Annotated in this window: 49 protein-coding genes, 1 tRNA gene and 3 pseudogenes (1 of these 53 running past the window's edge); 30 read left to right on the top strand and 23 right to left on the bottom strand. The window is 70.3% G+C overall.

Annotation, left to right across the window (positions count from 1 at the left end; translation table 11 throughout):
* The 5 genes from ABZ826_RS30695 to ABZ826_RS30675 all read right to left on the bottom strand — a co-directional run.
* A protein-coding gene (locus tag ABZ826_RS30695; RefSeq protein ID WP_361455439.1) for a DUF5753 domain-containing protein crosses the window boundary here: on the bottom strand, nt 1–5 show its 5' portion. The gene continues 388 nt to the left of window position 1, outside the view; the window shows 5 of its 393 coding nt (coding positions 1–5); its start codon is at nt 3–5; the stop codon falls past the left edge of the window.
* Nucleotides 6–503: 498 nt separating this feature from the next.
* A tRNA-Ser gene (locus ABZ826_RS30690) sits at nt 504–591 on the bottom strand.
* A gap of 45 nt (nt 592–636) precedes the next feature.
* Nucleotides 637–1,065, bottom strand: coding sequence for a tRNA adenosine(34) deaminase TadA (gene tadA, locus ABZ826_RS30685; protein ID WP_361455427.1), 429 nt, complete (start codon nt 1,063–1,065; stop codon nt 637–639).
* A gap of 72 nt (nt 1,066–1,137) precedes the next feature.
* A complete protein-coding gene (locus ABZ826_RS30680; RefSeq protein WP_361455424.1) occupies nt 1,138–1,695 on the bottom strand; it encodes a hypothetical protein in 558 nt (185 codons plus the stop codon).
* Between the two features lie 187 nt (nt 1,696–1,882).
* Complete coding sequence (locus ABZ826_RS30675; RefSeq protein WP_361455421.1) at nt 1,883–2,134, bottom strand: hypothetical protein; 252 nt, start codon at nt 2,132–2,134, stop codon at nt 1,883–1,885.
* Between the two features lie 103 nt (nt 2,135–2,237).
* Here ABZ826_RS30675 and upp point away from each other — a divergent pair, with 103 nt between their 5' ends.
* Nucleotides 2,238–2,873: a uracil phosphoribosyltransferase gene (upp, locus tag ABZ826_RS30670; RefSeq protein ID WP_361455418.1), complete on the top strand. Its 636-nt coding sequence runs from the start codon at nt 2,238–2,240 to the stop codon at nt 2,871–2,873.
* A 120-nt stretch (nt 2,874–2,993) separates the two neighbouring features.
* Here upp and ABZ826_RS30665 read toward each other — a convergent pair whose 3' ends face one another.
* Together ABZ826_RS30665 and ABZ826_RS30660 are read right to left on the bottom strand one after the other, a co-directional pair.
* Entirely contained in the window at nt 2,994–3,584 is a 591-nt protein-coding gene (locus ABZ826_RS30665) for a LytR C-terminal domain-containing protein (protein ID WP_361455436.1), read from the bottom strand.
* A gap of 167 nt (nt 3,585–3,751) precedes the next feature.
* Nucleotides 3,752–4,048, bottom strand: a complete 297-nt coding sequence (locus ABZ826_RS30660; protein ID WP_072488263.1) for a type II toxin-antitoxin system VapB family antitoxin — start codon at nt 4,046–4,048, stop codon at nt 3,752–3,754.
* Nucleotides 4,049–4,294: 246 nt separating this feature from the next.
* Between ABZ826_RS30660 and ABZ826_RS30655 the strand changes: the two are divergent.
* A pseudogene (locus ABZ826_RS30655) lies at nt 4,295–4,524 on the top strand (helicase HerA-like domain-containing protein); the annotation flags it as partial.
* 201 nt (nt 4,525–4,725) lie between these two features.
* On the opposite strand, the gene ABZ826_RS30650 reads toward ABZ826_RS30655, so the two are convergent.
* Nucleotides 4,726–5,343 carry an HhH-GPD-type base excision DNA repair protein gene (locus tag ABZ826_RS30650; protein ID WP_361455415.1) on the bottom strand — a complete coding sequence of 206 codons (618 nt, stop codon included), beginning with the start codon at nt 5,341–5,343 and terminating at the stop codon, nt 4,726–4,728.
* Nucleotides 5,344–5,560: 217 nt separating this feature from the next.
* Here ABZ826_RS30650 and ABZ826_RS30645 point away from each other — a divergent pair, with 217 nt between their 5' ends.
* Together ABZ826_RS30645 and ABZ826_RS30640 are read left to right on the top strand one after the other, a co-directional pair.
* A complete protein-coding gene (locus ABZ826_RS30645; RefSeq protein WP_361455411.1) occupies nt 5,561–7,465 on the top strand; it encodes an SMI1/KNR4 family protein in 1,905 nt (634 codons plus the stop codon).
* A gap of 399 nt (nt 7,466–7,864) precedes the next feature.
* Nucleotides 7,865–8,707, top strand: coding sequence for a DUF4157 domain-containing protein (locus ABZ826_RS30640; protein WP_361455408.1), 843 nt, complete (start codon nt 7,865–7,867; stop codon nt 8,705–8,707).
* Between the two features lie 121 nt (nt 8,708–8,828).
* On the opposite strand, the gene ABZ826_RS30635 is transcribed toward ABZ826_RS30640, so the two are convergent.
* Nucleotides 8,829–10,184, bottom strand: a complete 1,356-nt coding sequence (locus ABZ826_RS30635; protein ID WP_361455405.1) for a hypothetical protein — start codon at nt 10,182–10,184, stop codon at nt 8,829–8,831.
* Nucleotides 10,185–10,393: 209 nt separating this feature from the next.
* On the opposite strand from ABZ826_RS30635, the gene ABZ826_RS30630 reads away from it, so the two are divergent.
* From ABZ826_RS30630 to ABZ826_RS30605, 6 genes are all read left to right on the top strand, one after another.
* Nucleotides 10,394–11,020 (top strand): response regulator transcription factor, encoded by a 627-nt coding sequence (locus tag ABZ826_RS30630; protein ID WP_361455402.1) that lies wholly within the window; start codon nt 10,394–10,396, stop codon nt 11,018–11,020.
* 345 nt (nt 11,021–11,365) lie between these two features.
* On the top strand, nt 11,366–13,327 hold the full coding sequence (locus ABZ826_RS30625) for a VWA domain-containing protein (RefSeq protein ID WP_361455399.1): 1,962 nt from the start codon (nt 11,366–11,368) through the stop codon (nt 13,325–13,327).
* Nucleotides 13,328–13,355: 28 nt separating this feature from the next.
* On the top strand, nt 13,356–14,156 hold the full coding sequence (locus tag ABZ826_RS30620; protein ID WP_361455396.1) for a DUF4255 domain-containing protein: 801 nt from the start codon (nt 13,356–13,358) through the stop codon (nt 14,154–14,156).
* The gene (locus tag ABZ826_RS30615) at nt 14,153–16,198 is read left to right on the top strand and encodes an ATP-binding protein (RefSeq protein WP_361455393.1); all 2,046 of its coding nucleotides are present in this window, start codon (nt 14,153–14,155) and stop codon (nt 16,196–16,198) included. The genes ABZ826_RS30620 and ABZ826_RS30615 overlap by 4 nt, the downstream gene beginning before the upstream one ends.
* A gap of 122 nt (nt 16,199–16,320) precedes the next feature.
* Nucleotides 16,321–17,118, top strand: coding sequence for an alpha/beta hydrolase (locus ABZ826_RS30610; protein WP_361455390.1), 798 nt, complete (start codon nt 16,321–16,323; stop codon nt 17,116–17,118).
* Nucleotides 17,115–18,395, top strand: coding sequence for a cytochrome P450 (locus ABZ826_RS30605; RefSeq protein WP_361455387.1), 1,281 nt, complete (start codon nt 17,115–17,117; stop codon nt 18,393–18,395). Before ABZ826_RS30610 ends, ABZ826_RS30605 begins: the two co-directional genes overlap by 4 nt.
* 89 nt (nt 18,396–18,484) lie before the next feature.
* On the opposite strand, the gene ABZ826_RS30600 is transcribed toward ABZ826_RS30605, so the two are convergent.
* Complete coding sequence (locus ABZ826_RS30600) at nt 18,485–19,045, bottom strand: hypothetical protein (RefSeq protein ID WP_361455384.1); 561 nt, start codon at nt 19,043–19,045, stop codon at nt 18,485–18,487.
* Nucleotides 19,042–22,995 (bottom strand): hypothetical protein, encoded by a 3,954-nt coding sequence (locus ABZ826_RS30595; RefSeq protein WP_361455381.1) that lies wholly within the window; start codon nt 22,993–22,995, stop codon nt 19,042–19,044. Before ABZ826_RS30595 ends, ABZ826_RS30600 begins: the two co-directional genes overlap by 4 nt.
* Before the next feature lie 263 nt (nt 22,996–23,258).
* Between ABZ826_RS30595 and ABZ826_RS30590 the strand changes: the two genes are divergently transcribed.
* The 13 genes from ABZ826_RS30590 to ABZ826_RS30530 all read left to right on the top strand — a co-directional run bounded on the left by ABZ826_RS30590 (nt 23,259) and on the right by ABZ826_RS30530 (nt 35,691).
* Complete coding sequence (locus ABZ826_RS30590) at nt 23,259–24,809, top strand: phage tail sheath subtilisin-like domain-containing protein (protein ID WP_361455378.1); 1,551 nt, start codon at nt 23,259–23,261, stop codon at nt 24,807–24,809.
* A gap of 107 nt (nt 24,810–24,916) precedes the next feature.
* Complete coding sequence (locus ABZ826_RS30585; RefSeq protein WP_072488539.1) at nt 24,917–25,360, top strand: phage tail protein; 444 nt, start codon at nt 24,917–24,919, stop codon at nt 25,358–25,360.
* Nucleotides 25,360–25,818 (top strand): hypothetical protein, encoded by a 459-nt coding sequence (locus ABZ826_RS30580; protein WP_361455374.1) that lies wholly within the window; start codon nt 25,360–25,362, stop codon nt 25,816–25,818. The genes ABZ826_RS30585 and ABZ826_RS30580 overlap by 1 nt, the downstream gene beginning before the upstream one ends.
* Entirely contained in the window at nt 25,815–25,958 is a 144-nt protein-coding gene (locus ABZ826_RS30575; protein WP_093896703.1) for a DUF6760 family protein, read from the top strand. Before ABZ826_RS30580 ends, ABZ826_RS30575 begins: the two co-directional genes overlap by 4 nt.
* A gap of 29 nt (nt 25,959–25,987) precedes the next feature.
* Entirely contained in the window at nt 25,988–27,778 is a 1,791-nt protein-coding gene (locus ABZ826_RS30570; RefSeq protein ID WP_361455370.1) for a hypothetical protein, read from the top strand.
* Nucleotides 27,779–27,819: 41 nt separating this feature from the next.
* Nucleotides 27,820–28,257: a phage tail protein gene (locus ABZ826_RS30565; protein WP_361455367.1), complete on the top strand. Its 438-nt coding sequence runs from the start codon at nt 27,820–27,822 to the stop codon at nt 28,255–28,257.
* A gap of 5 nt (nt 28,258–28,262) precedes the next feature.
* On the top strand, nt 28,263–29,069 hold the full coding sequence (locus tag ABZ826_RS30560; protein WP_361455364.1) for a peptidase M23: 807 nt from the start codon (nt 28,263–28,265) through the stop codon (nt 29,067–29,069).
* A complete protein-coding gene (locus ABZ826_RS30555; RefSeq protein ID WP_361455361.1) occupies nt 29,069–31,084 on the top strand; it encodes a VgrG-related protein in 2,016 nt (671 codons plus the stop codon). Before ABZ826_RS30560 ends, ABZ826_RS30555 begins: the two co-directional genes overlap by 1 nt.
* 221 nt (nt 31,085–31,305) lie before the next feature.
* Nucleotides 31,306–31,599, top strand: coding sequence for a PAAR domain-containing protein (locus tag ABZ826_RS30550; protein ID WP_351081652.1), 294 nt, complete (start codon nt 31,306–31,308; stop codon nt 31,597–31,599).
* Nucleotides 31,600–31,605: 6 nt separating this feature from the next.
* Nucleotides 31,606–32,019 carry a GPW/gp25 family protein gene (locus ABZ826_RS30545; protein WP_361455357.1) on the top strand — a complete coding sequence of 138 codons (414 nt, stop codon included), beginning with the start codon at nt 31,606–31,608 and terminating at the stop codon, nt 32,017–32,019.
* Entirely contained in the window at nt 32,016–33,974 is a 1,959-nt protein-coding gene (locus ABZ826_RS30540; RefSeq protein ID WP_361455354.1) for a putative baseplate assembly protein, read from the top strand. Before ABZ826_RS30545 ends, ABZ826_RS30540 begins: the two co-directional genes overlap by 4 nt.
* A 5-nt stretch (nt 33,975–33,979) precedes the next feature.
* Complete coding sequence (locus ABZ826_RS30535) at nt 33,980–34,513, top strand: phage tail protein (protein ID WP_361455351.1); 534 nt, start codon at nt 33,980–33,982, stop codon at nt 34,511–34,513.
* A gap of 647 nt (nt 34,514–35,160) precedes the next feature.
* The gene (locus ABZ826_RS30530) at nt 35,161–35,691 is read left to right on the top strand and encodes a discoidin domain-containing protein (RefSeq protein ID WP_361455348.1); all 531 of its coding nucleotides are present in this window, start codon (nt 35,161–35,163) and stop codon (nt 35,689–35,691) included.
* Nucleotides 35,692–35,857: 166 nt separating this feature from the next.
* Here ABZ826_RS30530 and ABZ826_RS30525 read toward each other — a convergent pair whose 3' ends face one another.
* Complete coding sequence (locus ABZ826_RS30525) at nt 35,858–36,157, bottom strand: helix-turn-helix transcriptional regulator (RefSeq protein WP_361455345.1); 300 nt, start codon at nt 36,155–36,157, stop codon at nt 35,858–35,860.
* A 66-nt stretch (nt 36,158–36,223) separates the two neighbouring features.
* Here ABZ826_RS30525 and map point away from each other — a divergent pair, with 66 nt between their 5' ends.
* On the top strand, nt 36,224–37,006 hold the full coding sequence (gene map, locus ABZ826_RS30520; protein ID WP_361455342.1) for a type I methionyl aminopeptidase: 783 nt from the start codon (nt 36,224–36,226) through the stop codon (nt 37,004–37,006).
* 105 nt (nt 37,007–37,111) lie between these two features.
* On the opposite strand, the pseudogene ABZ826_RS30515 reads toward map, so the two are convergent.
* The 9 genes and pseudogenes from ABZ826_RS30515 to ABZ826_RS30475 all read right to left on the bottom strand — a co-directional run.
* Nucleotides 37,112–37,252: pseudogene (locus tag ABZ826_RS30515) on the bottom strand (site-specific integrase); the annotation flags it as partial.
* A gap of 42 nt (nt 37,253–37,294) precedes the next feature.
* Nucleotides 37,295–38,641: a diaminopimelate decarboxylase gene (locus ABZ826_RS30510; protein WP_361455339.1), complete on the bottom strand. Its 1,347-nt coding sequence runs from the start codon at nt 38,639–38,641 to the stop codon at nt 37,295–37,297.
* A gap of 292 nt (nt 38,642–38,933) precedes the next feature.
* Nucleotides 38,934–40,658, bottom strand: a complete 1,725-nt coding sequence (locus ABZ826_RS30505) for a helix-turn-helix domain-containing protein (RefSeq protein WP_361455336.1) — start codon at nt 40,656–40,658, stop codon at nt 38,934–38,936.
* A 99-nt stretch (nt 40,659–40,757) separates the two neighbouring features.
* On the bottom strand, nt 40,758–41,993 hold the full coding sequence (locus ABZ826_RS30500; protein ID WP_361455333.1) for a cytochrome P450: 1,236 nt from the start codon (nt 41,991–41,993) through the stop codon (nt 40,758–40,760).
* A 47-nt stretch (nt 41,994–42,040) separates the two neighbouring features.
* A complete protein-coding gene (locus ABZ826_RS30495) occupies nt 42,041–43,435 on the bottom strand; it encodes an FAD-dependent oxidoreductase (protein WP_361455330.1) in 1,395 nt (464 codons plus the stop codon).
* Nucleotides 43,425–43,694 carry a ferredoxin gene (locus ABZ826_RS30490; protein ID WP_361455327.1) on the bottom strand — a complete coding sequence of 90 codons (270 nt, stop codon included), beginning with the start codon at nt 43,692–43,694 and terminating at the stop codon, nt 43,425–43,427. The genes ABZ826_RS30495 and ABZ826_RS30490 overlap by 11 nt, the downstream gene beginning before the upstream one ends.
* Nucleotides 43,695–43,820: 126 nt before the next feature.
* The gene (locus ABZ826_RS30485; protein WP_361455324.1) at nt 43,821–44,807 is read right to left on the bottom strand and encodes a CPBP family intramembrane glutamic endopeptidase; all 987 of its coding nucleotides are present in this window, start codon (nt 44,805–44,807) and stop codon (nt 43,821–43,823) included.
* Nucleotides 44,808–45,331: 524 nt separating this feature from the next.
* Nucleotides 45,332–47,278 (bottom strand): Ig-like domain repeat protein, encoded by a 1,947-nt coding sequence (locus ABZ826_RS30480; RefSeq protein WP_361455321.1) that lies wholly within the window; start codon nt 47,276–47,278, stop codon nt 45,332–45,334.
* 175 nt (nt 47,279–47,453) lie between these two features.
* Nucleotides 47,454–48,593, bottom strand: a complete 1,140-nt coding sequence (locus ABZ826_RS30475) for a hypothetical protein (protein WP_361455318.1) — start codon at nt 48,591–48,593, stop codon at nt 47,454–47,456.
* A gap of 476 nt (nt 48,594–49,069) precedes the next feature.
* Between ABZ826_RS30475 and uppS the strand changes: the two are divergent.
* Together uppS and ABZ826_RS30465 are read left to right on the top strand one after the other, a co-directional pair.
* Nucleotides 49,070–49,783 (top strand): annotated as a pseudogene (gene uppS / locus ABZ826_RS30470) (polyprenyl diphosphate synthase); the annotation flags it as partial.
* A 98-nt stretch (nt 49,784–49,881) separates the two neighbouring features.
* Nucleotides 49,882–51,291: an oxygenase MpaB family protein gene (locus tag ABZ826_RS30465; RefSeq protein WP_361455433.1), complete on the top strand. Its 1,410-nt coding sequence runs from the start codon at nt 49,882–49,884 to the stop codon at nt 51,289–51,291.
* Between the two features lie 23 nt (nt 51,292–51,314).
* Here ABZ826_RS30465 and ABZ826_RS30460 read toward each other — a convergent pair whose 3' ends face one another.
* A complete protein-coding gene (locus ABZ826_RS30460; RefSeq protein ID WP_361455315.1) occupies nt 51,315–51,593 on the bottom strand; it encodes a hypothetical protein in 279 nt (92 codons plus the stop codon).
* Nucleotides 51,594–52,107: 514 nt separating this feature from the next.
* Here ABZ826_RS30460 and ABZ826_RS30455 point away from each other — a divergent pair.
* Nucleotides 52,108–52,728 (top strand): DUF6232 family protein, encoded by a 621-nt coding sequence (locus ABZ826_RS30455; protein WP_361455312.1) that lies wholly within the window; start codon nt 52,108–52,110, stop codon nt 52,726–52,728.
* Nucleotides 52,725–53,084 (top strand): hypothetical protein, encoded by a 360-nt coding sequence (locus ABZ826_RS30450; protein WP_361455309.1) that lies wholly within the window; start codon nt 52,725–52,727, stop codon nt 53,082–53,084. Before ABZ826_RS30455 ends, ABZ826_RS30450 begins: the two co-directional genes overlap by 4 nt.
* 361 nt (nt 53,085–53,445) lie before the next feature.
* Here the strand turns inward: ABZ826_RS30450 and ABZ826_RS30445 are convergent, their stop codons facing one another.
* Entirely contained in the window at nt 53,446–54,339 is an 894-nt protein-coding gene (locus ABZ826_RS30445; RefSeq protein WP_361455306.1) for a phosphorothioated DNA-binding restriction endonuclease, read from the bottom strand.
* 720 nt (nt 54,340–55,059) lie between these two features.
* Between ABZ826_RS30445 and ABZ826_RS30440 the strand changes: the two genes are divergently transcribed.
* Nucleotides 55,060–56,550, top strand: coding sequence for an MFS transporter (locus ABZ826_RS30440; RefSeq protein WP_361455303.1), 1,491 nt, complete (start codon nt 55,060–55,062; stop codon nt 56,548–56,550).
* A 60-nt stretch (nt 56,551–56,610) separates the two neighbouring features.
* Nucleotides 56,611–57,261 carry a helix-turn-helix domain-containing protein gene (locus tag ABZ826_RS30435; protein ID WP_361455300.1) on the top strand — a complete coding sequence of 217 codons (651 nt, stop codon included), beginning with the start codon at nt 56,611–56,613 and terminating at the stop codon, nt 57,259–57,261.
* The last annotated feature ends 410 nt before the right edge of the window (nt 57,262–57,671 follow it).

The raw sequence follows: 57,671 nt of genomic DNA, 5'->3' as shown, positions 1-57,671 counted from the left end.
GGAATGACAGTCGGCTGCCACGCGCTCAGGTGGTCGGCTTCGCTCTCCAGGCTGATCAGGTCTTCGTGGGCGGACGACAGGACCGATCGGTACGACTGCCACCACCCGCGCCGTGCGCCCTCGCGGCGTCACTTTCGGCGCCGGACTTTACCGTGATCGCAATCTGTCGAGCGGCTGATCAACCGGCTGAAGAACTGGCGCGGCATCGCCACACGCTCCGGCGAGTCACCCGAGAGCTACCTCGCGGCTTCGAACTGCGCGCTGCAGTGCTCATGACAATGCACTCAACATTATTCCCCCCAGTTCCGCACGCGAGATATGACCTTGACTCTGTCGGCTGTGCTCAAGCCCCGCACGCGCGGGGATCACGTGCATCACTGTTCGCCCCAGGGGGCACCCCCGCACGAGTGGGGATCAAGGGTCGACGTCGCTCCGGCGCGGCAGTCCTGGTGATGCGCGAACGCCCTCCCGGTCTGCGTTTCCGCAGTCCGGGAGGGCGTCGATGGCGGTAGCGGAGGGATTTGAACCCTCGGTGAGTTTCCCCACACTCGCTTTCGAGGCGAGCTCCTTCGGCCGCTCGGACACGCTACCGAGAGAGAGCTTAGACCATCCCTGGGCGTGGACAGAAATCCAATGTCAGAGCTCGCGGAAGAACGCCGTCAGCCGGGCGGCGCAGACGTCCTCCAGCACTCCGTGGATCACCTCGGGGCGGTGGTTGAGCCGACGGTCGCGTACGACGTCCCAGAGCGAGCCCGCCGCGCCCGCCTTCTCGTCGAGCGCCCCGTAGACCACCCGGTCCACGCGGGACTGCACCAGTGCGCCCGCGCACATCGTGCAGGGCTCCAGGGTGACCACCAGGGTGCAGCCGGACAGCCGCCACCGGCCGAGCGCCGCTGCGGCCCGGCGGAGGGCGAGGATCTCGGCGTGTGCGGTCGGGTCGCCGGTCGCCTCTCGTTCGTTGTGCCCCGTGGCGAGCAGGGCGCCGTCCGGGCCGAGGACGACGGCGCCGACCGGCACATCGCCGGCCCGCGCCGCCACATCGGCCTCGGCCAGGGCGCGGCGCATGTGCGCCCGCCAGGGGTCTCTTACGGGATCGGACGGTTCCGGCGGGTGCGGTGGTTCGCTCACCCGCGGACCTTAACGGACGGTCTCCAGGACCTCGGCCGCGCCCAGCGCGTCCGCGATCTCCACCAGTGCGTCCGTGCGCAGCATCAGCAGCTCGGCCTCGGGGAGCCCGAGGTCGGCCAGGACCCCGGTGTCGCCGATCGGGCCCGCCGGCACGGCGTCGGCGTCGAGTCCGTCGTCATCGTCGTTGTCGTTGTCGTTGTCGGGGGTCATGTCCGGCTCGCCGTCCTCCGTACCGTCGAGGCCAACGAGCTCTTCGAGGGCGGCAATGGTGTCGTCGGCCCCGGGTTCGCGGCCGAGCAGTTCGTCGGTGAGCAGGATCTCCCCGTACGAGGAGCGGGCGGCGGCGGTGGCGTCCGAGACGAAAATTCGGGGGTCCTCCTCACCGTCCACCCGGACGACGCCGAACCAGGCGTCCTCCTGCTCGATGAAGACGAGCACAGTGTCCTCGTCCACCGAGGCCTCGCGGGCCAGATCCGTCAGGTCGGACAGGGTCTCCACATCGTCGAGTTCCGTGTCGCTCGCTTCCCACCCGTCTTCGGTGCGCGCGAGCAGTGCGGCGAAGTACACCGTGACTCTCCCACTGGTCTTAGGGGTGTCGGTCCGGCGGGAGGGCAGTCGGTGGTCCGGCTGCCCTGCGTCCCGCCCATCGGAATCGTGGCAGAAACAAGGGCTTTGCGAGAGGAGTTCGGCCGTTGCGTCGGCCATCAGTTCTCCCGGACGCCGCCACCAGGGGGACACGGGACCGCCGTCCGACCTACCAGCGGAAGGTCCTCATCCGCATGGCCTGGCGCATCCGGGCCGCCCGTGCCCGGCGTGGCTGGACCCGGTCGCGGAGCGCCTTCGCCTCATGCAGCTCGCGCAGGAACCGGGCGCGCCGCCTGCGGCGCGCCGCTTCGGTCTCCTGCGGGTCCTGCGGGTCCTGCGGGTCCTGCGGGCCCGGCGCGTCCTGGTCCTGCGGGACCGGCGTGTCCGGCTGGTCCCGCTTCCGCTCTTGCCCGTCCGGCATCGGCTCATCACCCCAAGGCTGGGTCCATATGCCATCACCTTCCCTCCGAACGTGTGGTTGATGCCAGCGCAGAGGTGCGAGCGGCCCGGTTACTGTTGAACCCATGCGGATCCACGTCGTCGACCACCCACTGGTCGCGCACAAACTCACCACCCTGCGCGACAGGCGCACCGACTCCCCGACCTTCCGGCGGCTCGCCGACGAACTGGTCACCCTGCTCGCCTACGAGGCCACCCGGGATGTGCGCACCGAACAGGTCGACATCGAGACCCCGGTCACACCGACGGCCGGGGTGAAGCTGTCGCACCCGCGGCCCCTGGTCGTGCCGATCCTGCGGGCCGGTCTCGGCATGCTCGACGGCATGGTGCGGCTGCTGCCGACCGCCGAGGTGGGCTTCCTGGGCATGATCCGCGACGAGGAGACGCTGCAGGCGTCCACGTACGCGACGCGGATGCCGGAGGACCTCTCGGGCCGCCAGGTGTACGTCCTGGACCCGATGCTGGCCACCGGCGGCACGCTGGTGGCGGCCATTCAGGAACTGATCAAGCGCGGTGCGGACGACGTCACCGCGGTCGTGCTGCTCGCGGCGCCCGAAGGCGTCGAGGTGATGGAGCGCGAGCTGGCGGGTACGCCGGTGACCGTCGTGACCGCCTCGGTCGACGAGCGGCTCAACGAGAACGGCTACATCGTCCCGGGCCTCGGTGACGCGGGCGACCGGATGTACGGCACGGTCGACTAGGGGCTTTCGTCCGGATCGGGCCGGCGTGGTCCGAACGAGGGACCACGGGTCCTGACCGCCGTGCAGGCTCCAGGGGCCGCGCGGGAGGTGCTGACGGCCGCCGGTCCGTTCCGGCAGCCGTCAGCAGGGCCCGGGGGCCGGCTTCGCCAGGGCGGCGAGGGCCGCGGCGGCGGACCGCGGCGTGTTGAACGCCTTGAACTTCGTACCCAGAATCAGATCGATGTCCGCGGTCCTGCGGGCGTCGGTCTTCGAAACGGTCCCCTGCAGCTGCGTACCGAGGACCGGGAACGAGCCGTTCACGGCCGACGGAGCGCCCAGCAGCACCCCCGGACCGGCGACCTTCTTGTCGTACGCGGCCGGGGCGTTCCCCACTTCGCCGATGGTGAAGCCGCGCTTCTTCAGTTCGTCCGCGGCCTTCTTTGCGAGGCCGCTGCGCGGGGTCGCGTTGTAGACGTTGACGGTGATCTTCGCGGGCTTCGGCAGCGCCTTCGCGGGCGCTGACGGCTTGGCCGACGGGCAGTCCGTCTCGTGGTCGGCGGCGCTGGCCTGCCGGTCGCCGCCGGTGAAGACGTCGATGAGCTGCAGCGTGCCCCACCCGGCCAGCGCGAGGGCAACCACGGAAGCGGTGGCAGCGAGGATCAGTTTGCCGCGACGCCGGGGGCGGCGCATACGCGGGTACTTGTCGCCCGTGATGCGGTACTTTCCGCCCATGCCGGGGGGAGTGAGCATGCTCATAGGCGCAGCGTAGTGCGGCCCGGTGATGATGCCTACTAAATGATCAATGGATCGCACCCGTCCGTGTGCGAAAGCACCCGAACGAACCCGAAGAGGGCCCGCAGGGCTTGCCGCTCGTGCGACGAGCCTGCCGCGACGACCCGTCAGCCGAGTTCGAGCACCCGGGCGTGCAGTACCTGTCGCTGCTGAAGCGCGGCGCGGACCGCGCGGTGCAGTCCGTCCTCCAGATAGAGGTCGCCCTGCCACTTCACGACGTGCGCGAACAGGTCCCCGTAGAACGTCGAATCCTCGGCGAGGAGGGTTTCGAGGTCCAGGTTGCCCTTGGTGGTCACCAGCTGATCGAGGCGGACCGGGCGCGGCGCGACATCCGCCCACTGCCGGGTGCTTTCCCGGCCGTGGTCGGGATAAGGCCGCCCATTTCCGATGCGCTTGAAGATCACACGGAAAGCCTACCGGGCAAGAGCCTCCGGGCGCAGCCATGGGGCGGGACTGTGATGCTGCAAGAACGTCATAAAACTGGGAATTTCGGAACGGTGGCCTTGATGAGTGACAGCGACGGCACGGGCGGAGGCGCGGGTTCGGACACCGGCGAGGGTGCGGGCACGGGCGCGGGCGTGGCGTCCCGTGGAGGTGTGACATCAGGCGCGGGCGTGGCCTCCGATGAAGGTGTGGCGTCGGGTGCGGGTGTGGTGTCGGGTAACGGTGAGGCTTCCGGCGGCGGGGCCGGGGTCCTGCCGCCGCAGGCACGGGAGATCGCCGACGGGTACGCCGTCCCCGGAGCCGCTCTCGATCCGGGCGCACTGCTCTGGGACGGTGCGTGTCTGACGGATGCGCAGGTCCGGATCCCGTCGGCGATGCTCAACCGGCACGGACTCGTCGCGGGGCCACCGGTACCGGCAGGGCCAGGACGCTCCAGCGGCGTGACGGGTTCGTTCCCCCTGCACTGGATGCATTGGGGTGCGTTGGAGCGCGCAGGGCGTGCAGAGGGGCGCGTGATGAGTGCGCGTGAGGAGTGCGCGTGAGGGGAGGGAGCGGGAGGACAGGAGGTGGAGGAATGGGGGGTGGAGGAAAGCGGGCTGCGGGCGCGCGGCGAGGGCGTGTGGTGCGGGCGCCGCCGCTACGTGTCGGCTGCGCGTTTGGCCGCCCTGGCCGCCTGTTTGGCCTGCTGCTTGTACGCGCGGACCTCGGCGAGTGATTCCGGATCGGTGATATCGGCGACCGACCGGTGCGAGCCCGCCTCGCCGTACGGCCCGGCCGCCTCCCGCCAGCCCGTCGGCCGGACCCCGAACTGCTTGCCCAGCAGCGCCAGGAAGATCTGCGCCTTCTGCGTGCCGAACCCGGGCAGGGCGTTCAGCCGCCTGCGCAGCTCGGCCCCGGTGGAGACATCGCTCCACACCGCGCTCGCGTCGCCGTCGTACTCCGCCACGAGGTACTGGCACAACTGCTGGACCCGCTTGGCCATGGAGCCCGGATAGCGGTGCAGCGCGGGTTTGGCGGTGAAGAGTTCGGTGAAGGCCTCCGGGGCGTAGGCCGCGATCTCATGGGCGTCCAGATCGTCTCCGCCCATCCGTCCGGCCAGGGTGTACGGGCCGGAGAAGGCCCATTCCATCGGCACCTGCTGGTCCAGCAGCATGCCGACCAGAGCGGCGAGCGGGCTGCGCGCGAGGAGCTCGTCTGCCGCGGGCTCCTGGGCGATCCGCAGGGTGATGTCCTGGTCCTTGTTGCTCTTGGTCATGTCGTCGATCATCCCGACGGCGGCGGGGCCCGGCCACTCCACTGCTCGGCGATGCAGCCGTTTGCCGCCGATTTCGTTCGCGGAGACGACGTGCGGAGACGACGTGCGGAGACGACGTGCGGAGACGACGCGGGGAGACGGCGCGAGGGTCGGCGGCGCGAAGGTCGGCGGCGGCTGCCGGGGGTGACTGTCAGTGGCGGCTGGCAGTCTCGGGGATGTGGACATCGACAACTGGAATTTCTTTCTGGGGAGTTGGAGCAGGCACTGGATCGCCGCCCGGGACCTGCTGGATCCCGAGGAGGCGGAGGAGGAGGCCGACGACGACGCTGTGGTCGCCGGATCGCTGGGGTTTCCGGCAGCGACCGAGGAGCAGATAGTCGCGCTGGAGCAGCGGTTGGGGCTGGTGCTGGCGCCCTCGTACCGGACGTTCCTTCAGGTCTCCAACGGATGGCGTCACGCAAGCAGTTCGGTCTATCTGATGGGTGTTGCGGAGCGCGTCGCGGTGCACGGCGACCCGATGGACCTGCAGCGGCTGTACGAGGAGAATCTGGATGAGAATTCCGGGCAGGCCGAGCGGTTGATGGCCGGCATGTGGGCCAGGTCGTTGCAGCTGTCGCACGACTCGGACCTGACCGATGTCCTGCTCGACCCGGGAGATGTGGGCGAGGACGGTGAATGGGCCGTGTACGTCTACCGTGGCTGGTCCGGTGAATTCCCGGACCGTTTCTCGTCGTTCGCGGACTTCATGCGGGCCATGTACCGGGACTTCCACCGTCGGCACGGCGACAACCCCGTGTTCGAGAACGAGGTGACGCGCGAGCTCGACGCTTCGGTGGAGCGGGCCCGGCTGGCCTGTCTGGCCGGGGGCGACATCGACGAGCAGTTGGCGGTGCTGGACGAGGCCGAGGGGTACGGGAGGGGGCGGGCCCGGCGGCTGCGGGACCAGATCCACGCCATGTTCAGGCCGGTCAGCCATGTCGCGGCGGTCATGGACATGGATGAACCGCTGTACGTACGCGAGATCCTGCCGCTCGCCGCGCGGGAGCACCGCAGGATGGACCGGGATGACGACTGGTTCCTCAGACCGCACGGCGAGGAGGGCCGGGCCGGGGCGGAGGCCGCGTTGCGGGAGGCCGGCGAGCGGTCGTTCCGGTACGAGCCACCTGGCCCGTTCGGCCGTGCCGTCGCCGAGGCCCGCGAGCTGGCGCGCTGGGGAGACACGGAGGGTGCCTGGCGGGTGCTGGCCGCCGCCGTGCCCGAATGGGAGCCCTACGGCACCGAGCATGTCGCGCCCGTCGGCCTGATTGCCGATCCCCTGCTGGGGCCGGTCGTCACACCGGAGCGCGGGCGGCAGATCCTGACCACGCCGCGTGCGGGCCAGGGCTCGGCCCGGCGGCCGGCGGCGGCCACCGGCAGCGGCACGGGTGCCGCTTCGGGCGTCCTGGACGCCGCCGGGCCGGACGGGCTGGGTCGGCTTGCCGGTACCGGCTCCGGTACGCGGCTGAACAGCTTCCGTTTCGTCCTGGTCCACGGCATACCACCGCAGGAACTCGCGCGGCGGATCGGCGACGGGGCGCTGCTGGCCCCGAGCTCCGAGAGCGAGCTGGGTGCGTGGGGTCGACGGAAGAGGCCGTTGAGGGATGGCGCGCACGCACGGATCGGCTCGTGCGGCGGAGGCTGGAGCTTCGCGTTCGAGACCGATCCCGAACCCTTCGTGGAGGACCGGCTGACCGGCCTGGATGCGCAGGCGTCGCTGGGCACCAGGGCGATATCGGTCTGGTGCCCGGGGACGCGTGTACCCGTCGGTACCGGTACCGACGCCCCCGCGCAGACCTTCCGCTTCTCGTATGCCGAGGATGGTCAGGAGGTGTACGGATACACGACCGGTGGTGAGGTGCGCGCGACGAGGGGAATGCTGCCCGCACCGCTCGGTGCGCTTCCGTCCGGTGGGCCCGCGCTCGACGCCATCGCTGTGGTGTACGGGGTCTCGCCGCCCCGATTCGCCCTGCGCAGCGGTCGGTTGCACGCAGTGGCGGCGAAGTCATGGATCGCCTCGCTGACGGCGGGGGAGGGGCACACCACCATCAAAGGCCGTCGCGGTCCTGCGTACACGGGGCGTTGATGTCTCCCGGGCGGAAGAGAGACGTCGTCGACTTCGCTGATCCGTTCACGGACCTGCGTCGGATCGGGGACCCCATCACGGCGAACGGGGTGGCACCGCTGAAGAGGACAGTCGCCGGATCCCCCGGATCTCCGTCGGATCCCCGCCGAACACGGCGTCGAGGAAGCGTGCGTTGACGCATTGACGCATTGACGCATTGACGCGGTCGGGGGCCGGGCGGAGGTCGGGGCGGCGGGCTTCGCGAGACCGGGTGAAACGGTGTGGCTGCCCGAAGGGGCAGCGGCGGCTGCCCCTGGCCGGCGGGGTCCGGGCTGGACGAGGCAGTGGGACGTCGTGAAGGTGGAGTGGTGGGGCCATCACGACGCGCCGCGCCTTCGACCCGGGGCGCGGTCAGGGGAGATGACGATGCACGCACAGGAATGGGACCAGGAACACGACCACGAGCGGGATCGCGGGCGCGGGCAGGAGCACGACGAAGCTGCGCACGCCTCGAGGGCGGCCGAGGGCCGGGAGGCGGCGGACACCCCGCACCTCTACCGTGCGGCGGCGGCCGGACGGGCCGATGTGGTCGGCGCCGGCGGCATGAGCGCCCTCCAGCGGGCGGTCGGCAACAGCGCCGTGGGTTCGATGCTCCAGAGGCAGGAGGAGGCAGAACGCTCCCCCGTGCATGATGTGGTCTCGTCCGGCGGTGGGCAGCCCCTGGACACCGAGACCCGCACCGACCTGGAGGGCCGGATGGGCGCGGACTTCTCCGACGTCCGCATCCACACCGGCTCCGCCGCGCACGAGTCGGCGAAGGGCGTGGGCGCCCACGCGTACACGGTCGGCAACAACGTGGTCTTCCAGCGGGACGCGTACGATCCGGCCACGCCGCAGGGCCGCACCACACTGGCCCACGAGCTCACCCATGTGATCCAGCAGCGCAACGGGCCGGTGGAGGGTACGGAGGCGCCGGGGGGCATCCGGGTGAGCGATCCGTCCGACCGGTTCGAGCGGGAGGCCGTCGCGAACGCCGACCGGGTGCTGTCGGAACCGGCGCCCGCCTCGGCTACGGACTCGGCTCCGGGGATCGGGACCGGGGCGGCCGGGGCGGCCGGTCATGGCTCGGCCTCGGCCTCGGTGCCCGCTGTGCAAAGGGCGGCGACGGAGGACGAGGACGAGCAACCTGCCGATGTGCAGGGTTTTTTCGTACTGAGGGCGGAGGAAGGAACAGAGGAGGAGGAAGAGGCTCCGCCCGCCTGAGCACGGCGGGTTCTCCGGCAGGCGGCGCTGTCAGTTCGTGCGGTCGGTCCATGCGGTCGGTCCGTGCCGTCAGTTCGTTCCGTCAGTTCGTTCCGGCAGGCCGCGCCGTCTGGCCGCAATGTCAGTCCGCGGCGTCCGTCCGCATCGTGCCGCCCAGGAACAGCGACTCCGCACACCGGGAGGGCGTCGGCGCATTCACCGGCTTGCCCACCTTCCGGCAGTCGACGGTCATCGTGACCTTGCCGCCTTCGGGCACCAGGATCGGTGTGACGAAGTGGTAGTCGGAGTCCCTGAAGTTCTCCAGCGCCAGCCGGAGCACCGGCGTGTCCCGACCGGTGGAGACGATGAGCGTTCCCGCGTCGCCCTGCGGGTTCTGGACCACGATGTCCGTCAGCTGGAAGGTGTGCCCGCTGGGTACCTGCAGGGCCGTCGAGGTATTCGACCCACCGCCCACCGAGTCCCTGACCTGCACCTGCGCACTGGTCGGCGCGGCCGCGGACGCGCTGTCGGGCCCGCCGCCGGGGCCGCCGTCGGACGTGCCGGAACTCGGTGAGGGACCGGAGCTGGGTGAACCACCGTTCGCCCCGGAGGAGTCGCCCCCGCCTGCTCCCGTTCCGGCCGTTGAACCCTGGTCCGGGGCCTTGCTCTTGTCGGCCGCGGCCGCCGACCGTACCGCCTCCGGCGTGATCGCCTCCCGCGCCGCCGACTTCACGGCCGGCCGCAACAGCGCGTACCAGAGACCGATCAGCGCGATCACCAGCACGGCAGCGGTGATGAGCGCCCGCGGAAGCCAGCGCGGCAGGATCGGTTCCTGCTGGTACGAGCCGTCCAGGGCCACCGGCCCGACCGGTTCGGCCGGTGCCCGACCCTCCACCACATCCGTTGTTACGACGACTTGGAAGGCGTGCGTGACCGGCGTTCCGCGCCACACGCGCTTCGCCGGCCGGATCCGCAGCTTCCCGAACTCCGCCCGCCCGGGGGCGATCTCCAGCGCGTCCGCCGCGAATGTGACCCGCGCCCGCTCCGTACCGGACCTGGCCCCCAGCCGTACGGTGGCCGGAGTGTTCCCCCGGTTGTCGACGGCGAGCTGATGCCTCCCGCGCCAGGCGCTGTGCGAACTGCGCGGTACCAGCTCGGCGGTCGTCTCGGTGAAGGGAAGTACGGTCACCCGCCCTTCGGGCACCACCGTGTCGCCCTGCTCGCCGGTGGGCACCACCCGTATCCCGAAGGGTGTCTCCCCCGCGAGAACGGTCGAGTCGCGCGGCGGACGCAGCACGAGGGAGACCGTCCGGGAGTCGCCCGGGTAGAGGGACAGGGTCGCCGGCTCCACCGTCGACCAGGCGGCACACGCACCGATCACCTCGAACCGGTATTCCTCGACGGTGCTGCCGGAGTTGAGGATCCGCAGAGGGAGAGCCGTCTCCTCGCCCGGTGCGGCGGTGACGGACGAATCGTCGAGGCTTGCCGTGAGACTCATAGGGCGCACCGTAGGGTCGGCGTCCCGCGCCGACATGGGCCGTGAAGGAACACTTCCGGGCAGAATCCGTGCCCGGATCGGCTTTTTTGTTTCCCTCCAGGTAAACGAGGGAATCTTTTGACCGCCTCAGACGAATGAGGCATACGAAACAGCCGTGATGGTTGTGTTCGCTGCGAGGCCATCGGCTGTTGCTCAGGGGGAGCGTTGCCATGGAGCGCACGACTGTCGCATTACGGGCCCAGGATCCGATCTCTCAAGCGGGTGTGGCCAGTCAGTTACGGGCCCGGCCCGAGGTGAGCGTCATGGAGTGGGTGGAAGGCGATGCCTCACCCCAGATCGTGGTCGTCGTCGTGGACGCGGTCGACGAGGAGGTGCTGACGATGCTGCGCCACATTCAGCGCACCAGCACCTCGCGCACCGTTCTCGTCACCACGGACATCGACGAGCAGAAGCTGGTGAGCGCGGCGGAGTGCGGTGTCGCCGGCGTGATCAGGCGTTCCGAGTCGACGCCGGAACATCTGGTGCAGGTCATCAGGACGGTTGCGCGGGGCGAAGGCCATCTGCCCTCCGACCTGTTGGGCAGGCTGCTGGAAGAGGTGGGTCGCCTCCAGGGGCAGGTACTCGGTCCGCGCGGGCTGCACTTCACCGGTCTCGCGGCGCGCGAAGTGGACGTGCTGCGCCTGGTCGCCGAGGGGTACGACACCGCGGACATCGCGACGAAGCTGGCCTATTCCGAGCGCACGATCAAGAACGTGCTGCATTCGGTGATGACCCGGCTGCAACTGCGGAACCGGTCGCACGCGGTGGCGTACGCGATGCGGCAAGGACTGATCTGAGCCTCCCGGTGTGCGCGTCGGCGGTGGATCCGGTGGATGCGACGGATGCCCGAAAGGGCAGTGGAGGCTTCCCGGGGGTGTGACTTCCGCACCGCTGCGGGTCGGTCGTGCGTACGGGACCGTGTGGTCCGGTATGCCGACGGGCCGAGGGTGGGGAGGACTTCCGTGCGCTGGTTCCAGCCGCTTCGGCGGGCATCGCGGTGGCGTGCGGAGCTGTCGCGTACGGACCTGTCGTGGGCGGACCGAGGAGCCCGGGGGTCCCGGGGGTCCCGGCCACGGCCCCTGTCTTCCGCTTCGCGCCGGACCCTCGTCGCGTTCCGTGTCCCGGCGCTGGCCCTTCTCCTCGTGGTCACCGGCATCGCCCCCGGCTCGGCCGTCACCGCCGAGACGCCTGCGGTGGCCGTGCCCGAGCCCTGGGTCACGCCCGCCGAGTTCACCGACGCGGTCGATCCCGGCGGCTCCACGGGCGTGGCCAAGCAGGTGCGTACGCCCGCGATTCCGCCGAAGCCGGATGTGGTGCTGCTGGTGGACGGCACGGGAAGCATGGGCAAACCGGTGGACGACGTGAAGTCGGGGTTGCGCTCCATCACCGACAAGATCGTCGAACAGCAGCCGGACTCGCGCTTCGCCGTGGCCACGTACGGGGACGAGAAGGACGACCCGACCGCGGAGTTCGAGGTCCTCCAAGGGCTGACGGCCGACCTGGACGCGGTCCAGCACAACGGCGTCAACAGGCTGGGCACCTCCCGTGGCTACAAGAGCAAAGGCCCGTCCGAAGACTGGATCTACGCACTGTGGAAGGTGGCCAACGGTGCGGACGGCGGGACGGTCTTCCGTGAGGGCGCCAGCCCGGTCGTGGTCCTGGTGGGCGACGCGTCGAGCCACAATCCCAGCAACAAGATCTCTTTCGAAGAGTCCGTCTTCGCGCTCCAGGACAAGGGCGTGCGCGTCATCGCCGTCGACGTGGAGACCGAGGACGGCGACGGTCTCAATGGCGACGGATACAGCAGCCCCACCTATCAGGACCCGTACCACGAGCCCGACCAGGCCAAGCGGATCGTCGAGGCCACCAACGGCCGCATGCTGAACGGAATTCCCGGCGACGGCGTCACCGAAGCCATCATCGAGGGCTTCAACAACCTTCCCACCAACGTGAGCTACCGCCTGGACAACTGCGATCCGCATCTGTCCGTCAGCCTCGACCCGCCCACCCAGCAGCTCACCAGCGGGGACACCGCGCACTTCGCGGAGAACATCGACGTCTCCGCGGACGCGCCCCAGGGCACCCGGCTGAGCTGCACCGTCCAGTTCCTGATGGGCACCCAGGTCCCGGGTGCGGAAACGATCGGGCCGGCCGCGGCGGCCGACCCGGACTTCCAGGAACAGATCAACATCGATGTGAACGACGTCGACGCGCCCGTCGTCACTGTGGACGATCTGAGCGTCCGGGCCAAGGACAAGAACGGCGCGCGCGTGACGTACACCGCCACCGCCCAGGACACCACCGACGGCACGCTCCCGGTGACCTGCACCCCCGCCTCCGGTTCGCTCTTCCCGGTCGGCCGCACCACGGTGACCTGCTCGGCGACCGACTCGGCGGGCAATACGGGGACGGACACGGCGGAGATCGAGGTCCTGAAGGCCCCCGTGCCGCCCTCGGCGGATGTGGCGATGAAGGTCGATGTCAGCCCCGACCGTACGTACACGGGCCGCCCCGCCCGCGCCCGCTTCACCGTCACCAACGCGGGCCCGGACGCGGCGACGGGCGTGGTCATCGGCTCGGCCTGGCCGAAACCGTCCAGGGCGAAGGACCGCAGCCTGCCCGCCCTCGCCCGCTGCACGGCGGCCAAGCCGTGCACCATCCCGGCCGGTGGCCGCATCGAGGTGGCCCAGACGGCGACCTACCGCGCGGCGGTCACCGGAGACGTACGGGCCACCGTGCGCGGCACGCTGCCGGACCGGCGGAGAGCCAACAACGAGGACACCGACCGGCTGCGCGTCCTGAAGCCCTTGCTGACCGTCACACCGCAGGTTGCCAAGCCGGGGCAGCCGGTACTGGCCCGGGGCAAGGACTACCCGCCGGGCGCGACCGTACGTTTCACGTGGAACATCGGCATCACCCCCGAGGGGACGGCTGCCACGGTGGGCCGCGACGGCACCTTCGAGGTGCAGGTCCTGGTCCTGCGCAAGGACAAGCTCGGCCCGCGCAGGCTGCGGGCGGACTCGCGGGACCTCGACCGACTGCAGAAACCGGTCCTGGTGGTCCAGCGAAATCTCCAGCCGCCGGACTTCGCGGGCCGCGCATGAGCGCCGACGACCGTACGGGAGTGATCGGGTGATCCACGAGGTCGACGACGTACTCCGTGGGCTGATCAGGGCGGAGGTGCTCGAAGGCGGCCAGATCGCGGTGGTCTTCGACGCCCCGACCCGCGAGTGGGCGGCGAAGGTCAACGCACCCATGGTCAACCTCTACCTCTACGACATCCGCGAGGACATGCGCAGGCGCGAGCGGGGTCTGCACAACGAGTACGACGAGCGCGGCACGATCGTCGCGCGCCGTCGCCCGCCCCGTTTCTTCAAGCTGTCCTACCTGATCACGGCATGGACGAAGCGCCCGGAGGACGAGCACCGGCTGCTCTCGTCGCTGCTCGGCTGCCTGCTGCGGTACGAGGCGCTGCCTCCGGAGCGGCTTACCGGCACCTTGGCCGAGATTGGGGCGTCCGTACCCATGTCGATCGCACTTCCGCCGCCCGAGGACCGCTCGTTCGCCGATGTGTGGAGCGCGCTGGGCGGTGAGTTGAAGCCCTCGCTGGACCTGGTGATCAGCGTGCCGGTCACGGCGTCGCCGAGCTACGTGGTCGGCCCGCCGGTGGGGGACGAGGGGCTGCAGACCCGCTTCGGGGACGTACCGGAGAAGGCCGAGCCGTTGTCTGAACCGATGCCAGGGCGCGGGGGACTTCCGGTGTACGGGGGCCGTCCGGGCCGGCCGGGTGGGGGCGGCGCCTCGCGTGCCCCCGATGCGGAACTACGACGCGGCCTGTCCCTCCGAATCACGGAGACCCGGAAGGCCCGCACGGAGGCGGGGAAGGCCCGCACGGAGACCCGGAAGGCCCGCACGGAGGACAGTGCCGAATGACCACCGTGGGCGATCCGAACCTGCGCCATCTCCTCGCCCGCGCGGTGGCGGTGGAGCAGCGCATACGGCGGGCGGTCGAGACCCGGCAGCTCACCGATCCGGACCCGGACGACGCCTTCCGCGGTCTCTACCTCACGGACGAGAACATCGCCCGTCTGCTGAACGAGAACGAGGCCCGCGCCTTCCCGTACCCCGTGCCGCCTTCCGCTCCGGACTCCGGTGAGGTGCCGGCGGAGAAGTCCGGACTGACGTCCCTGGCGGGCGAGTTCGGGCTCACCGACCTCGACGTCGAGATCCTCCTCATCACGCTCGTACCGGATCTCGACGACCGCTTCGAGGCGTTCTACGGCTACCTGAACGACGACGTCACCCGCCGTCGCCCGTCCATCGGACTGGCGCTGGGCCTGTGCGGTCTGTCCCCCGCCGACCAGGCGGCGCGCGGCCGGCTGTCGGCTCTCGCCCCACTGCGCGAGGGGCGTCTCCTCCTGGTCGAGGACCTGGACCGCCCGTTCCTGAGCCGTGCGCTCCGCGTCCCCGACCGGGTCACCGCCCACCTCCTGGGCGACGACACCCCCGACCCGCGTCTGGCGAATCTCCTCGCCCCCTGGCATGCCGTACTGGGCGTCGGAGAACCGGCCCCGCTGGCCGCCGCCCTCGCGCGGGGCGCCGCGCTCGCCTACCTTCGCGAGGACCAGGGCGGTGCGGGCACGGCCCTCGCGGCCTCCGCGCTGACGCTCGCGGGCCACCGGGTCCTGGGCCTGGACCTGGCGCGACTGGCCGAGGACCCGGCCCCCGCCGAGGCCGTCCGCTCCCTGGTCCGCGAGGCCCGGCTGACCGGCGCCGGCCTGGTCTGCGCCCCGCTCGACGCGGTCTCCCGCGCACACCCGGAACTCCTCCGGCTGCTCACCGGCACCCCGGTCCCCACGATCCTGGTGGGCCGGGCTCCCTGGGACGCCGCCTGGTCCGCCGCCCCGCCCCTCCTCCTGCACGCCCCGCGCGTGGAACCCTCGACCAGGGCGGCCCTCTGGACCGACGCCTACGACGCCCCCGTTCCCGCGACCATCGACGTGGACCGCCTGCTCTCGCCGTTCCTCCTCACTCCGGAACAGATCACCCGCGCGGCCCGGGGAGCCGCCCAGACCACCTACCTGGACGGTGGCGCCCTCACCCCCGACCACGTCCGCCAGGGCGCCCGCGCCCAGAACGCGGCAGGACTGGACCGCCTGGCCCGCCGCATCGAACCCACCGTCACCTGGAACGATCTGGTTCTCCCTCCGGACACCCACGCCCAACTCCGCGAACTCACCGCACGGGCGCGCCATCGCGACCGGGTCCTGGGGGAGTGGGGCATGCGCCCCGGCGGCGGCAGGGGCCGAGGCGTGTCGGCCCTGTTCGCAGGCGATTCCGGTACCGGAAAGACGATGTCCGCCGAGGTCATAGCCGCAGACTTGGGCCTGGACCTCTACACCGTCGACCTGGCGACTGTGATCGACAAGTACGTGGGCGAGACGGAGAAGAACCTGGAGCGGATCTTCTCCGAAGCGGCAGGTGTGAACGGAGTCCTCCTCTTCGACGAGGCGGACGCGATCTTCGGGAAGCGCTCGGACGTGAAGGACGCCCACGACCGTTACGCGAACGTCGAGAGCGCGTACCTGCTCCAGCGGATGGAGTCCTTCGACGGCCTGGCCATCCTCGCCACCAACCTCCGGGCCAACCTGGACGACGCCTTCACCCGCCGCCTGGACCTGGTCATCGACTTCCCGGTCCCGGACCCCGAACAGCGCCGCCTGCTGTGGGAACGCTGCCTGGGCTCCGCACTGCCCCGGGGCAAGGACCTCGACCTCGCCTTCTGCGCGGAGAACTTCGAGCTGGCGGGCGGCAACATCCGCTCGATCGCGGTGACGGCCGCGTACCTGGCGGCGGACACGGGCGAACCGGTCACGATGCCGACACTGATCCACGCGATCCAGCGCGAGTACCAGAAGCTGGGCCGCCTGACACTGGCGTCGGAGTTCGGGCCGTATCTGGGACTGCTGGCGTGACGATGCCGGCCTGATACCGGGGGCCGTGCGTGGGCCCTTGCGTGGGCCGGGAGTTGCCGCCACCGTGGTCGGGGTCGGGCCGGTGACCGACCGGGCCACTCCGTACGGTGACGGGAGTCAGCGTGACCGCATTGCCTGTTCTGCCCCACGGACTGCACGGTGACGGCCCGCACAAGGTGATCGCGGTGCACGGCTGGCTGGCCGACCGTTCCGCGTACGACCCGGTGCTGCCGGATCTCGACCTCGGTTCGTTCCAGTACGCCGTGGTGGATCTACGGGGATACGGCGAGGCCCGGGAAGCGAGCGGTGCGTACACGACGGCCGAGGGCGCCGCGGACGTGCTCGCGCTGGCCGACCGGCTGGGCTGGGAGCGGTTCTCGCTGATCGGACACTCGATGGGCGGCTCCGTCGCTCAGCGGACGCTGACCGTCGCGCCGCAACGGGTGCGCAGAATCGTCGGGGTGTCGCCCGTGCCCGCGTCCGGCCTGCCTTTCCCGCCCGACCAGTGGGAACTCTTCTCCGGCGCGGCGCACACCCCGCAGAACCGTCGGACGATCCTCGACATCACCAGCGGAGGCCGACGCCCGGCCGCCTGGCTGGACCGCATGGTGCGCCGCTCGCTCGAACGCAGCGACGCGAAGGCGTTCCGGGCCTGGCTGGACTCCTGGGCCGGTGAGGACTTCCACGAACGGATCGACGGTTCGCCTGTGCCCGCCCTGACCGTTGTGGGCGCGCTGGACCCGGCGCTGTCGGCCGAGGTGCAGCGCTCCACGTGGATGCGCTGGTTCCCCCGCGCCGAACTGGTGGAGTTGCCCTCGTGCGGCCACTACGCGATGGACGAGGCCCCGCTCGACCTGATCCGTGTGATGGAGGACTTCCTGCGGGCGGACGCGGAGGACGGCGAGGGCGCGGAGGCATGAGCGACCCCGCCCCCGCCGAAACGCCCGTACCGGACGTGTTCGACCCCAGGCAGTACGCGCGGGGCATCCCCCACGACCACTACCGCCACCTGCGCGACCACCACCCCGTGGCGTGGCAGGAGGAGCCGGAGGTGCTCGGCTGGCCGGCAGGCCCCGGCTTCTGGGCGGTCACCCGGCACGAGGACACGGTACGGGTCCTGAAGGACTCCTCGACGTACTCCTCGTACCTGGGCGCCACCCAGATCCGTGACCCGGACCCCGCCGACCTGCCGTTCATCCGCCGCATGATGCTCAACCAGGACCCACCGCACCACCGGCGACTGCGCGTGCTCGTCAGCCGCGCCTTCACCCCGAAGCGCGTCGACCGCTTCGAGACGGTCGTCCGTGAACGCGCCCGCTCCCTGCTCACCCGGGCAGTCACCGAGGCACGGGCCGGCGACGGCACCTGCGACCTCGTCGCCCAGGTCACCGACGACTACGCCCTGCTCAACCTCACCGACCTGGTGGGCGTTCCGGAGAGCGACCGAGGCCTCCTCCTGCACTGGACCCGACGCGTCATCGGCTACCAGGATTCCGACGAGGCCGGCACACCGGTCCTGGGCCCGGACGGCAAGCCGGTCAACCCGAGGTCCCCGGCAGCGCTGCGTGACATGTTCGACTACGCGCACGCGCTGGCGGCCCACAAACGTCGGCATCCGGCCGACGACGTGATGACGGCCCTGGCCACGGATCCCGAACTCGTCGCGCCAGAGCTGGAGATGTTCTTCTTCCTGCTGGTGGTGGCGGGCAACGACACGGTACGCAGCGCGGCCCCCGGCGGCCTGCACCTCTTGGCCGAGAACCCCGAGGCGTACGGCCGCCTGCGCGACGGCGAGGTGGCGCTCACCACCGCCGTCGACGAACTGCTCCGCCGCCACCCCCCGGTCCTGACGTTCCGCCGCACCGCCACCCGGGACACGGTGTTGGCGGGTACCCGTATCCGCACCGGCGACAAGGTGGTCGTCTTCCACGCCTCCGCCAACCACGACGAACGCGTCTTCCCCGACCCGTTCACCCTGGACCTCGCCCGCACCCCCAACCCCCACATCTCCTTCGGCGACGGCCCGCATGTCTGCTTGGGCGCCCATTTCGCGCGGCTGCAACTGGGGGCCCTGTACGAGGAGGCGTGCCGCACGCTGCCGCCCGGCCTACTCCATCTTGTGGCCCCACCACGCCGCTTGGTATCGAACTTCATCAATGGTCTGAAATCGCTACCTGTGCGGCTGGCCGGTGGCTGACAACTGCTTGGCCGTCAGGTGAAGGCGACAGAGACGTCGGTGGCCCCGGCACCCTTGCCCACCGGCGACTTGGTGGGCGCCGGTAGACCTCAGAGGTCGGTGGTGGCGTTCCGGAGCGCGTCCCAGTCCTGCCGATGCGCAGCTCGCCCTGTTGGCGCTTCGAGGGCACGGACGGACACCGGAGTGTTTGGAGAGCTGATCTCCGCGCCTTGTGAGTGACGCCAGTGCGTGGGCGGAGGCAGCTTGTCGATGTCTTCCCGGTATGACGCGATGATCTTGAGTTGGCCCTTGATCTCGGTCGCATACAACAGTCCGCCGTACGACTGAGCTGTTCTTGCCCTGTCGCCGCCGATGTATCCGGCGTAGAGAGTTCCCCAGGTGGGGTCGCTGTATTCGGCGACCAGGAACAATGTACGGCGTGCCAGGTTTACGTTCGCGGCCAGCTGAGCCAATTGTTCGGATGGCATTCCCATCGGCCTGCCGAATCCAGGTGACAGCTGGGCACCCGGGACTTCATGCCAAAATTTCATGCTTGCGTCCCGGCGCTCGTTCACCACCTCGTCCGATTCCGAATAGACAGCTGTATTTCCAGCGTAATCGATATCTAGGTAGGAGTTGAAGAATTTCACGACATCTTCCATGCTGGTCACTGACTTGCACTCCTTCTTATGAAGAGGTGATCATCGGACTGGATCAGGCGTGAATCTTTTTCGGCCGGGACATCTGAGACTGTAGACGTGAGCGTGAACGAGTACAAGACGCCCATGACGCGTCTCACTGGGGGACTCAATAGTATGCTCGTAAGCTTCTTCAGCTGGGCTTCTGATTCCGAGTCGCCAGCCGTGTACCACTCCTGATTCTGAATGTTCCTCATGAAGGTATCTTTCAGCAGTTCTCCGAATGTCACGGTCACTTTGAGGTTCATGGACACTTGCCCTCGTGCCAGATTGTGCTTCTCGGCAAATGCCAGGATCTCAGTCGCTATTTCCGACTCTGCGTCGCCCATGACCGTTTTGTTGTAGTGATCGCTGGCGGTCACCAGGTTGAGCGCATCTCGATAGCCCGAGCCGCCGAACCAGTCGGCAATCACATGAGAGCGGTTGAGGTTCTGGTTGGCTACGAACCCTGGAGAGTCCTGCGTCACGCCTCGCGGGTCGCCGGGCTCTTTGAGTCGCAGGTCCACTCCCTCCACCTGAAGTTCCATACCGTTCTTCAGGTCCTGGGTGATCGTGAACGTCTTTCCTGCGGCCGTCCGCACTATGGTCACCCCCTTGTCGGGGGTGCTTCTCGCCTGGTCCAGGACGATGGAGACTGGACGGAAGTCGTTATGCTCGCGTTCGTCCGGAGACGGCGGGAAAGGTTCATAAAGCCCGTAGGTTTCCCGACTTGGAAGGAACTTCATCGATCTGAGGATCGCGCGAGTTTCGGGGACGTCGCGAGCTGCTTGTCGGCCTTGTTTCTTCAGCTCTTTCAGGGCTGCATCTCCAAGCAGCTTGACGGCGTTCTTTCGTATGCCGCTTTTTACCCCGAAGACGTGACCTGCGAATGCGGCCGCGTTTATGTCGCGATTGTTGCCTTCATAGAATTTCTTTTTCACATCGTGTGCTGTGCTGTTTTGTTTCAGATAGTCCGCCGCTCTGGTTTCGGTCTGATCGAGGACGTCCCTTCTCCATAGCTGGCCCGACTCGATCTTTGGTCGCTTGATTTGATGGTCCCACCAGTGGGCGTGGACCTTTTTGATGAAACCGGGGCTGAATTTGTCAAGCTGATCTTTTATGTTTTCGATATCACTGTATGACCCCAGCGGGTGATTGCTCGCCTTCATGGCCAGGGAGAATCCGACGCCCTTCTTTGTTGCGTCGAATCCCTTTATCCAAGGGAACTTTCCCCGTAGTGTGAGCAATTCTGTGGTTACTGCGTTCACCGGTGAGTCATTTTTTTCGTGCTTGGATATGATGGCTCTTGCCTGGCGCATTGCCTCAGGGAGTTCTTGTTGTTTCTTCTTTTGTGTCGCCTTTTCGTTGCCCGACTTCTTCGTGTTCTTGTCCTTGCCTTTGAGCTTTGCCCAGACTTTCTTTCCTGCCTTGGCAATGAACCCCACGATCTTGTCGATGGCCCTGTTCACGGGGCGGGCCACCGCGTGGAAGACGCTCTTGACCTTGTTGGCCAGGCCGCCGATGCCCAGCAGTGAGGCCAGGAAGCCGATCAACAACGGGACGCTGGCCGCCAGGGCGGCCTCGATCATCTTCGGGACGCCTGCCGAGCCGCCGTTGGCGATGGCGATGACGGCATCCAGGACGGCGTTGACGAACTCCACTATCTGGGCGCCCTGGTTCACGATGAACGTGACGATGTCGATGATTCCCTTGACCGCGCGGACGAACGCGGAGGCGGGGTTGAGGAGGGAGATGATCCAGGTGATGCCCGCGATGATGACCGTGGGGATCAGGTAACTGGTGAGCTTTTCGAGGATGGTGGCCTTGAGGTCGCCCGCTTCCGCCTTGATTTCCTTGACCGCGCCGGCGGGGCCCTCGCGGGCGAGGGTCTGGGCGACCGGGACGGATTGTTCGACCGCGCTCATGGCCTGGTCGGGGATGCCCTTGCGGGTGATGCGGGCGCGGATGTTGGCCCAGGTCAGGCCCAGGAGGGAGGCAATGAGTTGGATGATGCCCTTGAGGTCGAACTTCTGGGGGAGTTCGAGGCCGGCCTTGACCGCGGTGCCCAGGAGCCAGGAGACGACGCCTGTTTTGAGGTGTTCGGCGACGTTGGTGATGAAGAGATTGAGGCCCGCGCCGACGGCTCGTACGAGGTTGCCCAGAAAGCCGATCGGGTCCTGGATGATCTTCATGATGGCCGAGGCGGCCTTGGCGAGGATGCCGAGCAGGAGGTTCTTGAGTTCGTTGATCGTCTTGAGGACGCCGACGATCGCGTCCTTCGCCTTCTGGACCAGGCCCTTGTTGGCCTCCTGGAGTTTCTTGATCTCCTCGTCGATCTTGTTCAGGGCCGCCGTGTACTTCGTGGCCAGGTCCTGGACCAGTTGTTCGGACTTCTCGTTGACCGTGGCTTCGAGGTCGTCGAACTTCCCGGCGAAGTCCTTCGCCGCGTCCTCGCCGAACTGACGCAGGTCGGCGGGGAGTTTGTCGACCTCGGCCTTCAACTCCGCACGGCCCTTGGCGATGCGCGCCTTGGCCCTGCCCAGCTCGGCGCCGATGATGTCGGCCACCGACGAGATGACCGTCTGCATCTTCGCCACGTAGAGCTTGCGGGCTTCCTGAAAGAGGTCGTTGGCCTCCTTCGGCATGCCCATGAGCTTGTCCTTGGCCCACTTCGCCGGGCCGAACATGCCTGAGTAGCGCTTGTCCTTGTACGCCTTCATCCGGCGTTTGTGGTCGGCGGTGAACGCGTCCCGGGCCGCCTTCTCACCCGCCGTGAACGCCGTGTCGACCTTCTTGTCCAGGTCCGCGAGGGTGGTTTCGACGTCCTTCTTCGTGCCGTCGTAGACCTTCTGCAGCTTCGCCGTGACCTCGGCGCGTTTCTTCTCGTCCTTCGACTTCGTCTCGCCCTTGCCGCCGTCGACCTGCTTGCCCGCCGCCGTGCGGGTCGCGGTCAGGGCGGTCATGGCCTGGGCTCCGGACGCCGCCGCGCCGGCCTTCGCTGTGGAGAGTTGTTGGGCTTCGGCCGTCCTGCCCTTGGCCGGGGCCTTCGCGGAGTCGGCCTCGGCCGTCTTCTTCGCGGACAGGGCCTGGTCGAACTCGGGCTCGTTGCCCTTGGCGAGCTGGTCCTCGGTGACCTCGGCGTCCGCCATGGCCTTGTCGTTCTCGGCCGGGCCCTGGGAGAAGTCGGTGACCGAGGGCGGCTGCTTCGGGGGGATCGCGTCGGTCGCGGACGGGGCGCCGGGATTGGGCGGAGGCTGGTCGGGGGAGAGGGGCGTGACGGGTTTGTCCTTGGCCGCCGAGGTGTCCGGCGGGGCCTTCGTCGCCGTGTCGATGTCCTTGGCGGACGACTCCTTGCCGTCGGTGACCTTGCCGTCGACCTCGTCCTTGATCTTGTCGGCCTTGCCGGACTTGGAGAACTTGTCGGCCTGGTCGAGGTTCTTGGGGGCCTGCGCGTCGATCGCCTTGTTCACCGCGTCGATGAACGCCTGTTTGTTGAACTCACCCGGCTTGGCCGCGTTCATCTTCTCCGCGTTCGCCGCCTTGCCCTGGGCCTCCTTGTCGTCAGGTGGCGCGACCGCCGCGTCCTGTGCCGATTTCGACTCGCTGGCGGCGGGGGCGTGGACGGCGATCCTGGTCCGTTTCGTCGCGACGTCGGCCTTGACCCTGCGGAAGCCGGGGGCCTGGGCGGGGGACGGTTTCACGGGGGCGGTGTAGCGCTGGGCCACCAGACGGGAGACCGCGCTGTTGCCCGCCGCGCGCTGCAGGCGCTGCAGGCTGCGGGGGTCGGGGGCGGGGCGGTCCCCGGGCGGGCGGCTGTCGACGGAGCGGTGGGGTGGGGCCGTCTGCGCACGTGACACCTCGGGTGTGAGCGTCACGTCGTCGCGCCGGGGGGCACCTCCACGGCCGGACACGGAGGCGGGATCCTTCTCAGGAACCTCCTTCATCCGCCCTCCCGGCCCACCACGTCCCCGGACAGTCGGCACTCGGCGCCACCAGGCCCGACCGCCGTCCCAGGGTGCGGGGGCGGTGGATCGCGTACGCAGCGCGCGGGGACGCGGCCGGGGGCAGCGCCCGCTGGGCCGTACAGCGCGTGCGCGTTGCCTGATCGGGCAGCGGCCGGTGCACGGGCGGGCGGCCGTGCGTCCGTTCCGGGTGATCGGGGCTGTCGCAAGAATTGCGGGCGTTCCCCGGCCAAGGAGAGACTCACATGCCGTCGTACCTGTCCCCGGGCGTCTACGTCGAAGAGATCGAGTCCGGATCCCGGCCGATCGAAGGGGTGGGCACCTCGGTCGCCGCCTTCGTCGGCTTCGCGCAGAAGGGCCCGTTCGACGAGCCGACGCTGATCACGAACTGGAGCCAGTTCGCCGGCACGTTCGGTGACTTCGTCGACGGTACGTATCTCGCCGCCGCCGTCTACGGCTTCTTCGCCAACGGTGGCGGTGTCTGTTACGTGGTGCGCATCGGTGACGGTACGGAGCCCCCGGCCGAGGACGGGAACGACGCCCCGGCCGGGCAGCTGCCCGCCGGATCGGAGACGCAGCTGGGGCCGTACGCGGTGAAACCCCGGCCCGGTGCGGCGGGTGAGGTCACCGTCGAAGTGACCGAGGCGGAGGGAGACGATCCGCCTTCCGACGTCTTCCAGCTGGTCGTGAAACGGGACGGGCAGGTCGCGGAGACGTACCCGGGCGTCACGACCAAACGCAGCAAGGAGAACGTCGCCACCCGGGTCAACGCCACGTCGGAGCTCATCGAGATACGCGAGTCCGGGCGCGGCGCCGCACCCGCCAAGCCCGAGCCGCAGACCGTGACCCTGGCCCCGGCGGCGCCCACGTCACCCGGTGCCGGGGCGCTGACCCCGGAGGTGTACGTCGGCGATCCCGACCGCCGGACCGGGCTGGGCGGGCTGGAAGCCGTCGAAGAGGTCACCACGATCGCCGTGCCGGACCTGATGAGCGCGTACGAACGCGGGCTGCTGGACCTGGAGTCGGTCATCGCCGTGCAGCAGGGGCTGATCAGCCACTGCGAGCTGATGGGCGACCGCGTCGCCGTGCTCGACCCACCACCGGGTCTCAGCCCGCAGCAGATCCGTGCCTGGCGCACCGACCGCGCCAACTTCGACTCGAAGTACGCCACGCTCTACTACCCCTGGATCCGTGTCGCCGACCCCTCGTCGGGGCGCGCGCGGCTGGTCCCGCCGAGCGGCCACATCGCCGGGGTCTGGGCCCGCAACGACGAGTCGCGCGGTGTGCACAAGGCACCGGCCAACGAGGTCGTACGAGGAGCGGTCGCCCTGCAGACCCAGCTGACCAAGGGCGAGCACGATCTGCTCAACCCGATCGGGCTGAACTGCATCCGGTCCTTCCCCGGACGCGGCATCCGGGTCTGGGGCGCGCGCACGCTGGCATCGGACCCGGCCTGGCGCTATCTGAATGTCCGGCGGCTCTTCAACTACCTGGAGGAGTCGATCCTCGCCGGTACGCAGTGGGTGGTCTTCGAGCCCAACGACGACGCCCTGTGGGCCCGTATCCGGCGCACGGTCTCGGCGTTCCTGGTCAACGAGTGGCGCAAGGGCGCGCTGTTCGGACTCACCCCGGAAGAGGCGTTCTACGTCAAGTGCGACCGTGAGACCAACCCGCCCGAGAGCATCGACGCAGGTCAGGTCATCTGCGAGATAGGGGTGGCACCGGTCCGGCCGGCCGAGTTCGTCGTCTTCCGGCTCTCCCAGCTGACCGGGGGCACCGGCGGCGTGGACGAATGACCGACGGCGTGGACGAATGACCGGCGGGAATGACCGGCGGGAGCCGGGCCGAGCAGCGCGGACGTCCTGAGGTCCTCCAAGCGGCAAGAGCGGTAAAGGAGCCTGTTGTGCCACTTCCCGATCTCGACAGCACCGTCGGGGCCTCCTTCGGCCTCGAATTCGACAGCGTCGTCATCAAGCAGATCACCGAGGTCAGTGGTCTGAAGATGGAGCAGGACGTCATCGAGCTGAAGCAGAACACCGCCGATGGCCGCTACGCCATCAAGAAGCTTCCGGGCCGGCCGAAGGCGGGCGAGGTGACCGTGACCCGGGGCCTCACCGAGGACAACAGCTTCGAACGGTGGATCAAGGATTCCCGGTTCGGCCGGATGACCGCGGCCCGCCGCAACGGTGCGGTGATCGTGTACGACCACGAGGGCATCGCCATCAAGCGCTACAAGCTCATCAACGCCTGGCCGAAGTCGCTGGAGATCGGGACTCTCAAGGCCGGTGACACCTCGGTCCTGACGGAGAAGCTCGCGATCACCTACGAGAGCATGGAACTCGACTGATGCGGCGTACGGCTCCGGCAAAGAGCCCTGAGCGGCCGGACGCGCACCTCCCGGCCGGCGGGAGCGGGCGGTCCGGCCAACGGGAGCCGCTCCGTACCGAGTTCACCTTCGAGCTGCCGCGCGGGTACGTCGACGACGCGGGCGTCGTGCACCATACGGGCGTCATGCGGCTCGCGACCGCGCGCGACGAACTCGTGCCGCTGCGGGACGACCGGGTGCGGGAGAACTCCGCGTACCTCTCGGTCGTGCTCATCGCCCGGGTCGTCACCCGGATCGGCACGATCGACGACATCCACCCCGGCGTCATCGAGGATCTCTTCGCCTCCGACCTGGCCTTTCTCCAGGACTTCTACCGGCGGATCAACGCCGAGGGACACACCCGCGCCGCCGTCACCTGTCCGTCCTGCCAGGAGGAGTTCGCGGTGAATCTCGCCGGTGGCCGCCTGGGGGAATCGTGACGTACGCGGCCGACCTGCTCTACGAGGAGGTCGCGTACCTCGCCTATCACTTCCACTGGCCGCTCGATGAGCTGCTGGACCTGGAGCACCCGGAACGACTGAGGTTCGTCGCACAGATCGCTCGCCTCAACGGGCAGTAGCGAACAGCGCAGGGAGGGCGGGAAAATCCATGGGCCTGATGTCCTGGCTGCGCGGTGGCGGGCGCACGGAAACGAGTACGCCCGCGGAGGCGGGCAGTGCGGGCGCCGCTCCGACGGCGCCGCCGCGCGAACGGGTCGACCTGTCCGAACTGCCGCCCATCCAGCGGGCCCTGCGCACTCAGGACCTGGTCATCGACCCCTCCGGATTCCAGGGGGCGCTCTCCACTCGGCAGGACGCCTCGCTGGGGACACCCCTCGGACATCTGGTCAGTCCGGACGCGCCCACCGGGCTGGTGCACGGGATCACCGCCCCGGCCGCCCCGGTCACCGCGGACCGGCCGTCGCCGGTGCAGCGCTCCGTGGAGCGTTCGGCGGAGCTGCCGGTGGGGGTCAGGTCCGTCCCCTTGTCCGTACCCATGCAGCGCGTCGTTCCGGGCGATGCGCCCGCGATGACGTCGGCCGGGGAGGCGGCCGTGGCGGACTTGCCGGTGCGCCAACTGGTGGGCGAGCAGCCCCTTGTGGCGGCGCCCGAATCGGCTCCGCCCGAGCCCGCGACGCCCGACCCGCACCCGCGCCCGCATCCGTCCCCGGCTCCGCCCGTTCAGCGTTCGGTGATGCCGCCCGCCCCCGATCCGGCCCGGCGCGCGCCCGGTCTTGGCGCGCCCATGTCCGCACTACCGCCAACCGCAGGGCGTCAGGCCGCCGTTGAAGGACTTGGTGCGGAGTCCGGGCGGATTCCGGTTGCCCGGAGAGTGGCGGACGGTGGGGGCAGTGGGGCCAGCGAGGTTTCTGAGGCCGCTCAGGTGCCTCCGGCCCCGGAGGCGGAGCCCGAATCCGGTGGGCCCACCGCGCCGCTGCTCGGCGACTCTCCCTTGCTCCCCGCCGCGTCGGGCTCCACACCGGCGGGCCCCGCCGCATCGGGCTCCACACCGGCGGACTCCACACCGCCGAGGCCCACACCGGCGGTGCAGCGGACTCCCGCCGTGCCGCCGCAGGCTCCCCTGGCGCCGCCCCCGAACACCGCCCCGGTCGCGCCGCTGCTCGCCGACCGGCCCGTGACGCTCCAGAACGGCCGCAGTGGTGGACCGGGGGCCGTACAGCGTTCCGCAGTGGACGAGGTGGCGCCGTCTTTGCCGGCCGGTGCGGGACCGGTGTCGGTGCCAGGTGCGGAACCGGTGTCCCTGGCCGATGCCGTTCCGGTGCGCTGGACGTCCGGTGGGGCGGGGGCGCCGTCGATGGCGGCGGCGACACCGTCCGTACCGGCGGCGCTGCAACGTACCGTCACGGCACCGGGGCAGGGGACGGGCGCGCCCGCCCCACCGCTTCCCGCCCTTCAGCGGCAGGCAGCCGGGGGACCGCCGGTGCCCCGTTCACTGCCGGGTTCAGGTAGCCCTACCGCACCGTCCGCCGTCCACACTCCCTCGGCGTCCGGGCCCTCCTTCACCTCGGCCGGTTCGGTCGCCGTGGCTGCCGGGGTGGCGCAGCGGATGGCCGACGGCAGCGTCGTCTTCGGGTCTCCGCCCCCGCCGTACGCGCCGCCCGTCGTCCAGCGCGAGACCGGGACCGAGGAGCCACCGCCACCGGATCCGCCCCAGGAGGCCGGGCCCGAGCCAGACCCGGAGCCCCAGCCGGAACCCGGACCCGCGGCCGAGGAACACGCCGCACCCGGCGCTCCCGGCCACGGCGCCGCCCCAGGAGGGGCCCCCGTCGTCACCGACGAGCTGGTACGCGCCCTGTACACACCGCTCAGCCGGCTCTTCAAGGCGGACCTGCGGCTGGAACGCGAACGAGCGGGATTTCTCATCAACACCCGGCACTGACGAACGGCAGCGACAACACAGGGAATTGAGAGGTATGCGCCATGGCCACCGCCCAGGACGAGGATCCCGCCGTCAGTGTCTGCTTCGTCGTCACGATCGACGACATCGAGCTCGGGTCGTTCAACACATGTGACGGGCTGGGCTGTGAAGTGGTGCTCGAAACACGGGAGGAGGGCGGCAACAACGGACACCTGTGGCAGCTGCCGACCCGGCTGAAGTACTCGAACGTGAAGCTGTCCAGGCCGCTGACCAAGGAGACCGAGAAGGTCGCCCGCTGGTTCGCCACCATGACGACCGGCTTCAGCCGCAAGACGGCGCACATCGAGGCGCGGACCGGGGACGGGCGGAGGGTGGCCCAGTGGGGGCTGCTGGAGGTCGTGCCCGTCCGGTGGACCGGCCCGTCCTTCACCCCGGAATCGCCCAAGGTGGCGATGGAGACGATCGAGATCGCCCATCACGGCTATGTGATGGAGGGCTGACCGTCGTGAGTGGTGCGGGTCCCATCGCGTTCAGTGCCGCCGGTACGTCCGGGGCCGCTGCGGCGGCGAAGGTGGGAAAGGGGGGTTCGGCCCGACCCAAGCTGGAGCACGCCTATCTGGAACTGCGGACGCCGCCGACCGGGGGCGGCCTCACACCCGGTGGCCCGTGCGGACGGATCGACTTCCAGTTCAACCCCAAGGAGCTGAGTCTCACCAAGGCCGCCTCCTGGAAGCGGAGTCCGGCCAAGGGCGCCAAGAGTTCGGGCCCGCCGGAGTACCAGGGCTCGCAGCCCAGCAAGCTCACCGTGGAGATGTTCTTCGACGCCAGCGACACCCAGGACACCCGCGTGGTGACCTCGGTCGAGCAGCTCTTCGCGTGCTGTGTGCCGACGAACGAGACGCGTCAGCAGCAGCGTTCGTCGCCGCCGTGGGTGGTCTTCCACTGGGGCGGGCTGACCGGGTTCCCCGGCTATGTGAGCCAAGTACAGGCGAAGTACACCCTGTTCACCACGTCGGGCGTGCCGATCCGGGCCGTCTGCCAGGTGACCATGGAGGAGATCAGCGGGGACACTCCGGGGCAGAACCCGACCTCGGGCGCCCTCGCGGCCCGGCGGGTCCACCGGCTGGACGCCGGGGACTCGCTGCCGTCGCTCGCCCAGCGCGAGTACGGCGATCCGGCGGCCTGGCGGGTGATCGCGGAGGCGAACGGGATCGACGACCCGATGCGGCTGGCCCCCGGACGGCAGCTGCTCCTTCCCGCGCTGGACGAGCTCAACCGGCTCGAAGAGACCCGGGACAGGGGGCGGTCCTGATGGCGCAGCCGGGCGTCGCGTCGGGGCTGGTGGTGGAATTCGGCGGTCGGCCGTTGCCGCCCAGGTTCGTGAACACGCTGGTCGAGGGGTACGTCGACGACAGCCGCACGCTCCCCGACCTGTTTCTGCTGCGCTTTCGCGACCCCGACCGGGTGCTGCTGGAGCAGACCGGGCTGAAGATAGGCAGCGAGGCCCGGCTGCTGGCCCGCGCGGGCGGCGACACGGCACCGAAGCCGCTGCTGAAAGGGGTGGTCACCGCCCTGGAGGTGGAGCTCGACGAGACCGGGACGTTCACCGTGGTACGCGGCCTCGACGAGTCGCACCGGCTGTTCCGGGGACGCCGGGTGGCCAGCTACCAGAACATGACGCTCGCCGACATCTGCGCCCAGGTGGCCCAGCGCGCCGGACTGAAGCCGGGAACGGTGGACGTGGCCGGGCCGGTACTCGAACACATCGCCCAGCCCAACGTCACCGACTGGGAGTTCGTGCGCGGTCTCGCGGAGGAGGCGGGCGCCCAGGCATATGTGCTCGACGGGCAGCTGCACATCACCAGACCTGCGGAGGCGAGCGGAGCCCCCGACGGCTCGGCGCGCGCCGACCGCGACCCGCTGGTCCTGGAGATGGGCAGCAATCTGCTGCGCTGCCGGGCCGGGGTGTCCTCCGCGGAGCAGGTCTGCGAGGTCGAGGTGCGCGGCTGGGACGTCAGGACCAAGCAGCCGCTCGTGGGGCGGGCGCCCGCGGGGAGGTCGACGACGCTGGAGCTGGGGGTGAGCGCGGCCGAGGTGTCCGCGCCGTTCGGCGAGGCGCGTTTCGTGGTCACGGACGCGGCGTACGGGGCGCAGGCGCAGGTGGACCAGGCGGCGAAGGCCCTGGCGGAGCGGATCGCCGGATCGTTCGCGGAGCTGGAGGCGGTGATCCGGGGGAATCCGGAGGTGCGGGCGGGCAGCGCGGTGGCGCTCAACGCGGTGGGCGCGCCCTTCGAGGGGCGGTACACGGTCACGTCCTCGCGGCACGTCTTCGACCCGGTGCGCGGATACGAGACCTGGCTCACGGTCTCCGGGCAGCAGGAGCGTTCGCTGTTCGGGCTGACCGGCGGAGGGCCGGGTTCCAGCGGGTCCGGAGCAGGGGCCGGTGGCGGGGCGCGGTGTGCGGGCCTGGTCAACGGGACCGTCACGGACACCCAGGACCCGGACGGGTCGGGCCGGGTCAAGGTGCGGTTTCCCTGGCTGTCGGACGAGTACGCGAGCGACTGGGCGCGTACGGCGCAGTCGGGCGGGACGAGCGGCGGCGAGGCGTTCATCCCCGAGGTGGGGGACGAGGTGCTGGTGGGGTTCGAGCACGGGCATCTGGACCGTCCGTACGTCCTCGCCGGTCTGTACAACGGGAAGGACCGGCCGTCGCGGGGCAGCGGCGGCGGTGGCGGTGGCGGTGGCAGTGGCGCGGGCGGAGGACCGAGCGGCGGTGGGGCGGTGGGGGCGGCCGGTGCGGTGGCCGACGCGGTGACCGGCGCCCCGGCCACGTCCGGCTCCGTCCCCGACTCCGCCGGCGGTGCGCCGCTGGTGGATCCGACCAGCGGGGCCGTCAACCGCCGTTCGGTCGCCTCCAAGAGCGGGAACCAGCTGGAGCTCCTGGACGGCGCGGACGGACCACAGGGCGTACGCCTGCTCACCGGTGACGGAAAGCTGAAGATCGACCTCGACCGCAGGGGCACCGTGATCGTGATCAACAGCGACGGCAGCGTGAACATCGAGGCCAAGCAGCAGGTGTCCATCAAGGCGGCGCGCGGGGTCGCGCTGGACGGTGGTCAGGGAAACCTCGAACTGAGCGGTGACAGCGTCACGTTGACGTCCCGCAGCGGAGTGCGCGTCGACGGCGGGAACGGCGAGGTCAGGCTCTCCACCGGAGGCACGGTGGATGTCCGGGGTGCCCGGGTCGCGGTCGACGGAACACAGCGGACGGACATCAGCAGCGGCGGCTCCCTGGTCGTCAACGCACCCTTGGTGAAGATCAATTGACGCCGTGGAGGCACGGGCGCCAACCCATCCGACCCATCCGACCCGAGCGACCCGAGCGACCCATCAGACCCATCCGACCCACCGACCCATCCGACCCACCGACCCATCCGACCCACCGACCCGATCGACCCACCGACCCGATCGACCCACCGACCCGAGCGACCCGAATGACCGAATGATCCGAACGAACTGAGCGACGCGAACGAGAGGACCGGACTTCCATGTCAGCAGCCGCGGCGGCAGCCGCACGGGTCGGCGACCCCACCGGACACCCCGGCACGGTCGGGCCGCCCGGCGTCCCGTCCGTGCTCATCGGCGGCCTTCCCGCCGCCACGGTCGGCACCCCGCACCTGTGCGCCTCGCCGCCGCCCGCGGTGCATCCGCCGTCCGCGCTCGCGCCGCCCGGCAGCGCCACGGTGCTGATCGGCGGGCAGCCCGCCGCACGCGTCGGGGACCTCGCCGCCTGCGGCTCGCCCGTCGTGTCCGGATGCCCGACGGTGCTGATCGGAGGCTGAGCGTCCATGGGGCAGCAGTTCATCGGCGCGGGCTGGGCCTTTCCGCCGCGTACGGACGCCACCGGCTCCATCGCCCTGGTGCGCGGCGAGTACGAGCTGGAGGAGTCGATCCGGCTGATCCTCGCGACATCACCGGGCGAGCGGCCGATGCGGCCGGAGTTCGGCTGCGCGATCAACGACTACGTGTTCGCCCCGGCGGACGCGGGCACGGCCGGACAGCTGGCGTACGAGGTACGTCTGGCGCTGGACCGGTGGGAGCCCCGGATCGAGGTCACCGAAGTCGTCGTCCGCTTCGACGAGGTGGACAACGGGGTCCTGTACATCGACATCGGCTACACCGTCCGGGGCGCCAACGACCCCCGGAACCTGGTCTTTCCGTTCTATGTGATTCCGCAGCACGAGGAGGTGGACGGCGCGTGACGCTGCCCAGTCCGCATCTGGACGACCGCCGCTTCCAGGGCCTGGTCGACGAGGCGAAACGGCTCGTCCAGCAGCGCTGCCCCGAGTGGACCGACCACAATGTGTCCGACCCCGGCGTGACCCTCATCGAGGCCTTCGCGACCATGGTCGACCAGCTCGTCTACCGCGTGAACCGGGTTCCGGAGAAGAGCTATCTGACCTTCCTCGACCTGATCGGGGTCCGGCTCCACCCGCCCACGGCCGCCCACACCGATGTGACCTTCCGGCTCTCCGCGCCGCAGCCCGAACCGGTGCGGGTGAGGGCCGGTACGGAGGTGGCGACCGTCCGTACGGAGACGGAGGAAGCGGTCGTGTTCACGACGGCCCGTGAACTGTCCGTCGTGCCGTGCGAGTTCGCTCATCTGGCGACCTGGCCGACGTCCGGCGACGCCGCCGACCGTACCGAGGAACTCGCACTGGGCCGGGCCGTCCCCTGCTTCGACAGCGCGCCCACGCCCGGCGACGCGCTCTATGTGGGGCTGTCGGCGGCCGTTCCCGCGGGGGTCGTCGTGCTGCGGCTGGAGTGCGCGGTGGAGGGCGTCGGTGTGGACCCGCTGAGGCCGCCGCTGCTCTGGGAGGCCTGGGACGGCAGCGCCTGGACGGTCTGCGAGGTCGAGAAGGACGACACCGGCGGCTTCAACCGGTCCGGGGAACTGATCCTGCACCTGCCGGAGGGGCACACTCCGGCTGTCGTCGTGCGCCGGACCGGCGGCTGGCTGCGCTGCCGCCTGGTGGCGGCCGAACCCGGGCGGCCCACGTACATGGCGCCTCCGGTGGTGCGCCGGATAACGGCGTTCACCATCGGCGCGACCGTCGGGGCCGTGCACGCCGAGACCGTGACGGACGAGGTGCTCGGCCCGGCCGAGGGCGTACCCGGACAGACCTTCACGGTGAGCCGCCCACCCGTCGTCCCCGGCGACTTCGTCGTCGAGGTCGCGGACCCGGCCGGCGGCCCGCACGGCACGGAGTGGACCCGCGTCGACGACTTCGCGCACTCCGGACCCGACGACCGGCACATCACGCTCGACCCCAACTCGGGGCGGGTCGAATTCGGTCCGGCGGTACGGGAGCGGGACGGGTCCATCCGCTACTACGGCGCGGTACCGCCGAAGGGCGCCACCGTCCGCGTCCGCGCGTACCGTACCGGCGGTGGTCTGCGCGGCAACGTCGCCCGCTCCACGCTCCGGGTGCTGCGCAGCGCCATCCCGTACGTGGCCCGGGTGGAGAACCGGCGGCCCGCGCTCGGCGGAGTCGACGGCGAGACGGTGGACAGCGCGCGGGTGCGCGGGCCGATGACGCTGCGGACGCTGCACCGGGCCGTCGTCCCGCACGACTACGAACTGCTGGCCCGCGAGGTGGCCCCCGACGCGTCCCGGGTGCAGTGCATCCCGGCCGGCGGGGACTCGGACGTGGAGGCGGGCGGGGTGCGGCTGCTCGTCGTGCCGGCCGGGCGCAGCGACGAGCAGGGCCGGATCCGGTTCAACGAGCTCGTCCCGCCGCAGCACACGCTGGCCCTGATCGCGGGCCATCTGGACGAACGGCGCCCGATCGGCGCCCGGTTGGTGGTCGAACCGCCCTTCTACCAGGGGGTGACGGTGGTCGCCTCGGTGCAGGCCCACAGGGGCGTCGTGCCGGAACGGGTACGGGAGGAGGCGCTGGCGGCCCTGTACGGCTACTTCAACCCGCTGAGCGGCGGACCGGGCGGGGAGGGCTGGCCGTTCGGGCGCCCGGTCCAGTCGGGCGAGGCGTTCGCCGTACTGCAACGGGTGCCGGGCGTGGACCTGGTGGAGGACGTACGCCTCTTCCCCGCGGACCCCGTGACCGGAGAGCGCGGCGAACCCACCGCCAAGATCGCGCTGGACCGGCACGCACTGGTCTTCAGCTATGAGCACCAACTTCGGGTACGGGAGGCCTGACCGCCATGCGTACAGCCGTGACCGGCCTGCCGACACCGCACCCGCTGATCGAACAACTCCCGGCGGTCTACCTGGAGCAGGACTTCCTCCGGCGGTTCCTCGCCGCGCTCGACGACGTACTCGCCCCGGTCCTGCTCTCCATCGACAATCTGCCCGCCCACCTCGACCCGCGCAGCGCGCCGGAGGACTTCCTGGCCTGGCTGGCCCGGTGGGTGGCGGTCGAGCCGGACGAGGACCACCCGGTCGAGCAGCGGCGCGCGGCGGTGCGCGGCGCGGTCGAACGGCACAGCAGACGCGGCACCCGGCGCGGGCTCTCGGAAGCGGTGTTCCTGGAGACCGGGATGGAGCCGGACATCGTCGAGAGCGGCGGCACGGCGTGGTCGTCGACACCGCACACGCAGTTCCCGGGCGGCCCGCGGCCGTGGGTGACGGTCCGGGTCCGGGCCTCGCAGGCGTACCAGGTCGACCGGGTGCGGCTGGAGGAGCTGATCCGCACGGAGATACCGGCGCATGTGGGCTTCGACCTGGAGGTCTCGTGATCTGTGAGGCGTGCGGGCAGAGCAATGCGCCGGGGACGCAGTTCTGTGGTTCGTGCCGGGCGTTTCTGGAGTGGGAGGGGCCCGGTGGCGGCTCCTCGGCTGTCCCGTCCCCGGCCCCGACCGTGGCACCGCCCCCGGCACCCCGGCCACCGCCGGATCCCCAGCCGTCGCCCCAGCACCAACCATCACCGCAACCTCAGCCCCAACCCGAGCCCCGACTGTCACCCCAGCCGCAGCCGTCACCCCCGCCCCAACCGTCATTCCCACCTCAGCCCCAACCCGAGCCACCGCCCCACCCCGCGCCCCCTGTCGCTGCCGCGGCGGCCGCCCCACGTCGCCCGGGTGACGAGCCGGACGCGTCGATGCCGGGGCCCGAGGCATTGCCCGACGTACCGCCGGGCCCCACGCTCGCACCGCCGGGTCCGCCCCCCGCCGCCCCGGTCCGCTGCCCCAACTGCCGTACGGAGAACGCCCCGGACCGCATCCTGTGCGTCCGATGCGCACTGCTTCTGGACCCGGGCCCGCCGCCCGGGGTCCGGCCGGCCCGGTGGCGCCGGATCCTTGGGCGCCGGCCGCGTCAGGCGCCGGTCGCCGGTACCCGGCCGCGGCGTCGGCTGTGGCGCCGCCCCGGCCTGGCGCTTCCGATCGTGCTGATCGTGGTGGCGTGCGGCGTGTGGTTCGCCCTGCCGCACGTGTCCGGCTGGTTCGGCTTCGCCAAGGACGAGACCGGGACGCCGGAGGCGGTGCCGCCGACCCGGTTCCGGGCCTCCAGCACGGCTCCGGGCCATCCGGCCGGGGCCGCGTTCGACGGCTTCACCAACCGTTACTGGGCGCCCGCGGCCGCGGGTCCCGACACCGGGGTGGGCCAGTACCTGGAGTGCGACTTCGAGCAGCCGGTACGGGTGCTGAAACTCGTCGTCTTCTCCGGTACGTCGGCCAAGATGGACGAGTTCCTCACCCAGGCCCGCCCGGCCCGGGTCACCGTCCTGCTCACCTCGGCGGACGGAAGCCGGGTCAGCAAGGAGATCAGGGTCAAGGACCAGCCCGGTCAGCAGACCTTCGACCTGCGCGGCTCGGAGATCGTCCGGGCCCGTCTCACGACGGACACCACCTACGGGGCGGGTCCCGGCCGCCGACTGGCCGTCGCGGAGGTCGAGTTCTTCGGCCGAAGGACCTGAGGGGGTCTCAGCCGGCGGAGCCGCCCGTGCGGGAGAGGCGGGCCCCCGGGCGGCCTGTCGGCCGACGACCACACCCGTTCCGGTGCCTCGCTGTTCCCCCGCCGGGCGTGGCGATCCGGGCGCTGACGCACGTCTCGACGCCCCGGCGCAGCTGTGGGACGGAGGCTTACGCGGTCAGCTGCTCACTTGCACTGACAGCGTTCGCCGGTCCGACGCCGCAGTCGGACCGGCTGATCTCGGCCCACACCGCATCGAGGGAGAGGCCGAGGACATCGGCGATCACCGCGATGGTCGGGAAGGCAGGGGTGGCTACTCGTCCCGACTCGATCTTCCTGAGTGTCTCCGGTGAGACACGTGCGTCGAGCGCGATCTCAAGCATCGAGCGTTCTCCCCGGGCCCGACGCAGGAGGGCGCCGAGGCGCTGTCCGCGTGCGACCTCTGCGGGAGTGAGCGGCAGTCTGACCATGACCCCAATTCTAGTACCGGTATAGTATGGCCGGTATAGTTATTGGTTCCCTGAGGAAAGCGGCGCATGATCGAGATCCTGAACCCCACCCTGCTGACCCGAGCAAAAGACACAGGCGCCCTGGTCGCAGACATCCTGCAGACACTGAAGGGCCGTAGCGCGATCGGCACGAACCTCCTGGACATCGACCGGTGGGCCAAGACCATGATCGCCGAGGCGGGAGCGCTGTCCTGCTACGTCGACTACGCGCCATCCTTCGGACGCGGCCCGTTCGGCCACTACATCTGCACGGCCGTCAACGACGCCGTGCTCCACGGACGGCCCTACGACTACACGCTCGCCGACGGCGATCTGCTCACACTCGACCTTGCCGTCTCCAGGCGCGGAGTCGCTGCGGACGCCGCCATCAGCTTCATCGTGGGCGACGCGCAGCCCCCGGAGAGCGTCGCGATGATCAGTGCAACCGAACGCGCACTGGCCGCAGGGATCGCCGCCGCCGGCCCCGGAGCTCGCATCGGCGACATCTCCCATGCCATCGGCACCGTCCTCAGCCAGGCCGGATACGCGATCAACACCGAGTTCGGAGGACATGGCATCGGATCAACGATGCACCAGGACCCGCACGTTGCGAACACCGGACGGCCCGGCCGTGGATACAAACTGCGCCCCGGGCTGCTGCTGGCACTGGAGCCGTGGGTCATGGCGGACACCGCCGAACTCGTCACCGACGCCGACGGGTGGACGCTCCGAAGCGCGACGGGCTGCCGGACGGCACACAGTGAGCACACGATCGCCATCACCGAGGACGGAGCCGAAATCCTCACGTTGCCGAAGCCATCGCAGCCGTAAGTCGAAACCCCCTTGGCCCTCTTCCCATTGCGGTGAGCCCGTACGGCATCGAAGTGGCCCGCATCACTCGCGATACTTCACTGTCCCTTACATCAACGGTTCCGACACGGTCTGCGGCACGAACTCCTCGCGCGGGGCGCCCCGGCGCCGGGTACGCGGCCGGGCCCCCTTCGCCTGCACCGGGGCCCGGCGCCCGGCCAGGTCCAGCTCCTCGATGCTGACGCCGAGGATCTCCTTCGCCCGCGCCTGCCGCCGAGCCGGATCCGCAGGGCGCCCCGGGAGCCGGGTTCAGGTCGCGCGCAGGGCCACCAGCGCGTCCGCCTGCGCGAGGCCGCTCTCCTCGACGACCTCGCGCACGCTCTGCGCCTCTCGGACGAGCGCGAAACGCACCCGCCCGTCCGCTCCCGTCCGGTAGCCGTACACGGCGGGGCGGGGCAGCGAGTTGTACGAGAAGTGCGACGAGAAGTAGTACGCGCCGGTGTCGTGGAGCGCCACCACGTCGCCGGGCTCGACGACCGGGAGCTCGCGCCCGGTCGCGGTCAGGTCCCCGGCGAAACAGCACGGGCCCGCGATGTCGACGGTCTCGGTCGGGCCCTCCTTGGGGCGGCCCGAGGCGTCGAACACCCCGACGCGCAGCGGCCAGGCATCGGGCATGAAGACCGTACGGGTGGCCACCTGGGCGCCCGCGTGCGTGACCGCGATCCGCCGCCCGCCGGCCGACTTGGTGTACTCGACGACCGTCGCGATCGTTCCGCTCTTGGCCAGCAGGGAGCGGCCGAACTCCGTGATCAGGGTGTAGCGCCCGTCGAAGAGGCCGGGGACGGCGTCACGGAGTCCGGCGACGTGGTCGGCGTACGTCGGCCGGTCGTCCTCGCCGTCGAAGTTGACGGGCAGCCCGCCGCCGATGTCGATCCCGGTGATCCGGGGGTGGCCCAGCCGCTCGTTGACGCGCTCGGCCAGTTCGTACGCGGCGCGGATGCCCTGGGCGATGAGCGGCAGCGGGCAGCCCTGGGAACCGACGTGCGCATGCAGCCGGTTGAGCCACGGCCGACGCGCGAAGGCGTCGATCACCGCGTCGACGGCCCCCGGATCGCGCAGTGCGACGCCGAACTTCGAGGTCGCGGTCGCGGTGCTCATCGCGCCGATGGCACCCGCCCCCACCTGGGGGTTGACCCGCAGTCCGATCGGCCCGGCGGCGGACCGTCCGGCCAGCAGACGGTCGACGCGGGCCATCTCCTGGAAGTTGTCCAGGTTGAACGCGATGCCATGAGTGAGGGCGAACTCCAGCTCCCCGACCGTCTTCGCGGGGCTGTCGAAGACCAGCCGGTCGTAGGTGAACCCGGCCGCCAGCGCCTGCTCCAGCTCACCGGGCGAGGCCACCTCGCAGCCCATGCCCGCCTCGGCGAGCAGCCGCAGCACGGGCACCAGGCCGCACGCCTTGGCCGCGAACGTGTGCCGTACCGGGGCGGGCCCCCGGAACGCCTCGTTCAGCGCGTCGACGGCGGCGAGCACGCCGTCCACGTCGAGCAGGCCGACCACGGGCGAGGACGGACCGATCAGCCCGTCCTTGACGGCACGCGCCAGCGCCGCCGTCCGGCGGGTGGCGCGCCGTTGGGCTGCCGAGCCGGAAGCCATGGGAACCACAACAACCCTCCATCTGTCACGTCGGCCGGACGGCCGGGCGGCCGTTCGCCTGTGCGGGGTGTACGGCTGTCGGCCGTACGGACAGCTTCGGCGCCCAGGGGGAGGCGCGTCTTCGACCGACACGACGACACCTGCCCGTTTTCTTTGTGACAGCGGACAGCCGAACGATCAGCCGAATGATCGGCTCGACGATCAGCCGCGTGATCGGCTCGACGGTCGGCCGAATGATCGGCTGAACGGCCGGCTGAACCGTCAACGACGGTTCGGCCAAAGGCCGTTCGGGTCACCCGTGCCGTGTGCTGCGCGTCGCGAGCCGCAGCCCGATGTCCGCCAGGAGCCGCACGGAGGGGTCGGCCAGATCGACACCGAACAGCTCCCGGGCCCGGCGCAGCCGGTAACGCAGGGTGTTGGGGTGCACGTTCAGGCGCCGGGCGGCCGTGCCCGTGTCGCCGAACGCGTCGAGGTATGCGGCCACCGACGCGCCGTACTCCGAACCGTGTGCGCGATCGTGCTCCGCCATCGCGTGCACGGGCCCCGACAGGGAGTCCCACATCGGCTCGACCCGGTCGAGCACCCGGAGCACCGCCGCGTCGGTCTCCACCTCGCCGAACACCGCCACCGCCGACACCGCCCCCGCGAGCGGCAGTGCCGCGGCCCGCTCCCACAGCACCCGCACCACCAGCTCGGCGGCATCCCGTGACGCGGGCAGCCCCGACAGGTCCACCGCGACCGGCCCGACGCCCGCGAACACCGCGGTGTGCGGCACCGAACGTGCCGTCGCCAGCAGGGTGCGGCCCGGATCGGGCTCACCGTCGCGCGCCGGGACCAGGACGTACAGCCGTCGCCCGGACCGCGCGGTCACGCATCCCGGCCGGTACGCGGCGGCCTGCAGCGCGAGCACATCCAGCACCCGCTGCTCGGCGTCCACCCGCTGCTCGCCGTCGCCCCCGGCACCCGGCCCGGCAGCGGTGCCGAGGGCCCGGCTGTCGTACGCCTCCGCCACCAGCACCGCGTACGGCCGACCGCGCACGATCCCGGCATCGTGCGCGGTCCGCTCCGGATGCGCGGCCCCGTCCAGCAGCGCGTGGACCGCCTCCTCCCGCGCTCTCGCCGCTGCCCGGCCCCACGTCCGATGGTGGGACAGATGCGGTACGGCGGCCCGCGCCGCCGTGCGCAGCGCCGCCGCCGCGCCCTCGGCGAGCGGCCGGCCGTCGGCGGCGGCCCAGATCGACCCGAGAACCTCGGACCCGTGGCGCACCGCGATGGCCAGCCGCTCGGCCGACCGGCCGTCGGCGGGACGGCGCACCACGTCGTCGGTGCTCCACAACTCCTGGAAGAAGCCGCTCTCGCGGAGTTCGACGACCCGCCAGCGGGGGACCTCCTGCCCGAGGATCGTCAGCCGACGCATCGGATCGGGTTCGTGGTCCATCCGCGAGTACGCCAGCACTCGTGACTGCGGATCCTCGATCGTGATGGCACCGCCGACCAGGTCGGCCACCGTGTTGGCCAGCCCCGGCAGATCGCCGAGCCGCAGCCCGTCCACCGCGTCCACCCCGTCCGCGCCGCCCGACAGGGCCGCGTACCGGGGCGGGGCGCTGTGCACCAGAGCGGTCCGCAATCGGCCGAGCACCTCGGTCCACCCCTGCCCCGGCCGCCGGGTCAGCAGTGCCGTCCGTCCCCGGCCGGCCGCCTCCAGCAGCACTGCCCGCGGCCCGCGGGAGCCGCGCCGCATCACCACGGCCGCGGCACCGGCCCGGTCGGCCTCGCGCAGCACGTCGACCGCCTCGGGCGAGGCGACCTCCACACCGACCGCGAGCAGGATCAGCCCGGACGCCGCCCAGGCCCCGTCGTCCCGCTCCTCACCGGGATCGTGCAGCGCGACATCGGCCACCGGCACGCGGGTACCGAGCGGTGCCACGACGACATCGAGCATCCCGGGGGCGATCAGCCCGAGGATCTGCTCCAGCGAGGGTTCGGTGTCGCGCCGGTCCGGTTCATGCGTCGGCATCAGCCCATGATGGTCGGCCGCCCCGGAGCGGGCCACAGCTCGCACCTCCTTTGGCGAGAAGCGCACCGAACCGGTCAGGCACGGAGTCGGCGCAACCGGTCAGGCACGGAGTCCGTCGAAGGCGATGTCCAGGTGGCGGGGGCCGCGCAGGACGGCGTTCCGGCGGTACGGGGGCGGGTCCTCCACCAGCCGGGGGTTGTCGAGCCTGCGGGCGAGTTCGGTGAGGGCGAGCTGGGCCTCCAGACGGGCGAGGGGCGCGCCGAAGCAGTTGTGGATGCCGCTGCCGAAGCCGAGGTGCTGGTTGTCCTCCCGGTCGGGGTCGAAGCGGTCCGGGTCGGGGAACCGCCGCGGGTCCCGGTTGCCGGAGGCCAGGACGAGCCAGACGGAGGCGCCCTTGGGAATGGTGGTGCCCGCGATGTCGATGTCCGCGAGGGTGGTGCGCTGCGGAAGCAACTGCACGGGGGGCTCGAAGCGCAGGAGCTCTTCCACGACCGGGAGGGCCAGCCCGGGGGCCTCGCGCAGCCGCTCCAGGACGTCGGGATTGCGCAGCAGCGTGAGCATCCCGTTGGTGATGAGGTTGACCGTGGTCTCGTGACCGGCGATCAGGAGCAGCGAGGCCGTGCTGATCAATTCCATCCGGGTCATCTGCCCGTCCGCGCCGTGCTGGGTGACCAGCGCGGAGAGCATGTCGTCGCCGGGCGCGCCGCTGCGCTCGTCGATGAGCTCGGACAGATACAGCCCCAGTTCCGTGCGGGCCTGCTGGGTGACGCGCCGCCGCTCGCCGGGGTCCTGGTCCGGGTTCGGGTCGAGACCGGCGGCGATGGTGTCGGCCCAGGTGTGGAAGCGTGCCTCGTCCTCGCGCGGAACCCCGAGGAGTCGGCAGATCACGGTGACGGGGAAGGGGTACGAGAAGTCGTCGACGAGGTCGATCTGCCTCCGGTCCCCGAAAGCGTCGACGAGGCCGGAGACGATCCGGGCCAGCTCGCCGTGCATGTCGTGGACGCGCCGGGGCGACTCCGGTGGTCCGAACGGGCGCATCGTCATACGGCGCAGTCGGTCGTGCTCGGGAGGGTCGAGTCTCAGGAAGGCGGGCGGCAGGGTCGACGCCTCTTCCTCCTGAAGGAGCGTTCCGGCGGCGCTGGGGGAGAGGTTGCGTACGTCCGAGCTGATCCGGGGATCGTGCAGCAGACTCTTGATCTCCCAGTACGTGCTGACGACGAACAGGTCGTCGCCGCCCTGGATGACGGGCGTCTTGCGGAGCTCGGCGTACAGCGGATAGGGATCGGCGCGGTTGGCGTAGTCGATGACCTGCCGCAGGAGGGTGTCATGCGTCATGGTGGCGTCCTTGTGGGCGGTGGGACAGCGGGGCTTCCGGACCGCGGTCACCCATGGGCGGGGGCGAAGGTGATCCGCTGGTCGGTCGGTGAGTAGCCGCTCACGGTGACGGATGGCCCGTGGGTGGGCAGGGAGGGGTCCGGGAATTCGGCCGGGACCGGTCGCAGACCTTCGGGACGACGGTCCACCGAGGAGTACGTGGGAGGGAAGGGCGCGGCCGATTCGATCTGCCGCTGATAGAACTCCAGCCACTTCGTCTGGTCGAAGGTGACTGCCGCGATGACGCGGCCCTGGTATCCGTACACGCAGGTGAAGCGATGGTCGGAGAGCGACCCCTGGGCGACGATGACCTCCTCGCCCAGGGACGGGACGCCGACCGACTTGATGTTGACCTCGAACTGGGAGGACCAGAAGGCGGGCACCCACAGATGCGGTCGGCGCTCCGAGCTGCTGCTGATCATGTTGTGCGCCGCGGTCTCGGCCTGTGCGACGGCGTTGCCCCAGTGTTCGAGCGACAGGAACTGGTACCCGAAGAGAGCGTGCGGGGACCGTGCGACGTCACCGGCGACGAAGACGTCGTCGGTGACGATGCCGCGGACGTCGAAGGCCCGGCATCCGGCGTCGCAGGCGATGCCGCGCGGTCCGGCGCCGAGCCCGGACCCGGCCAGCCACTCGGTGTTCCGCGTCGCGCCGAGCGAGACCACCGCGACATCCGTGTCTATGCTGCTGCCGTCGGACAGATGGGCGCGCCGCAGACGTCCGGCCGGGTCGCCCTCCAGGGCCGTGACCGTGATTCCGCAGCGCAGGTCCACGCCGTGCTCGCGTTGCAGCTCCGCGGCCGTCCGGCCGATCACTCCGCCGAGCGCGCCCACCAGGGGCGCCGGACCGCGTTCCGCGACGGTCACCGGCAGTCCGCGCTCGCGGCAGGCCGACGCGATCTCCGAACCGGTGAACCCGGCGCCGATGACGAACACCCGGCGGGGTGATGCCGCCAGCCGCCGCTGCAGCCGGGCGGCGTCGTCCCGCGTACGCAGGACGAAGACCCCGTCCAGTTCGGCCTCGGTCGGGTGCGGCCAGGGCCGGGCGTGCACGCCGGTGGCGATCAGCAGCCGCTCGTATTCCACCTCGTCCCCGTCGGCCAGACGCACCCGCTTGGCCGCCATGTCCAGCCCGGTGGCGGCGACACCGAGGCGCCAGTGCGCGTCGAGCGCCAGGCGCCGGGGCAGCGCGGTGCGCTCGGCGGTCGCATGCCCCAGCAGGACCTGCTTGGAGAGCGGCGGCCGGTCGTACGGTTCATGGGGCTCGTCACCGATCAGCGTGAGCGAACCGGCGAAGCCTTCCTTCCGCAGCGTCTCGGCGGCCCGGAGACCGGCGAGCGAGGCTCCGACGATCACGATCCGTCCCTCGCGCCTCAGCCACTCCAGGTGTTTGTCACCGGACACCGGACAGCCCCTCTCGCGCGGTGCCTTCGCCCGCCGCGGCCGGCGCTTCGCGCACGTGGCCCGCTCCGTCCGGGTCGTCCACCAGGATCGCCTGCACCGGACACGCGGTGGCGGCCCGCAGCACCTGCTCCCGCTGTGCCCTGTCGGCGTGCGGGTTGTACAGCAATGACTCCTCGCCGTGCATGACGAAGACATCGGGTGCGAGGAAGGCGCACTGCGCGTACCCCTGGCACCGGTTGAGATCGACGACAAGCCTCATCAAGGGGCCGCCCTTCCCGTAGTACCCCCGCCTCAGCCTGCGAGCGCCGCGGTGGTTCCGCGAGCGATGGCGGACCAATGGGGTCATCGGCGGGGGAGACCGGACGGGCGGGTCAGGACGTTCCGGTCAGGACGTTCCGGTGGGGATGTTCCGGTCGGGAATCCGGTCCGGAGTCCCCGCCTCCGTCTTCTCGTCCTTCTCGTCCTCCACGGATCGGGGCGCGGGAAGGGCGAGCCTTCCCGTAAGGGCGAGGAAGGCCACCAGGGCGCCCATGGCGATCCAGCCCGGCCACCCCGCGAGACTCATCCGCAGCGGGTTCAACGGGGCGTCCGGCTCGGCGAAGTGCTTGACCATGCTCACACTGGCCGTGCTGACGAAGGCGTGGCCGATGACCGCCGGGATCACCGAGCCGGAGGCCAGCCGCAGCCAGCTGAAGATCGGCAGAGCGAGGCTGCAGCTGATCACCATGGCGGGTACGGAGACGTACCAGGGCCGCCCCGGATACTGCCCGCCCATCAGCAGCGTCGGCAGGTGCCACAGCGCGAAGGCGGCCCCCGTGCCCAGGTAGGCCCGCACCGGACGGGCGCGGCCCCCCTTCCCGTACGCGAGCCGGGGGAGCAGATAGCCCTGCCAGCCCAGTTCCTCACCGAAGAACAGCGGAAGGGACACCAGCATCTGCACCAGCGCCGTCCCCGCCCAGGCGGCCGTGCCGCTCCAGCTCATGCCGCCGAAGGGATAGACACCCGCCGCCGTGCCGATGGCGAGCGTGACGGCGGTGAGACCCGCGGGCACCGCCACGGCCGCCAGCATCCAGCGCACCGCGTGGGACCACGGCCTCGGCATGCGCAGAGCGAGCGCGTCGCGCAGCCGGCCGTCCCGGCGCTCCACCCATCGCACCACCACGATCGCGGCGAGGGCCGGAGCCATCATGGCCCCCGCTATGCACAGCTGTTCCAGATTGCCGGGCTCGGCCCTGCCGTCGGTGCGACGGAACCCCCCGAGCAGCAAGGGGGACATCGCCACCCACATGCCCAGGCAGGCGATCGCCACATAGGTGAACAGTCCACGGAATCGGGCTTCTTGCGGTAAGGCCCGCAGTGCTGCAGTCGTCATGGCAACGACGCTAGAAGCGCCCGGAGAGAGGGAGAAGGAAGCCCGCTCCCCTCTCGTGGTGGAGTCGTCTGTACCCCCACCGGGGTACTGCGCGCCTTCGGCCCCGTGCCCGTGCGGACCACGGACGGGTCATCGGACGCCCTGCGTGGTCACGCGTACGCGTATCGCGGTCGATCGCCGAATTGGTCAGGAAGAACTCCGGAAACCCCTTGACTCGTGACAAATGGGGAGGAAAATCATTAATACACCAGAAAACCAGAGCGAGCCGCATCATCGGTGAAGACGTTCACCGACGAGCGTGACGAACTCGTTGGCTCTGGCCAGGCCCCCGGCGGATCCACTCGATCTCCGAGTGTCCAGCGACGGTTGGGACTCGTGAAACCGAGATGGACTACCGGGGACTGCATGTGCGGCCCCCGGCGCTTCCCCCCGGGGGCTCCTGACGTCTCCCGGGCCGACGTCCGGCAGAACTCCCGGGCGGCGCGGCCCGGTCATCTTTGCGACCGGACCGCCCATCCCGCGGCCTACTTGGAGAAGTACAGGTACTTCCAGGGCCCGTACGTCGTCGAATTGACGGTGTCGCCGGACGAACCGTTCACGTACGTCGACCGCATGCGTGCCTTGATCCCGGACTGTCCCGGCGACTGAAGGCGTACCGCGCACTTCCCGTCCGTGCCCAGCGGGAAGTACTCGGAGTCGGCCGAATGCCACTTTCCGCCCGAGTAGACCTGCAGGTCGAAGCGCTGCTTACGGCCCTTGTAGGAGGTCATGGTCGTCGTGAGCACCGGGTCGGTGCTCTTGTGGAACCAGTAGTACGACGTCGATCCGATCTTGCCCGTCTTGTAGTGCTTGGAGACGGCGGTGGAGATCTTGACCCTGGCATACGCCGTGGACTTCACCGTCCTGGGCGCGTAGTGGGCGTCGCCCTTGAAGACCGCGGTGACGTCCGTGTCCCGCGTCATGTCCACGGTCGCGGAGATGTTGCCGCTGGAGTTGACCTTCCCGGTCTTCAGCAGCTTGTTGGGCTTGTCGCTGCCGAAGGGGTTCGCCCATATCTCGACCGTGCGGTTCTTGTAGGTCGAGCCGAGGTGCGCGGTGAAGGAGACGTCGCTGCCGTAGTCGTAGACGTTGCCGTTCTTGTTCAGGGTCAGCGTCGGCTTCGTCAGGGGGACCGACACCGTGTCGGACGCGCTGACCGCCGTGTGCTGGGCGTCGCCCGCGTAGGCGACCTTGTACGTGACCGTGCCGCCGGCCGGCGGGGTGTCGGTGAAGGAGTACGAGCCGTCCGCCTTCACCGTGACGGCGGGCAGCGCCTTGCCGCTGGGACTCTCCAGGTCGGTGCGGGTGACCTGGAGCTTGGCACCGCTCGGCAGGGGCACCGTCGCCGCCAGCTTCCCGGTCACGGTGAGCGTCTTGGCGCGGGGGGCGGTGGCGGGGGCGTTCACCGTCAGGGTCGGGACACTGAGCGCCGGGTCGGTGAGCGCCTTGAGGGTGTAGCCGCCGGGCGAGCTCACGAGCGCGAAGATCCGGGAGGCGTCCGGGGCCCAGGCGAGGGCGGACGCGTCGGCGGCGTACGTGCGGATCGGCTTGGTCGCGCCGGGCCGGTAGACCGCCACGGCCGGGCCGCTGATCTGGGCGACCAGACCGTTCGGGGCGATGTCCGCCTGCTGCCCGGCCGGGTAGGCGCCGGCGGCGGTGAACGTCCCGTCCGCATAGGCGTGCCGGTCCGTGCCGTCGACCAGCACCTGTGAGGTGCCGGGCACAAGGTCGATGTCGCCGACGTCGTTCAGCGAGTAGTCGCCGTTGTGCCAGGCGGTCACCTGGGGCGTGGCGCCGGAGACGTCGACGACGGCCATCAGGTCCTTGGTCGTGTCGAAGAAGTCGGTCGCGCCGACGGCCAGCAGTCCGGGTGCGGAAGGGTCGGTGTCGAGGTGCGGCGGGCTCCCGACTCCCGAATCCCCGGGGAGCTGCCCGAGCGTCACCGGGTCGGTCCCGTCGGCCGGGCCCACCGCCGGGTCGACCGAGCCCAGGTTGCCGTCGCCGTCCGACTGGTCTTCGTAGGTGAACCAGACCTTGCCGCCGGCGAATTCGACGTACAGCGGGCCGATGCCGGTGGCCACGGGGTACCGGGCCTTGATGTCGAGGGTGGCCGCGTCGAGGGCCACGATCTCGTGGCTGACCCGCGCCGCCGCGTACAGGGTCGTGCCGTCGTCGGACAGGGCCAGGTCGAAGATCCCGGCGATGCCGCTCACCGAGTCGACGCGGTTGCCGTTGTAGTCGGCGGCGACGATCCGGCCGTTGGCGTCGTCGCCGACGAAGACCCGTTGGCGGGCGCCGTCGACGACGATGCCCGCGGGTGAGCCGATGGTCGTGGTGACCGCCGACGCGGGACCGGCCGCGGTGACGCTCAGTACCGCCGAGCTGAAGAGGACCGCGAGCGCTGTCGCGGTCGAAATGCTGCGCGTACGCACAGTGTTCTTACCCCCACGAGAAAACCCGGTGAATGACCGGGAGTTGAGAGCGCCGCGCAGCATCCGGACGGGACCGCGGATGTGCGGTGACGTGCGGGGCGCGGCTGCTGTCGGGCAGCGTATGGCAGGGCAGTGACATACGAGGAGTGTGTTTCCCGGACCCCCTGGTGGCGCTTCAGCCCCGGGCCGTCGGCAGGGGGATCGTCTTGGACTTCTCGATCAGGCCGTTGACCGTCTGGTCGCCGTTCTTGTCCATGGGCGTGGAGTAGTCGCCGACGGCCCAGAAGGCGCCGGAGGTGCCGACCGGTGCCAGATCGTAGAAGGAGTACGAGGGCCACCGGGTGTCGCCGTCGGGTGTCGTGGCTCCGGGCTCCTTGGTCCAGGTGGTGCCGTCGTAGTGCCAGAAGACCGGCTCGGCGAAGGCTGGTTCGGCCTGGTCGTTACCGGTGACCCACAGGCCGCCGCGGCCGTCGGAGGCGATCGCGTGGACGTAGAGGCCGGCGAGCGATCCGGTGACGTCCGTCCAGGCGGTTCCGTCCCAGTGGGTGACGCTCGGGACGGGCGGGCCGCCGTGGGCGCCGTCGGCCCAGCCGGCCACGTAGACGCTGTTCGGGGCGTCGGTGGTGATCTTGGCGGTGTCCGTACCGGTACGCACGGGAGGCTCGTCCATCAGCGTCCAGGTCGTCCCGTCCCAGTGGTAGGTCACCGGGTGGCCGCCGTCGACCGGGTACCGCATCCCGGTCGCGTAGGCGTCGTCCGCAGACAGGGCGTCGATGTCCCGGATGTCGACGAGGCGCGGCAGCGTGAAGGTCTGCCATGCGCCGTCGGCGTACGTGTAAAGGGCGTTGCCGCCCTTGAAGAGCCGTCCGGGGACGGCCTCGATCGGGACCTCGGGCCAGGAGTCGTCGGCGGGGCCGACGGTGGCAACGCTGGTCCAGCGTTCGCCGTCGTAGTGCACCAGTGCCTGATCCCTGTTGATCGTGCCGTAGGCCCAGACGTCGTCGGCGGACACGGCGGTGACCGACGACCACTGCCAGACGTCGGGAAGCCCCGGGGCAGTGTCCTCGCTCCACTTCTCCCCGTCCCAGCGCATGATGACGCCGTGCTGTTCCTTCCTGCCGACGGCCCAGGCCAGATCGTCGTCGACGGAGGAGACCGACATCAGCGACCCGGCGGGGCTGTCTCCGGAGAGGGAGACCTCCCAGCCGGACGGGGTGCCGGCCGCGCCGACCGCTTCGGCGCCACCGGCGGCGAGCATGGTGGCGGTGAGAGTCAGCGAGACGGCCGCAGTGCGCAGGAGGTGCCGTGCATGCATGGGTGAGCGTTCCTTTGCAGTCGGAGGGAGTTCTGCCCGGTCGACGTTCGGGCAGGCCAGTGGTGCAGGCCAGAGGGCCGAACTGGACGACCGGACAGACTCCTGACGGCATCGGAAGGTTGTAGCGGGAGAGTGGGGAGGGCCCCGGTCCCGCACCGTTGCTGCCGGTCGGCTGCTTGGGCCCGGCCATGAGGTCGTTAAAGCGGACTGACGTACTACAGGTGAATATGCGGAGATTGCGAGGTGTTCGGGGTCGGGTACCGGCACTCTGCTGAGTGGCGCCACGGCGGTCACGTGGGGTTACGGGCCAGCCCTCAGGGGGTGCGGCACCCGCGGATGGGTGCGAGGCGGAGGGGAACTGCGGTGCGGCAGCCGGGGGCGTACGTATGACAGTTGAAGGAATCGGCGGCACTCCTCCCTCGTCGTCGGCCCGTGCCGATCCGCGTCGCCCGGCCGGTGAGGACCGGCACAGGGGCGTTCCGCGCCACGTCGCGTGCGTGATGGACGGGAACGGCCGATGGGCGGCACGGCGATCCCTGCCGCGTACGTCGGGTCACCGGGCGGCGGAGACAACGGTGATCGACATCATCGAGACGGCGCGGGCGGCGGGGGTGGAATGGCTGAGCCTGTACGCGTTCTCCACCGAGAACTGGCGACGCCCGAGCAACGAGGTCGACTTCCTCATGCGACTGGTGCGCCGCGTGGTACGCAAACACGCCCCGCTGCTGCACGCGCGCGGCATCCGCTGCCGGTTCCTCGGGGTGGCGGACCCGAGGATCCCCGCCCCGCTCGCCCAGGACTTCGACGATCTCACGACGCTGACCGCCCCGAACCGAGGCATGACGCTGACCGTGGCGTTCGACCACGGCGGACGCAGGGACATCGTCGAAGCGGCACGCTCCCTCATCCGCAGCGGGGTACCGGCCGATGCCGTCGACGAGCAGCGCTTCGCCGCTCACCTGCCCTTTTCCGATACGCCTGATGTGGACCTCGTCATCCGGACGTCCGGTGAACAGCGGATCTCCAACTTCATGCTCTGGCAGGTCGCCTACGCCGAGTGGACCTTCCCCCCGGTGCTCTGGCCCGACTTCCGCGCGCCGCACTTCCTGGAGTGCCTGCACGCCTACCAGCAACGCAATCGCCGCTTCGGCGGCGTGACGCCGCACGCGAACGGAGAACCTCACCCGTGAAGGACACCGGCAGCAGCCATCCCGGCCACCCTCGTCCCGGAGCCACCGATCACCACGGCGATCCCGCACCGTCGACCTCCGAAACACAGCTCGGATCCATGTTCGGTCCCGACTCGCAGTTCCACCGATTCTTCGACGATCCACGCTGGGCACTGGCCGTGGTCAGGGCCACGGTGCTGGAGGCCGCCCACCCGCAGATCGGCGCGGCCCTGATCGACAACTCGACGTTCGTGGCGCACCCGTGGCGACGGCTGCGCAACACCCTTGTGAGCCTGCAGCGCATGTTCGGCGCCGACGATCACCAGCGGCAGAGGGAGGCGGCACGGCTCAACCGCATGCACGCGCGGCTGAGCGGCACCGACGCACAGGACCGGCCCTACGACGCGATGGACCCGCAGGTCCGCGCCTGGGTGGTCGCGACGCTCTTCGAGAGCTCCGTCACCATGTGCCGACTGAGCGGGCAACCGCTCGACCAGACCACCATGGAGCAGCTCTACGCCGAGTACCAGGCATTCCTCGCGGCCCTGGGGGACGTGGCCGGCCATCTGCCGCCCACGTTGCAGGAGTTCTGGCCGTACTACGACCACATGGTCGAGGAGGAACTGGAGAACACGGAGGCGCTGCGCATCATCCTCTACAAGCTCTTCGACCATCTCCCCGCGCCACCCCTGCTGGACGGCCTGCCCACCGTATGGGCGGCGGGCCGCGCGATCGCGGGCCCGGTCCTGGGAACGATCACCGTGGCGTCCCTTCCCGAGCCCTTCCGCCGACGGGCGGGACTGCCGGAGATTCCCGGCGCCCGGACGCTGATGCAGAGCGTCTACCTGACCGCCGGCCTGGCCCGCCTGCTGCCCGCCGACTGGCGCCGGACCGAGACCCTCACCAGCCTGCTCTACTCGTCCCCGGACAGCGACACCCCCCAGGCCGCGACGCTGAACGCGCTGCGCGGCCGGATGAAGCAGGCCGGCGCCCTGTTCCGGCTGGTCACGCCCTTTCCCGCGCAGCACGGACCCGACGAGGGAACCGGAGCGCAGCGGAGCGCTGACGCCTTCTTCACCGCAGTGCTCGACCAGACCGGCGACGGCTACCTGGACTGGCCCGATCTCGCCGCCATGGCCCGGGAGTTGTCCTCCCGCCTCGATCTGGACGAACCGGAAGAGACCAAGCTCTACAACGCGTACGCCGAGTGGTGGCGGGAACTCCAGGCGGCCCTCGACAACGACGGCGACGGCCGCATCAGCAGGGAGGAGTACGCCGCCGCTGTCCCTTCCCTCGCCGGACCGGCGCTGATCAGGGTCGCCGAAGTGCTCTTCGACGTCACCGACGCGGACGGCAACCAGTTCATCGACGCGGACGAGTACCGGGCCCTGTTCCGGACCGGATTCAAACGCACGGTGGCCGACGCCGACGCAAGGTACTCCCGCAGCGCGTTCGTGAACGACTTCCTGTCCTTCATGTCGGGCCGCCGGCGCTCGACCCCTTACGACCCGCTGTTCTCCGACGCGTAGGACACCGGACAAGACAGGCGCCGTTACGAGAACAAGCCCATGGAACCCCCGAAGGCCCCACCGCGAACGGTGGGGCCCTTCAGCCATGTGCCCGGTGAGGCACCGGCGGCGGATATGAGATCCGAACGCGTGAGGGTTTGCCCCCAGCGGGCTCGGCCTGGCGCGCTCCAGGCGATCGCGCAGAGCACCGAGCCGACCACGAGGACGGCGAACCCGGCCTCGTACATCCGCGCCCGGTCGTACATGTCGCCGAGCCGGCCCACCCGGGTGGCCGGCACGGTGACCACCAGCAGGCAGGCCACGACATCTCAGGTGACCGAGGTCAGCGAGATGTCCAGCACAGCTGCAGCTGCGGCTCGCGGTCCTCGGGGACCTCGGCGATGAAGAGGGTCGGGCCGTCGCCGTTGCGCAGCCGGCCGGCACTGCGACGACGCTTCGAGCCGGCGGGGTCGCGACCGGATCGCGGGACCGGGTCGCGACCCGCATCCGCCACCCTCGCCGGAGTGAAGTTCACCGGGCGACGGACTGGACGAATGGCGCAGTGGGTGGCGCCGGCGCGAATTGTGCGCACCTTCGGCCTCGTCGGCCGCGACAGCGACCCGGAGGCCGGCCTCGCCGTCAGCGACGGGCTCCTTGCGCGCCTCGCGGAAGGAGAGCACCGACGGCCAGACCCTTCTTCTCTGATGGCCGCCAACTCGCCGCACATGCCGGGTACTTGACGCCCGCAGGCTTGCAGTGAGCACATGCCACGTGGTCTATGGTGTTCTCTCGACTCGGGGTGGTCAACGGGCAACGCTTCAACCTCAGGGGGACGGCATGGATGCAACAAATCCGGCGGGGCAGCCGTGGAACACCCCGCCGCCGCCCCTGCCCCCGATGCCCCCACCGCTCCTTCGCGGCGCCGCCGTCGATCTGCGGGTCAGCAAACGGCTGCTGTGGGTGGGCGGCGCCGCGTATCCGCTGCAGAACATCGCCCGGGTGTACACACTCACCATCCACCCCAGGCGCAAGGAAGCCGTCGTCAGCTTCTGCAAGAACGTCGCGATCACGCTGGCGATCGCGATCACCCTCACGATCCTCGGCGCCGCGGCCACCCTGGGGAGTGAGGACGCGGGCAGCGGGATCGTCACCTTCGCCTGGATCGTCAGCGCGGCGGCGCTGATCTTCTTCCTCGCGGAGCTGATCTCCGTACTGTCGGCGCATTCGTACTACGTACTGGCCGTCGAAACGTCCGGCCCCTCCACAGCGGTGGTGACCAGCCCCGACGCGGAACACCTGAACCAGCTCGTCGGCCGCATCGCCCACGCGATCGAGAACCCCGAGAACGAGTTCCACGTGAAGGTGGAGCGCATCACGGTCAGCCCCAAGCACTATTACTTCGGGGACAACGTCAACATGTACGGCGGCAGCGGCAACGTGGGGATGGCGGGCGCATGAGCGGCGACAGCTACTACTTCGGTGACAACGTGAACATGCACGGCGGACGGGGCAATACCGGCATCGTCAAGAATCAGGTGGCGGCCACCGACGCCGCAGCGGTGTCTCCCGCCCTGCACTCGGCCGTCGAGGAACTGCTCCAGCTGGTCGAGGGACTCCGCGACCGGATTCCACCGGCGAGCGCCCAGGCCATCGACGACTCCCTGGCGGACATAAGCGCCGACGACGGCGCACCACCGCAGGACAGACACCGCGCCCTGATGGCCATCGCGGGCGTCGCCGCGACGGTCGGCGCGGTCGGCCGGCCGGTCCTCGACGCGGTCAACAAGATCCTCGAATTGCTGGGTGCGCACTGAGGGCTGCACCAGCCACTGGCCAGCGGCTTCGGGGGCGGGAACGAACGGGGAAGCCGCTGCGGGTCAGCCAGTCCGGGTGCGCGTGCTGGGTGTCGTCGAACTGCCGTCGGCCGCGCGGTGTCCCAGTCGCTGCAGCCCGGTGATGACCGCGTTGCGGGTCACTCCGGTCACCTGGGCGATCTCCACCTGGCTCAGGCCGGTCAGCCGTACGACCTCCGATCCTCTCCCGGGCGCGGTGAGTTCGACCAGTCTGAGGAGTGCCCGCGCCGGCCGGGCGACCAGCGGAAGGGGCAGCAGTTCGGTGTGGTGCCCGCTCGCTCGTCGACGGTGATCGTCTGCACCGGCGGCTCCAGCCGGGCGATCACGTCACGGAGGCAGGGCGCGGGACGCCGTGGAAGACCTGCCTGGTGTGCCAGGTCCGGTGGGCGGCCGCGATCGGGCTCGCACCCGCCTGGGGGCCGATCAATGGGCGGCCCGCCAGCGCTATCACGTGCTCGCGGGCTGTCGGGCTTCGCCCGACGAACTGTTGCGAGACGAGGATGCGGTGGCCTTCGCCGACGCCGAGGGCGCCCCTGTCGAACAGCTTGTGATGCAGTGCGCACAGGCACAGACCGTTGTCGATGTCGTCGGGGCCGTCGAAAGCCCACCAGCGTACGTGCGCGGCCTCCAACCCGACCGGTACCGCGCCGATTCTGCCGTCGTAGCCGCAAAAGGCGCACTGGTACTCGTAGGCGGTCAGCACCATCTCCCGCATCCGCCGGTCCCGTTGCCGCCGCCCGGCCGGGAGCGGTCCGGACTCCACCGGCTCCAGCTCCAGCCCCATGGCCTCGCAGAGCTCGCCGTGGAGCGACGGCGGGAAGTGCTGATCGAGCAGCACCCGGGCGATCCGGCCGAGCAGCGACGGCTCACGTCGCAGGGCTGCCCGCAGCTCCGGCACCAACCGCCCCGCCGCGCCCGTGGCCCGCAGCTCCAGCACCCCCGTGCCGGGACTGCCTGGCCCCCGATCGGTACGTACCTCCCACACTCCGTCGCTGACCAGATGGTGGAAGGGGTAGGCGGGTGTCGTCCTGTTGGCCGGCCCGTACTCGGCGAGCAGCCGCTTCAGATCTGCCTCCACCGCGCTGTACCGCAACTCGCCGTCGGCATCCCCCTGGAACTGGCCGAGGGCGTACAGGAGCAGCAGGGGCTTGTGCGGAGCCCGTGTCCCGTTCCCGGTCCATTGCCTCAGCTTCGCCGCGCGCTCAAGCCAATCCATGACCGGCGATCGTAGCGGCGTTACCGGGAGGGGAGCGGGCAGCTGACCGCGACGGGGAAGGGCGACACAAGCAACGTCGAAGGGCCCCGCAGCAAGCGGTGGGGCCTTCGACGTATTGCCCGGTGAGAGCAATGGCGGAGGATACGAGATTCGAACTCGTCAGGGGTTGCCCCCAACACGCTTTCCAGATGTTCGTCCGGGGGTCCGGGTGGGGCCGGAGTCGTCCTGACCTGTGGCGGATCCAGCAGTCGGGTACGTGCCGAACCGTGGCGTACGCCTGCGACTGAGACCAGAACTGAGACCACGCGCGCGTTTACTTGCCGGCCTCCGGGTCGTACCAGCTGGAATTTGAACGGAGCGCTCCGCTCCGATATGTTCATGTCCTCCGGCCGGGCGGCATGACGGTCGCGGCGTGAGAGTGCGGCGCACGCGGTCTTCCGGCGCGGCTCACTGCCCCTCCGGTGAGCGCGGCGGGCGGCGGCCACGACCGGGCGGCGGAATTCGGCCGTGTCACGAACCGGCAGCCGCAGCACCTCTGCTCGTACCGGCGCCCTGCCGGCAGGAGTGACCGGGTTCGGTGTCGCGCGGTTGTGGCGCCGCCAGGCCCCCTGCCCAGCCGCCACCACATCGGCGGAGACGGCCAGACCCATGCCGAGCGCATCGCCTCGCTCCCACGCGGCGGTGATGCCGCTCCCTCAACCTCAGAAGAAGGAGTCGTCAGTGGACGACAACAGAACCCGGCACCGCAGCGCGGTGGCATCGCGGCCGAACGCGGTGCTGGCGGCACTGCTCGCCGTGGTGGGCTGCTTCTCGCTGATGCAGACCCTGGTCATTCCCGCGATGTCCGTGCTCGCGCAACGCCTGCACACCGACACCGCCACGGCCGGATGGCTGATCACCGCATTCCTGCTCGGCGGGGCCGTCCTCACCCCCGTACTGAGCCTGCTCGGCGACAAGTACGGCCACCGACGGCTCCTCGTGATCGTCCTGCTCATATTCCTCGCGAGCACCCTGGGGGGCGCCGCCGCCCCGAACATCGGTTTCCTCATCGCGATGCGCGCCGTGCAAGGCGCCTCCATGGCCACACTCCCGCTGGCCCTCGCCCTCGTCCGCGAAGCAATGCCCCGGGAACGGATCGCCTCCAGCTTCGGCACCACCGCCGCCATGCTCGGCGCCGGCGCGGGCATCGGGCTGGTCCTGGGCGCCCTGATCATCCAGCACACCTCGTGGCGCTGGATGTTCGGCGCCGAAGCGGTGATCATCGCCCTGGCGACCCTCATGGTCATCGCGTGGGTGCCGGAAAGCCCCGAGCGGCACAGCAAGCGCCTCGACGTGCCCGGGGCCGTGGTCCTGGCCGGCGGGCTCGTCGTCCTGCTCCTGGCGATCACCGAAGGCACGAAGTGGGGCTGGCTCTCCGCCGGAGTGCTGTCGCTCTTCGCGGCAGCCGTGGTGCTCTTCGCCATACTCGGCGTGATGTCGGCCCGCCGGTCCGACCCGATCCTCGACCTCCGGCACATCACCCACCTGCCGATGCTCGTCACCAACCTCGCGGCGCTGCTGATCGGGGTCGTACCGTTCTTCTTCTACATCCTGGTCCCGCAACTGCTGCAGCTGCCCAACGGTCTTCCGCCCGCGCTACGCCCGGCGGCCTCCTACGGAGCCGGCCTGACCATCGTCCAGGCCGCACTGCTGATGCTGCCGAGTTCCCTCCTCGTCGTCCTGGGCGGGCGCACCGCGCACTGGCTGCGCGGGCGGCTCGGCACCCGGGCACCCCTGGCCGCATGCATGACGCTGATGACGTCCGGAGCCGTGCTCACCGCGTTCTTCCACGGCTCCCCGACGCAGCTCGCGCTGTGGTTCTGCCTGGTCGGCCTCGGTGCGGGCTACGGGTACGCAGCGCTCGCCGACCTGGTCGCGGCCCTCGTGCCGCGCCGCGAGATCGCCGCGGGCAACGGACTGAGCACCGTCATCCGGACGGTCGGCAGCGCCGTGGGCAGCCAGCTCGCCGTCGGCTTCCTGCAGACCTTCACCGTGGACGGCACGTCCGTACCCGCCGAGAAGGCCTTCACGGTAGGTTTCTGGGTCGCCGCTGCGCTCGGCGCCCTCGGTATCCTCCTCGTCGGGGCCCTGCGCATCCGCCCGCACCACCAGGTCCCCGCGCCCGAGTCCACCGTGGCAGCACCGGCTCCGGTCCTCAGCAACCGGGCCTGACCCAGTCAGCCCGCCCACGCGGCAGGACCGCGTCGACTGCCGTACCGAAGGAGCACGAGCATGCGCGCCGACCGCACCGGACCGCCCCGCGGACGCCAGAAGGAAGCCGACCGCAACGACGAGCGGATCCTGCGCGCGGCACGCGAAGTCTTCGCCGAACACGGCTGGGACGCCCCCGTCTCGGAGGTCGCCCGCCGTGCCGGCGTAGGCATGGGCAGCCTCTACCGGCGCTACCCCGCCAAAGAGGACCTCGCCCAGGCGCTGCGTGTGGAGGGCATGAACGAGCTGGCCTCCCTGGCCCGCACCGCCATGGCCGACCACCTCGACCCCTGGACCGCGCTCGTGGCCTTCCTGCGAGCAACGCTGTCCGCCACCGACACCGGCTCCCTCCTCCCCCTCATAGGGGGCCGCCTGCCCGCCACCGACGAGGTCGACGCCGCAGACGACCGCCTCCGGACGGCACTCGACGTCCTGGTCGACGCCGCCCACCGGTCCGGCGCACTACGCCCGGACTTCAGCTCGGCGGACCTCCTGCTGCTGCTCGCCCACCTCAACGCCCGCCTGCCCACGACCACCGAGCGCGCGGTCGAACTGCACCTGCGCTACCTGGACCTCGTCCTGAGCGGTCTTCAGAGCCCCGCGAGGACGGGCATCCAACCTGCCAGCCCGCCCGACTGGTCGGAGCTGAGGGATCTTTGGAACTCCCCGTGATCCCTCTCTGCTCTGATTCGGCGTGGGCCGTGGGGCACGATTCAGCTGCGTGACCCGGATGCGGACTCGATCACCACGATGCGCATCGACTCGCTCGCGGAGCTGCCCGAGAGGATCGCCAAGTTCAACGCTGGAGAGCGCTGACTGTCCTGCCCCAGTCGTAGGGAGGCGGTCGTCGAGGTTGCCGACGCTCTGCTTGCCCAGGGAATGGCGTTAGGAGCTCGCATTTTCGCCGGCCGAGGTCCGCCGGTGACGAGTGTTGTCCCGCTCCGTGCTCAGCCGAGGCGAGGGGTGACGCGTTGATCTGTGCGGCTCAGAGCCTGTCGGGTGGCTGATCATGCGTGATGCGTGACGGTCGTGATCTGCCCTCCGGGCATGGAGACGGCCCCGGAATGATCACGTGGTGTGTG

It is taken from the genome of Streptomyces sp. NPDC047515 (assembly GCF_040643055.1).
Lineage (GTDB): Bacteria > Actinomycetota > Actinomycetes > Streptomycetales > Streptomycetaceae > Streptomyces.
This window is presented reverse-complemented; position numbering and strand designations above follow the sequence as displayed.

Bases quoted from the DNA above. Each gene is read 5' to 3' on its own strand.
- tadA (WP_361455427.1), bottom strand. From the start codon at position 1,065: ATGCGCCGCGCCCTGGCCGAGGCCGATGTGGCGGCGCGGGCCGGCGAT.
- ABZ826_RS30595 (WP_361455381.1), bottom strand. From the start codon at position 22,995: ATGAAGGAGGTTCCTGAGAAGGATCCCGCCTCCGTGTCCGGCCGTGGA.
- ABZ826_RS30445 (WP_361455306.1), bottom strand. From the start codon at position 54,339: ATGGATTGGCTTGAGCGCGCGGCGAAGCTGAGGCAATGGACCGGGAAC.
- ABZ826_RS30465 (WP_361455433.1), top strand. From the start codon at position 49,882: ATGTTCGGTCCCGACTCGCAGTTCCACCGATTCTTCGACGATCCACGC.
- ABZ826_RS30505 (WP_361455336.1), bottom strand. From the start codon at position 40,658: ATGCCGACGCATGAACCGGACCGGCGCGACACCGAACCCTCGCTGGAG.
- ABZ826_RS30435 (WP_361455300.1), top strand. From the start codon at position 56,611: ATGCGCGCCGACCGCACCGGACCGCCCCGCGGACGCCAGAAGGAAGCC.
- ABZ826_RS30675 (WP_361455421.1), bottom strand. From the start codon at position 2,134: ATGCCGGACGGGCAAGAGCGGAAGCGGGACCAGCCGGACACGCCGGTC.
- ABZ826_RS30630 (WP_361455402.1), top strand. From the start codon at position 10,394: ATGGAGCGCACGACTGTCGCATTACGGGCCCAGGATCCGATCTCTCAA.
- ABZ826_RS30525 (WP_361455345.1), bottom strand. From the start codon at position 36,157: ATGGTCAGACTGCCGCTCACTCCCGCAGAGGTCGCACGCGGACAGCGC.
- ABZ826_RS30640 (WP_361455408.1), top strand. From the start codon at position 7,865: ATGACGATGCACGCACAGGAATGGGACCAGGAACACGACCACGAGCGG.
- ABZ826_RS30590 (WP_361455378.1), top strand. From the start codon at position 23,259: ATGCCGTCGTACCTGTCCCCGGGCGTCTACGTCGAAGAGATCGAGTCC.
- ABZ826_RS30615 (WP_361455393.1), top strand. From the start codon at position 14,153: ATGACCACCGTGGGCGATCCGAACCTGCGCCATCTCCTCGCCCGCGCG.
- ABZ826_RS30450 (WP_361455309.1), top strand. From the start codon at position 52,725: ATGAGCGGCGACAGCTACTACTTCGGTGACAACGTGAACATGCACGGC.
- ABZ826_RS30650 (WP_361455415.1), bottom strand. From the start codon at position 5,343: ATGACCAAGAGCAACAAGGACCAGGACATCACCCTGCGGATCGCCCAG.
- ABZ826_RS30455 (WP_361455312.1), top strand. From the start codon at position 52,108: ATGGATGCAACAAATCCGGCGGGGCAGCCGTGGAACACCCCGCCGCCG.
- ABZ826_RS30490 (WP_361455327.1), bottom strand. From the start codon at position 43,694: ATGAGGCTTGTCGTCGATCTCAACCGGTGCCAGGGGTACGCGCAGTGC.
- ABZ826_RS30535 (WP_361455351.1), top strand. From the start codon at position 33,980: ATGCGTACAGCCGTGACCGGCCTGCCGACACCGCACCCGCTGATCGAA.
- ABZ826_RS30500 (WP_361455333.1), bottom strand. From the start codon at position 41,993: ATGACGCATGACACCCTCCTGCGGCAGGTCATCGACTACGCCAACCGC.
- map (WP_361455342.1), top strand. From the start codon at position 36,224: ATGATCGAGATCCTGAACCCCACCCTGCTGACCCGAGCAAAAGACACA.
- ABZ826_RS30485 (WP_361455324.1), bottom strand. From the start codon at position 44,807: ATGACGACTGCAGCACTGCGGGCCTTACCGCAAGAAGCCCGATTCCGT.
- ABZ826_RS30475 (WP_361455318.1), bottom strand. From the start codon at position 48,593: ATGCATGCACGGCACCTCCTGCGCACTGCGGCCGTCTCGCTGACTCTC.
- ABZ826_RS30545 (WP_361455357.1), top strand. From the start codon at position 31,606: ATGGGGCAGCAGTTCATCGGCGCGGGCTGGGCCTTTCCGCCGCGTACG.
- ABZ826_RS30550 (WP_351081652.1), top strand. From the start codon at position 31,306: ATGTCAGCAGCCGCGGCGGCAGCCGCACGGGTCGGCGACCCCACCGGA.
- ABZ826_RS30635 (WP_361455405.1), bottom strand. From the start codon at position 10,184: ATGAGTCTCACGGCAAGCCTCGACGATTCGTCCGTCACCGCCGCACCG.
- ABZ826_RS30580 (WP_361455374.1), top strand. From the start codon at position 25,360: ATGCGGCGTACGGCTCCGGCAAAGAGCCCTGAGCGGCCGGACGCGCAC.
- upp (WP_361455418.1), top strand. From the start codon at position 2,238: ATGCGGATCCACGTCGTCGACCACCCACTGGTCGCGCACAAACTCACC.
- ABZ826_RS30605 (WP_361455387.1), top strand. From the start codon at position 17,115: ATGAGCGACCCCGCCCCCGCCGAAACGCCCGTACCGGACGTGTTCGAC.
- ABZ826_RS30570 (WP_361455370.1), top strand. From the start codon at position 25,988: ATGGGCCTGATGTCCTGGCTGCGCGGTGGCGGGCGCACGGAAACGAGT.
- ABZ826_RS30510 (WP_361455339.1), bottom strand. From the start codon at position 38,641: ATGGCTTCCGGCTCGGCAGCCCAACGGCGCGCCACCCGCCGGACGGCG.
- ABZ826_RS30665 (WP_361455436.1), bottom strand. From the start codon at position 3,584: ATGGGCGGAAAGTACCGCATCACGGGCGACAAGTACCCGCGTATGCGC.
- ABZ826_RS30565 (WP_361455367.1), top strand. From the start codon at position 27,820: ATGGCCACCGCCCAGGACGAGGATCCCGCCGTCAGTGTCTGCTTCGTC.
- ABZ826_RS30555 (WP_361455361.1), top strand. From the start codon at position 29,069: ATGGCGCAGCCGGGCGTCGCGTCGGGGCTGGTGGTGGAATTCGGCGGT.